Source organism: Bradyrhizobium sp. MOS001, from assembly GCF_004634465.1.
Taxonomy (GTDB): domain Bacteria; phylum Pseudomonadota; class Alphaproteobacteria; order Rhizobiales; family Xanthobacteraceae; genus Bradyrhizobium; species Bradyrhizobium barranii.
In genome coordinates this window covers 55,859-111,409 of the sequence record NZ_SPVJ01000002.1, presented here as the reverse complement: position 1 = coordinate 111,409, position 55,551 = coordinate 55,859, and the positions used below count along the sequence as shown (strand labels likewise).

The 55,551-nt window shown below is 65.2% G+C and carries 51 protein-coding genes, 3 tRNA genes, 1 pseudogene and 1 riboswitch (1 of these 56 running past the window's edge); of the genes and pseudogenes, 31 read left to right on the top strand and 24 right to left on the bottom strand.

Translation table 11 applies throughout. The annotated features are described in order from the left end of the window. Nucleotides 1-658, bottom strand: the 5' portion of a protein-coding gene (gene trxA / locus CT676_RS03955; RefSeq protein WP_167767935.1) for a thioredoxin. It extends 266 nt beyond the left edge of the window; the window shows 658 of its 924 coding nt (coding positions 1-658); the start codon lies at nucleotides 656-658; the stop codon falls past the left edge of the window. Nucleotides 659-932: 274 nt separating this feature from the next. On the opposite strand from trxA, the gene CT676_RS03950 reads away from it, so the two are divergent. The 4 genes from CT676_RS03950 (at nucleotide 933) to CT676_RS03930 (ending at nucleotide 4,526) form a co-directional block, all read left to right on the top strand. After that, nucleotides 933-1,007 (top strand) — tRNA-Gly (locus CT676_RS03950). Between the two features lie 76 nt (nucleotides 1,008-1,083). Continuing rightward, complete coding sequence (locus CT676_RS03945) at nucleotides 1,084-2,070, top strand: NAD(P)-dependent oxidoreductase (protein WP_167767934.1); 987 nt, start codon at nucleotides 1,084-1,086, stop codon at nucleotides 2,068-2,070. 379 nt (nucleotides 2,071-2,449) lie between these two features. Beyond that, nucleotides 2,450-3,730, top strand: a complete 1,281-nt coding sequence (locus CT676_RS03935; protein ID WP_085403055.1) for a PQQ-dependent sugar dehydrogenase — start codon at nucleotides 2,450-2,452, stop codon at nucleotides 3,728-3,730. Between the two features lie 202 nt (nucleotides 3,731-3,932). Next, the gene (locus tag CT676_RS03930; RefSeq protein ID WP_135213942.1) at nucleotides 3,933-4,526 is read left to right on the top strand and encodes a c-type cytochrome; all 594 of its coding nucleotides are present in this window, start codon (nucleotides 3,933-3,935) and stop codon (nucleotides 4,524-4,526) included. Between the two features lie 209 nt (nucleotides 4,527-4,735). Here CT676_RS03930 and panE read toward each other — a convergent pair whose 3' ends face one another. The 4 genes from panE to CT676_RS03910 all read right to left on the bottom strand — a co-directional run bounded on the left by panE (nucleotide 4,736) and on the right by CT676_RS03910 (nucleotide 8,533). Beyond that, a complete protein-coding gene (gene panE, locus CT676_RS03925) occupies nucleotides 4,736-5,659 on the bottom strand; it encodes a 2-dehydropantoate 2-reductase (RefSeq protein ID WP_135213941.1) in 924 nt (307 codons plus the stop codon). Nucleotides 5,660-5,782: 123 nt separating this feature from the next. Next, on the bottom strand, nucleotides 5,783-6,391 hold the full coding sequence (locus CT676_RS03920) for a 2-hydroxychromene-2-carboxylate isomerase (protein ID WP_135213940.1): 609 nt from the start codon (nucleotides 6,389-6,391) through the stop codon (nucleotides 5,783-5,785). Between the two features lie 107 nt (nucleotides 6,392-6,498). Beyond that, nucleotides 6,499-7,848, bottom strand: a complete 1,350-nt coding sequence (locus CT676_RS03915; RefSeq protein ID WP_244623065.1) for an MATE family efflux transporter — start codon at nucleotides 7,846-7,848, stop codon at nucleotides 6,499-6,501. An 88-nt stretch (nucleotides 7,849-7,936) separates the two neighbouring features. Next, nucleotides 7,937-8,533: a DUF2239 family protein gene (locus tag CT676_RS03910; RefSeq protein ID WP_135213938.1), complete on the bottom strand. Its 597-nt coding sequence runs from the start codon at nucleotides 8,531-8,533 to the stop codon at nucleotides 7,937-7,939. A 145-nt stretch (nucleotides 8,534-8,678) separates the two neighbouring features. Here CT676_RS03910 and CT676_RS03905 point away from each other — a divergent pair, with 145 nt between their 5' ends. Continuing rightward, a complete protein-coding gene (locus CT676_RS03905) occupies nucleotides 8,679-9,344 on the top strand; it encodes a glutathione S-transferase (RefSeq protein WP_135213937.1) in 666 nt (221 codons plus the stop codon). A 32-nt stretch (nucleotides 9,345-9,376) separates the two neighbouring features. Here the strand turns inward: CT676_RS03905 and CT676_RS03900 are convergent, their stop codons facing one another. Both CT676_RS03900 and ggt read right to left on the bottom strand, forming a co-directional pair. After that, nucleotides 9,377-10,672 (bottom strand): MFS transporter, encoded by a 1,296-nt coding sequence (locus CT676_RS03900; RefSeq protein ID WP_063980311.1) that lies wholly within the window; start codon nucleotides 10,670-10,672, stop codon nucleotides 9,377-9,379. Nucleotides 10,673-10,759: 87 nt separating this feature from the next. Beyond that, complete coding sequence (ggt, locus tag CT676_RS03895; protein ID WP_135213936.1) at nucleotides 10,760-12,511, bottom strand: gamma-glutamyltransferase; 1,752 nt, start codon at nucleotides 12,509-12,511, stop codon at nucleotides 10,760-10,762. A 100-nt stretch (nucleotides 12,512-12,611) separates the two neighbouring features. Between ggt and CT676_RS03890 the strand changes: the two genes are divergently transcribed. Further along, nucleotides 12,612-13,997, top strand: a complete 1,386-nt coding sequence (locus CT676_RS03890) for an MFS transporter (protein WP_135213935.1) — start codon at nucleotides 12,612-12,614, stop codon at nucleotides 13,995-13,997. A gap of 101 nt (nucleotides 13,998-14,098) precedes the next feature. On the opposite strand, the gene purH is transcribed toward CT676_RS03890, so the two are convergent. The 3 genes from purH to CT676_RS03875 all read right to left on the bottom strand — a co-directional run bounded on the left by purH (nucleotide 14,099) and on the right by CT676_RS03875 (nucleotide 19,078). Further along, on the bottom strand, nucleotides 14,099-15,691 hold the full coding sequence (purH, locus tag CT676_RS03885) for a bifunctional phosphoribosylaminoimidazolecarboxamide formyltransferase/IMP cyclohydrolase (protein WP_135213934.1): 1,593 nt from the start codon (nucleotides 15,689-15,691) through the stop codon (nucleotides 14,099-14,101). 25 nt (nucleotides 15,692-15,716) lie between these two features. Next, nucleotides 15,717-15,798: riboswitch (ZMP/ZTP riboswitch) on the bottom strand. Between the two features lie 59 nt (nucleotides 15,799-15,857). Then, complete coding sequence (locus CT676_RS03880; RefSeq protein WP_167767953.1) at nucleotides 15,858-17,576, bottom strand: heparinase II/III family protein; 1,719 nt, start codon at nucleotides 17,574-17,576, stop codon at nucleotides 15,858-15,860. A 155-nt stretch (nucleotides 17,577-17,731) separates the two neighbouring features. Further along, a complete protein-coding gene (locus tag CT676_RS03875; protein WP_135213932.1) occupies nucleotides 17,732-19,078 on the bottom strand; it encodes a transcription antitermination factor NusB in 1,347 nt (448 codons plus the stop codon). Between the two features lie 187 nt (nucleotides 19,079-19,265). On the opposite strand from CT676_RS03875, the gene CT676_RS03870 reads away from it, so the two are divergent. Together CT676_RS03870 and CT676_RS03865 are read left to right on the top strand one after the other, a co-directional pair. Beyond that, a complete protein-coding gene (locus CT676_RS03870; RefSeq protein WP_028151091.1) occupies nucleotides 19,266-19,463 on the top strand; it encodes a DUF1674 domain-containing protein in 198 nt (65 codons plus the stop codon). Nucleotides 19,464-19,532: 69 nt separating this feature from the next. Further along, nucleotides 19,533-20,120 (top strand): thermonuclease family protein, encoded by a 588-nt coding sequence (locus CT676_RS03865; protein ID WP_135213931.1) that lies wholly within the window; start codon nucleotides 19,533-19,535, stop codon nucleotides 20,118-20,120. A gap of 54 nt (nucleotides 20,121-20,174) precedes the next feature. Here the strand turns inward: CT676_RS03865 and CT676_RS03860 are convergent, their stop codons facing one another. Together CT676_RS03860 and acs are read right to left on the bottom strand one after the other, a co-directional pair. Further along, nucleotides 20,175-20,690: a L,D-transpeptidase gene (locus CT676_RS03860; protein WP_135213930.1), complete on the bottom strand. Its 516-nt coding sequence runs from the start codon at nucleotides 20,688-20,690 to the stop codon at nucleotides 20,175-20,177. 411 nt (nucleotides 20,691-21,101) lie between these two features. Next, nucleotides 21,102-23,048, bottom strand: a complete 1,947-nt coding sequence (gene acs, locus CT676_RS03850; RefSeq protein ID WP_167767932.1) for an acetate--CoA ligase — start codon at nucleotides 23,046-23,048, stop codon at nucleotides 21,102-21,104. 422 nt (nucleotides 23,049-23,470) lie between these two features. On the opposite strand from acs, the gene CT676_RS03845 reads away from it, so the two are divergent. Beyond that, complete coding sequence (locus CT676_RS03845; protein WP_135213929.1) at nucleotides 23,471-24,640, top strand: DNA topoisomerase IB; 1,170 nt, start codon at nucleotides 23,471-23,473, stop codon at nucleotides 24,638-24,640. 109 nt (nucleotides 24,641-24,749) lie between these two features. Here CT676_RS03845 and CT676_RS03840 read toward each other — a convergent pair. Continuing rightward, a pseudogene (locus tag CT676_RS03840) lies at nucleotides 24,750-25,194 on the bottom strand (SRPBCC family protein). Between the two features lie 102 nt (nucleotides 25,195-25,296). Here CT676_RS03840 and CT676_RS03835 point away from each other — a divergent pair. Beyond that, on the top strand, nucleotides 25,297-26,391 hold the full coding sequence (locus CT676_RS03835; protein ID WP_167767952.1) for an adenylate/guanylate cyclase domain-containing protein: 1,095 nt from the start codon (nucleotides 25,297-25,299) through the stop codon (nucleotides 26,389-26,391). Between the two features lie 88 nt (nucleotides 26,392-26,479). On the opposite strand, the gene CT676_RS03830 is transcribed toward CT676_RS03835, so the two are convergent. The 3 genes from CT676_RS03830 to tsaD all read right to left on the bottom strand — a co-directional run bounded on the left by CT676_RS03830 (nucleotide 26,480) and on the right by tsaD (nucleotide 29,066). Further along, entirely contained in the window at nucleotides 26,480-26,893 is a 414-nt protein-coding gene (locus CT676_RS03830; RefSeq protein ID WP_135214095.1) for an EVE domain-containing protein, read from the bottom strand. Between the two features lie 116 nt (nucleotides 26,894-27,009). Beyond that, nucleotides 27,010-27,990 carry an NAD(P)H-dependent glycerol-3-phosphate dehydrogenase gene (locus CT676_RS03825; protein ID WP_135213927.1) on the bottom strand — a complete coding sequence of 327 codons (981 nt, stop codon included), beginning with the start codon at nucleotides 27,988-27,990 and terminating at the stop codon, nucleotides 27,010-27,012. A 2-nt stretch (nucleotides 27,991-27,992) separates the two neighbouring features. Continuing rightward, nucleotides 27,993-29,066: a tRNA (adenosine(37)-N6)-threonylcarbamoyltransferase complex transferase subunit TsaD gene (gene tsaD, locus CT676_RS03820; RefSeq protein WP_135213926.1), complete on the bottom strand. Its 1,074-nt coding sequence runs from the start codon at nucleotides 29,064-29,066 to the stop codon at nucleotides 27,993-27,995. Nucleotides 29,067-29,217: 151 nt separating this feature from the next. Between tsaD and CT676_RS03815 the strand changes: the two genes are divergently transcribed. The 4 genes from CT676_RS03815 to CT676_RS03800 all read left to right on the top strand — a co-directional run bounded on the left by CT676_RS03815 (nucleotide 29,218) and on the right by CT676_RS03800 (nucleotide 33,269). Further along, a complete protein-coding gene (locus tag CT676_RS03815; RefSeq protein ID WP_135213925.1) occupies nucleotides 29,218-29,979 on the top strand; it encodes a uroporphyrinogen-III synthase in 762 nt (253 codons plus the stop codon). A 65-nt stretch (nucleotides 29,980-30,044) separates the two neighbouring features. Further along, nucleotides 30,045-31,280, top strand: coding sequence for a hypothetical protein (locus CT676_RS03810; protein ID WP_135213924.1), 1,236 nt, complete (start codon nucleotides 30,045-30,047; stop codon nucleotides 31,278-31,280). Nucleotides 31,281-31,317: 37 nt separating this feature from the next. After that, complete coding sequence (locus CT676_RS03805; protein WP_135213923.1) at nucleotides 31,318-33,093, top strand: heme biosynthesis HemY N-terminal domain-containing protein; 1,776 nt, start codon at nucleotides 31,318-31,320, stop codon at nucleotides 33,091-33,093. Nucleotides 33,094-33,193: 100 nt separating this feature from the next. Next, nucleotides 33,194-33,269, top strand: a tRNA-Thr gene (locus tag CT676_RS03800). A gap of 84 nt (nucleotides 33,270-33,353) precedes the next feature. Here the strand turns inward: CT676_RS03800 and CT676_RS03795 are convergent. Further along, the gene (locus CT676_RS03795; RefSeq protein WP_135213922.1) at nucleotides 33,354-34,088 is read right to left on the bottom strand and encodes a class I SAM-dependent methyltransferase; all 735 of its coding nucleotides are present in this window, start codon (nucleotides 34,086-34,088) and stop codon (nucleotides 33,354-33,356) included. A gap of 22 nt (nucleotides 34,089-34,110) precedes the next feature. Then, the gene (locus tag CT676_RS03790) at nucleotides 34,111-34,767 is read right to left on the bottom strand and encodes a methyltransferase domain-containing protein (RefSeq protein ID WP_135213921.1); all 657 of its coding nucleotides are present in this window, start codon (nucleotides 34,765-34,767) and stop codon (nucleotides 34,111-34,113) included. Nucleotides 34,768-35,060: 293 nt separating this feature from the next. Between CT676_RS03790 and CT676_RS03785 the strand changes: the two genes are divergently transcribed. Next, nucleotides 35,061-35,435: a hypothetical protein gene (locus tag CT676_RS03785; protein WP_135213920.1), complete on the top strand. Its 375-nt coding sequence runs from the start codon at nucleotides 35,061-35,063 to the stop codon at nucleotides 35,433-35,435. A 74-nt stretch (nucleotides 35,436-35,509) separates the two neighbouring features. Here CT676_RS03785 and CT676_RS03780 read toward each other — a convergent pair whose 3' ends face one another. Next, complete coding sequence (locus CT676_RS03780) at nucleotides 35,510-36,565, bottom strand: polysaccharide deacetylase family protein (protein ID WP_135213919.1); 1,056 nt, start codon at nucleotides 36,563-36,565, stop codon at nucleotides 35,510-35,512. 253 nt (nucleotides 36,566-36,818) lie between these two features. Between CT676_RS03780 and CT676_RS03775 the strand changes: the two genes are divergently transcribed. Beyond that, entirely contained in the window at nucleotides 36,819-37,142 is a 324-nt protein-coding gene (locus tag CT676_RS03775; RefSeq protein ID WP_135213918.1) for a hypothetical protein, read from the top strand. Between the two features lie 162 nt (nucleotides 37,143-37,304). Beyond that, nucleotides 37,305-37,520, top strand: a complete 216-nt coding sequence (locus CT676_RS03770) for a hypothetical protein (RefSeq protein WP_063980334.1) — start codon at nucleotides 37,305-37,307, stop codon at nucleotides 37,518-37,520. A 99-nt stretch (nucleotides 37,521-37,619) separates the two neighbouring features. Here CT676_RS03770 and CT676_RS03765 read toward each other — a convergent pair whose 3' ends face one another. After that, nucleotides 37,620-39,308, bottom strand: coding sequence for an MFS transporter (locus CT676_RS03765; protein ID WP_135213917.1), 1,689 nt, complete (start codon nucleotides 39,306-39,308; stop codon nucleotides 37,620-37,622). A gap of 148 nt (nucleotides 39,309-39,456) precedes the next feature. Between CT676_RS03765 and CT676_RS03760 the strand changes: the two genes are divergently transcribed. From CT676_RS03760 to CT676_RS03730, 7 genes are all read left to right on the top strand, one after another. After that, nucleotides 39,457-40,827 (top strand): hydrolase, encoded by a 1,371-nt coding sequence (locus CT676_RS03760; RefSeq protein WP_135213916.1) that lies wholly within the window; start codon nucleotides 39,457-39,459, stop codon nucleotides 40,825-40,827. Between the two features lie 34 nt (nucleotides 40,828-40,861). Further along, entirely contained in the window at nucleotides 40,862-42,229 is a 1,368-nt protein-coding gene (locus CT676_RS03755) for a cytochrome P450 (protein WP_063980337.1), read from the top strand. A gap of 51 nt (nucleotides 42,230-42,280) precedes the next feature. After that, nucleotides 42,281-43,690, top strand: a complete 1,410-nt coding sequence (locus CT676_RS03750; protein ID WP_135213915.1) for an adenylate/guanylate cyclase domain-containing protein — start codon at nucleotides 42,281-42,283, stop codon at nucleotides 43,688-43,690. Nucleotides 43,691-44,030: 340 nt separating this feature from the next. After that, nucleotides 44,031-44,519, top strand: a complete 489-nt coding sequence (locus tag CT676_RS03745; RefSeq protein WP_028151070.1) for a TerB family tellurite resistance protein — start codon at nucleotides 44,031-44,033, stop codon at nucleotides 44,517-44,519. A 230-nt stretch (nucleotides 44,520-44,749) separates the two neighbouring features. Further along, nucleotides 44,750-45,529 carry an SDR family oxidoreductase gene (locus CT676_RS03740; RefSeq protein WP_135213914.1) on the top strand — a complete coding sequence of 260 codons (780 nt, stop codon included), beginning with the start codon at nucleotides 44,750-44,752 and terminating at the stop codon, nucleotides 45,527-45,529. 191 nt (nucleotides 45,530-45,720) lie between these two features. Further along, nucleotides 45,721-46,515 (top strand): glutamine amidotransferase, encoded by a 795-nt coding sequence (locus tag CT676_RS03735; RefSeq protein ID WP_135213913.1) that lies wholly within the window; start codon nucleotides 45,721-45,723, stop codon nucleotides 46,513-46,515. Between the two features lie 63 nt (nucleotides 46,516-46,578). Next, complete coding sequence (locus tag CT676_RS03730; RefSeq protein ID WP_275552079.1) at nucleotides 46,579-47,442, top strand: enoyl-CoA hydratase; 864 nt, start codon at nucleotides 46,579-46,581, stop codon at nucleotides 47,440-47,442. 238 nt (nucleotides 47,443-47,680) lie between these two features. On the opposite strand, the gene CT676_RS03725 is transcribed toward CT676_RS03730, so the two are convergent. Continuing rightward, a tRNA-Ala gene (locus CT676_RS03725) sits at nucleotides 47,681-47,756 on the bottom strand. 184 nt (nucleotides 47,757-47,940) lie between these two features. On the opposite strand from CT676_RS03725, the gene CT676_RS03720 reads away from it, so the two are divergent. The 3 genes from CT676_RS03720 to folD are packed head-to-tail and all read left to right on the top strand — an operon-like array spanning nucleotide 47,941 to nucleotide 49,501. Continuing rightward, nucleotides 47,941-48,231 carry a YggT family protein gene (locus CT676_RS03720; protein ID WP_007598721.1) on the top strand — a complete coding sequence of 97 codons (291 nt, stop codon included), beginning with the start codon at nucleotides 47,941-47,943 and terminating at the stop codon, nucleotides 48,229-48,231. Nucleotides 48,232-48,246: 15 nt separating this feature from the next. Further along, complete coding sequence (locus CT676_RS03715; protein ID WP_063980343.1) at nucleotides 48,247-48,615, top strand: DUF167 domain-containing protein; 369 nt, start codon at nucleotides 48,247-48,249, stop codon at nucleotides 48,613-48,615. 1 nt (nucleotide 48,616) lies between these two features. Further along, nucleotides 48,617-49,501, top strand: coding sequence for a bifunctional methylenetetrahydrofolate dehydrogenase/methenyltetrahydrofolate cyclohydrolase FolD (gene folD / locus CT676_RS03710; protein WP_135213911.1), 885 nt, complete (start codon nucleotides 48,617-48,619; stop codon nucleotides 49,499-49,501). 71 nt (nucleotides 49,502-49,572) lie between these two features. Here folD and ppa read toward each other — a convergent pair whose 3' ends face one another. Together ppa and CT676_RS03700 are read right to left on the bottom strand one after the other, a co-directional pair. Next, on the bottom strand, nucleotides 49,573-50,109 hold the full coding sequence (ppa, locus tag CT676_RS03705) for an inorganic diphosphatase (protein WP_014490715.1): 537 nt from the start codon (nucleotides 50,107-50,109) through the stop codon (nucleotides 49,573-49,575). 178 nt (nucleotides 50,110-50,287) lie between these two features. After that, complete coding sequence (locus CT676_RS03700; RefSeq protein ID WP_014490714.1) at nucleotides 50,288-50,797, bottom strand: GNAT family N-acetyltransferase; 510 nt, start codon at nucleotides 50,795-50,797, stop codon at nucleotides 50,288-50,290. Nucleotides 50,798-51,058: 261 nt separating this feature from the next. Between CT676_RS03700 and CT676_RS03695 the strand changes: the two genes are divergently transcribed. From CT676_RS03695 to CT676_RS03680, 4 genes are read left to right on the top strand one after another with little or no spacing between them, the layout of a single operon-like run. Then, a complete protein-coding gene (locus CT676_RS03695; RefSeq protein WP_135214094.1) occupies nucleotides 51,059-51,958 on the top strand; it encodes an alpha/beta fold hydrolase in 900 nt (299 codons plus the stop codon). Then, nucleotides 51,955-52,422, top strand: a complete 468-nt coding sequence (locus CT676_RS03690) for a DUF2269 domain-containing protein (protein ID WP_071908703.1) — start codon at nucleotides 51,955-51,957, stop codon at nucleotides 52,420-52,422. The genes CT676_RS03695 and CT676_RS03690 overlap by 4 nt, the downstream gene beginning before the upstream one ends. A gap of 8 nt (nucleotides 52,423-52,430) precedes the next feature. Further along, complete coding sequence (locus CT676_RS03685) at nucleotides 52,431-53,750, top strand: SDR family oxidoreductase (protein ID WP_135213910.1); 1,320 nt, start codon at nucleotides 52,431-52,433, stop codon at nucleotides 53,748-53,750. Next, nucleotides 53,750-54,157, top strand: a complete 408-nt coding sequence (locus CT676_RS03680) for a thiol-disulfide oxidoreductase DCC family protein (RefSeq protein WP_135213909.1) — start codon at nucleotides 53,750-53,752, stop codon at nucleotides 54,155-54,157. The genes CT676_RS03685 and CT676_RS03680 overlap by 1 nt, the downstream gene beginning before the upstream one ends. A 12-nt stretch (nucleotides 54,158-54,169) precedes the next feature. On the opposite strand, the gene CT676_RS03675 is transcribed toward CT676_RS03680, so the two are convergent. Continuing rightward, entirely contained in the window at nucleotides 54,170-55,417 is a 1,248-nt protein-coding gene (locus tag CT676_RS03675; RefSeq protein WP_135213908.1) for an NAD(P)/FAD-dependent oxidoreductase, read from the bottom strand. Nucleotides 55,418-55,551 lie beyond the last annotated feature (134 nt).

Below are 55,551 nucleotides of genomic sequence, written 5' to 3'. Positions count from 1 at the left end.
GCTCCGCCTGCTCGGCGAGATCGATCGCGGTCTGCACGGCTTTCACGGCGGGGTCGTTGCGCTTCGATTCCGGCACCATCGCCAGCGTCTGCTTGGCCTGCTCCATCGCGCCGGAGACGGCGTAGCATTTCGCGAGTCCGGCAAGGGCCGCGATGTTGGTCGAATCGTGCTGCAGCACCTCGGCATAGATCTGCGCGGCGGCGGCGGCGTCCCCCTCGGCGAGCACCGCCTCGGCCTCTTGCAGGATCTCGGCGATATTGGGCTCGCCCGGCGCCGTCACGCCCTTGGTCACCTTTTCGATGAAGGCGTTGACCTGGCTCTCCGGCACTGCGCCCATGAAGCCGTCGGCCGGCTGGCCGTTGACGAAGGCGATCACGGCCGGGATCGACTGGATGCCCATCTGGCCCGGGATCGCCGGATGCTGGTCGATGTTCATCTTGACCAGCTTGACCTTGCCCTTGGCCGCCTTGACCGCCTTTTCCAGCACGGGCGTGAGCTGCTTGCAGGGGCCGCACCACTCCGCCCAGAAGTCGATCAGAACCGGCTGGCGCTTCGATTCCTCGATGACGTCCTTCACGAAGGTCTGGGTGGTGGTGTCCTTGATCAGATCGGCCGCGGCCGCGCCCGCCGCTCCGTTACCCTGGTCGATGATCGTCACGGGATCCCCTCGTCTGATGTCTGGAATGGCGGCTCTTTAGCACGTCGCCAAATCATATGCTTCGTTGTCGGCTCCTAGATTGGGCCGAATGGGCCGAATTTCAATCCATCAGGGCCGATTCGCCGGTTCCGGGACGTTTTCGGGCGATTTGGCCGCGTTCGGGGTCCATATGGCCCTTCAATTGCGAATCTATGCTGCCGGTAGCTGTTGCATTCGCCGTCCGCTTTTGGCATACGACAGCCGTTGCCGGCGCGTCATGCGACCGACACAGGATGCGGGTGTAGCTCAGTGGTAGAGCACGACCTTGCCAAGGTCGGGGTCGAGGGTTCGAGCCCCTTCGCCCGCTCCAATTTTTCCCAAAGCATCCAGCCAAACCGGGTCGGGCCGTGGTTTTCCACGCCGCTGGCGGCTGTATTGGGTCTCAAATGACAATACTGGTCACGGGCAGCGCGGGCCACCTTGGGGAGGCCGTTCTCCGTATGCTCCGGGGACGCAGTTTCCCCGCGCGTGGAATCGATCTGAAGCCATCGCCCTTCACCGATGCCGTCGGCTCGATCGTCGATTCCGACTTCGTGCGGCGCCGGATGGAGGGCGTCACCGCCGTGATCCACACCGCGACGCTGCACAAGCCGCATGTGGCGACCCACGGCAAACAGGATTTTGTCGACACCGACGTCACCGGCACGCTCAATCTGCTCGAGGCAGCGGTCGCCGCCGGCGTGAAGAGCTTCGTCTTTACCAGCACCACCAGCGCGTTCGGCTCGCAGCTCCGGCCGGAGGCAGGGCAGGCTGCGGTGTGGGTCACCGAGGATCTGGCGCCGGTGCCGAAGAACATCTACGGCACGACGAAGCTGATGGCCGAGACGCTGTGCGAGCTGTTCTTTCGCGAGCGCGGCCTGCCCGTCGTGATCTTGAGGACCTCGCGCTTCTTCCCTGAGGACGATGACGATCCGGCGATGCGCTCGGCTTACCCGCTGGACAACGTACAGGCCAATGAGCTGCTCTATAGACGGCTGGATATAGCGGACGCGGTGAGCGCCCATCTCCTCGCCGTCGAGCGCGCGCCGAAGATCGGTTTTGCCCGTTACATCATCTCCGCGACGAGCCCGTTCGAGCCCCGTCATCTCGCGGCGCTCGCGCGCGACGCGGCCGGTGTCGTGCGCGAGCTCTACCCGGATTGCGCGCAGCTCTATGCGGCGCGCGGATGGCGGCTATTCCCCGAGATCGACCGCGTCTATGTCAACGACCGTGCGCGGCACGAGCTGGGCTGGCGGCCCGAATTCGACTTCGCGCATGTCCTGAACAGCCTGTGCGAGGGCACGGATTTTCGCAGCACGCTGGCACGCGAGATCGGGTCGAAAGGCTATCACGACACGGTATTCGACGACGGACCCTATCCCGTCGCCTCGTAATCGCCGTCTTTGCCGTTTTGCTCGATGCATCAAATGTCTGTCCGGCGTCACTGGGAGCAGACCGGGCTAAGCCGTTCTACTGTGCATGGGGTTGTTTTCGCAATTTTGTGCGACCGCCCCTCCTGCTGCCTGCAAATCAGTCACGCGTTATTTTGATTCCGCGTTGCAGCGAGACCGTTGTCGGCGCCGTGCAAATCTTCGTGGCATTCAGTCTCAATTTCTATTGAGTCTGACTGCAGTGCTCCCGACGCGCTTCTCACCGTCCGCAGATGTGCTAACCTTTTTGCGTCTGTCGTCCTGACAGACTCCGAACTTCGCCTCTCGACTAGCAAAACAAAATAACGTGCAGCCCTGACGGCTGCCTTAGGGGAGTGACGTGATGAAATTCCATCAATCCGTCTTTCAATCCGTCCTGGCGCTTGCAGCGGTTGCCCTTCTCGCGGGGACAAGCGCAGTCAGCGCGCAACAGCAGGACAAGAACCGCCAGCTGAAGAAATACGAGTCCGGCACCAAGGAGTTCTGGACCCATCCGCCGGATGACTGGTTCCTCGGCGACGAGACCGAGGCGCAGAAGGGCCTCGCGCCGCCGTCGGGCCCGCCGACCGGCGCGTCGGAGGCCGAGCTCGCCGCGATGATGAAGAAGATCAAGCTGCCGGCCGGCTTCAAGATCGAAGTCTATGCGCCCGGCGTTCTCGCCGCGCGGCAGATGGCCTGGGGTGACAAGGGCACGCTGTTCGTTGGCTCGTTCGGCCTCGGCAACGTCTATGCCATCAAGGACAACAACGGAAAGAAAGAGGTCAAGACCATCCTGAAGGGGCTGAACATGCCCACCGGTCTCGCCTTCAAGGATGGCGCGCTCTACGTCATCGCGGTCGACAAGCTGATCCGTTACGACAACGCCGAAGCCAATCTCGACAAGCTCGGTGACGGCAAGGTCGTCTATGATGACATGCCCTCCTATGCCGCGCATGGCTGGAAGTACATCGCGGTCGACAAGGAAGGCTGGTTCTACCTGCCGTTCGGACCGCCCTTCAACGTCGGCGTGCCCCCGACCAGTGTCTCGCAGATCCGCCGCGTCGATCCCAAGACCGGCAACGCCGAAATCTATGCGCTCGGCGTTCGCAACTCGGTCGGCGGCGACGTCGATCCGCGCACCGGCAAATATTGGTTCACCGAGAACGCGCGCGACTGGATCAGCGACGATCTGCCCTCAGACAAGCTGAACATGATCTCGAAGATCGGCGAGCATTTCGGCTATCCCTACTGCCACCAGGGCGACCTGCTGGATACGAAGTTCGCGATGGGTCACAAGTGCTCCGAGTTCACGCCGCCCGTGCTGAACCTCGGCGCGCATGTCGCTCCGCTCGGTATGAAGTTCTATACCGGCGATCAATTCCCCGCCGAGTACAAGAATAACATCCTGATCGCCGAGCACGGCTCCTGGAATCGTCACAAGTACCAGGGCGGCAATATCACGCGCGTGATCGTCGGCCCCGACGGCAAGAACGCCAAGAAGGAGGTGTTCGCCTCCGGTTGGATCGAGGGTGACCAGGGCTATCTCGGCCGTCCCAACGACATCATCCTCGCCAAGGACGGCTCGATCCTCGTTGCCGACGATTGGGCCGGCGCGATCTACCGCATCAGCTACAGCAAGAAGTAGCGTAAGACGACACGAGGCTGCGACCGGACGACGGTCGCAGCCTCTTTTGTTTGTGACAGGCTTGCAGCGGAACGCGTTCGTCATGCCCGGACTTGATCCGGGCATCCATCAAACGAGAAACCTCTTTGCAAACGGGATGGATTGCCGGGCCTACGCCAAGCAGGCGGGTCAAGCCCGGCAATGACAGCCGGAGAAATCAGCCATGCGAGTCGTTCGGTTTGGAATTCTGTCTGTGACGCTATCGCTCGCAGCACTTGCAATCGTCCGTGCTCAGGCCGCCGATAATGCCGCGATCCAGGAGAAGGCCGCCGTCTGCTCCGGCTGTCACGGCGAGAACGGCATCTCGCAGACGGAGAACATCCCCTCGCTGGCCGGCCAGCCCGATCAATTCATCCAGTGGCAGCTCGTGTTCTTCCGCGCGGGCTCGCGCAAGAACGACCAGATGCAGCCGATCGCCGAGGAGATCACCAACGAGGACATCCGCAATTTCGGCGCCTATTTCGCGCAGATGACGCCGCCGAAGGCCGCGGAAGACGCGGATCCGGACCTGTCGAAAAAAGGCGCGCAAGTTGCCGTGGGCCGCCGCTGCGCCTCGTGCCACACGGATAGCTTTGCCGGCACCAAGGCGGTTGCCCGGCTCGCGGGCCAGCGCGAGGAATACCTGGTCAAGGCGCTGCACGACTACAAAAGCAGCCAGCGCGTCGGCGGCGGCGGCGCTGCGATGGCCGATGTCGCCTATCACATGAGCGATGAGGAAATCACCGCCGTCTCGCACTATCTCGCGTATTTCAAGTAACGCGGAGTCGTTGCGGCAAACGCCGCTGTCGTCCCGGGGCGCGACGAAGTCGCGAGCTACGATGCGCAATTGCGCATCTGAGGACCCATAGCCGCAGGATCAAGTTTGGCGAAGACTCGTGGTGACCCGCTCGCCTCATAACCACTCCCTGTGGTTATGGGTCCCGGGCTCGCGCTCTGCGCGCCCCGGGACGACAGCAAAGTTTGGAGCTACCCCGCCCGCTGCCTCTCATACGCCTTCAGATGCGTATACGCGATGCGCAGCTTCGGCACCGGCACCTTGGCGGCGTCGGCGCGCGCGATGAGGTCGCCAATGACGTGATCGGCCTCGACCGGCAGGCCCGCCTTGATGTCGCGGAACATGGATGCCGTCATCGGCGATCCCTCGGTGGTGAGGTTGCCCTTCACGCGCTCGAAGAACGGGCCGCCCGGCGTGTAGCCCGACGCGGTGGCGATCGCGCTGGTCTCGTCCAGCATGCCGAGCAAAAAGTCTCGGCCGCCGGGGGCCGCGAGGATGTTGCCGACGGAGGTGCGCATCAGGCTGGTGCTTGCGGCGAGCGAAGACAGGAACACCCACTTCTCCCACATGTCCTGCATGATGTTCTGGCTGGCGGCGGCGCCATTGATGCCGCTCTTGAAGGCCTCGTCGATCGCCTTTACCCGGTCCGAGAGTTTGCCGTCGCGCTCGCCGTAACTGAGCGACTGCATCGGCTGGAGCTGCACCACTTCGCGCTTCTCGTTCAGGGTTGCCGCGATGGCGCAGAGGCCGCCGAGCACGCGCTCCTTGCCGAATTTTTCGTCGAGCGTGTCGAGATGCTTCATGCCGTTGAGCATGGGAATGATCGCCGTATCAGGGCCGACCGCGGCCGCGAACGACTTGATGGCGTCGTCGAGGTCGAACGCCTTGCAGCTCAAGAGCACGACGTCGAACTTTCCCTTGAGCGCGTCGGCCTGAACGGTCGGCGGATTCTTCAGCGTCACGTCGCCGCTCGGGCTCTTGATGACGAGGCCGGCGCTCGCGAGCTCGCCGGCGCGCCGCGGCCGGACCAGGAAGGTGACGTCGCGGCCGGCCTGTAACAGCCTGCCACCAAAGTAGCCGCCGATGGCGCCGGCGCCGACCACGAGGATACGCATGGGAGAACTCCGTTCTTATTCTTGGCTTTATACTTGGCTTTATTTTTGGCGGATGGCGATTAGGAAGTAGCGAATAGCAGGCGCGATTTCCACTCGCTATTCGCTACGCGCCATTCGCGCGCTTCACTTTCCCGACACCATCTCCTCGACCTCGCGCAGCTGCTCCTTGCCGAAGAACATCTCGTTACCGACGAAGAAGGTGGGCGAGCCGAACGCACCGCGGGCAACGGCGTCCTCGGTGTTCTTGATCAGCTTGCCCTTGACCTCGGGCTCCTGGGCGCGCGCGAACAGTTTATGGGCATCGAGGCCGGAGGATGCCAGTGCCTTCGCCGCGACTTCCGGGTCGTCCATCTTCTTCGGCTCGCGCCACATGTGGTGGAAGGCGGCCTCGACATATTTTTCGAACACGCCCTCGGCCTGTGCCGCGATCGCGGTACGCATCAGGTTCAGCGTGTTGACCGGGAAGAACGGATTCATGACATAGGGCGGGACCTTGAAGCGCTTGACGAAGCGCTCGGTCTCGACCGCCTGGAATTCGCGCTTGTTCTTGATGCCGGCGAGCGTCTCGGCCGGCGACTTGTTGTTGGTCGACTTGAAGATGCCGCCGAGCAGGATCGGCACGTACTCGAATTTGACGCCGACGCGCTGCTCGATCGCCGGGATCGCAAGATGACTGAGATAGGCGTTCGGGCTGCCGAAATCGAACAGGAATTGCGGGGCTGTGCGGGTCAAAATCGTTCTCCCTGACCTGGCTTTTGATCTGGCTTTTCATCCATTGTGGCGCAGCGCGCGCCACGGGTCCACCGTTTAATGATGGTCATAATATCTTGATGATCCGGTCAGATCAGACGCCGGATCGCGCGCCTGCGCCACACCGTGAGGTAATAGCCCATCTGCAAAACGAACATGGCGCAGAACACGATCGGATAGGCGGCCCACACACCTTTCAGGCCGATCGTGCGGCTCAGGATCACAGCGGCCGGCAGCTCGATCGCGACAATGGCGAAGATCGACAGCAGCATTGGCGTCAAGGCGACGCCGGCCGCGCGCATGGCTCCGGAAAACACGGTGGCCAGGCCGAACGGCACCGAGCTCCACAGCGCGATGTGAAGCAGTCCCCCGGCGAGGTCGAGTACGGCACTGTCGGTGATGAAGAGTCCGAGCACGGCCGGCGGCGCCAGATAGATCAGCCCCACCAGCCCGCCGGTCAGGACGATGTTGAACATGAGGCCGGTGCGCACGATGCCATCGAGCAGCGTCCTGTTGCCGCCGCCGATAGCCTGTGCGCCGAGGATCGAGACCGCGATCGAAATCGACATTGCCGTGAACTGCGTGTAGCCCATCACCTGGTTGACCGCGCCATACGCGGCGGTGGCATCCGATCCAAAGCCGTTGACGAGCCCGAGCAGCACGAGCTCTGCGATCGCCATCACCACCATGCCGACTGCGCTCGGCAGTCCGATGCCGAGGATCTTTCCGAGCACGGCACGATTGAGCCGCAGATGACGCAGCAGCGCGGCATCCGGTGCCAGTGCATGCTTCGTCCGCAGCAGATAGAGGGCCAGCGCGAGCAGCGTCAGCGCGTTGGCAATCGCTGCCGCCCAGGCTGGGCTGGTGATTCCCGCGGCAGGCAATCCGAACGCGCCGCGGATCAGTATCGGCGTCAGGATCAGTCCGATGGTGGTCGACAAGGCCAGCGCCAGCAGCGGCGTCACGGCGTCACCGACGCCGCGGATCATCGCCGTCATCAGCAGGAAGACGAAGCCGAGCGGCATGGTGAGCAGCATGATGCGCGCATAGGCACTGGCCTGGTCGAGGATGTCCGCTGGCGTCGCGAGCATCGTCATTAGTTGCCGGCTGAAGAAGCCGCCGACCAAAGCAACCGAAAGCGAGAGCAGCAGGCCGATCGCGAGCGTCGTGCCGACGACGATCCTGATCCTGCCATGCTCGCCAGCGCCAAAGGCCTGGCCGATCAGCACAGTGGCGCCGGTGCTCAGGCCCATGACGAAGGCGAACAGGAAGAACATCACCGGGAAGAACGCCGACACCGCTGCGAGTGCGTCGACGCCGATCATCTGGCCGAGATAGACGTTGCTGACGGTCCCGAACAGCGATTGCAGCGCGTTGCTCAGCACCAGCGGTGCGAGGAAGCGGAGGAATGTCGTCCAGAGCGGTTTTGGCGCGGACATGGATAGGCCTTTCATCAGGGCGTGCGAAGCCGTTGCCGCGCGATGCACGCGCGGCTTGGCCGTCGATGGGGTGAGAGAAGTGCTGCGCCTAAGCGCGGTCGCTGTAGGCGAGCTTGACGATGTGGTCGCGGACGTCGACCGGCCAGTCGGCGATCAGTCCGGTGAAGCGCCGCCGGTCATCCGCGAACAGGGCGCGCGAAGCTTCCTCGAACTGCGGCAGATTACCCGCCATGGTCGACATGAAGTGATAGGCCGCATCACGCGCCTGCCGCTCGCGGTCCTTGTCGCCGCTTGCGCGTCTCGCCTCGTCGACGAGTTTCCGCAGCGCGACCGAGGCGCCGCCCGGCTGGGCTCCGAGCCACTCCCAGTGCCGCGGCAGCAGCGTCACCTCGCGCGCGACCACGCCGAGCTTCGGCCGGCCGCGCCCGCGGGGCTCGCTCGGTGGCGCGGTCTCCTCGACCGGCGGCGGGACAAGCTTCGCCACCCGCGCCAGCACCTCGCGATCCCCGCCGCGCAGATCGAAGTCGATCGATCGGCCCGTGTGGTCCTCGAAGATGATGATGGGCTCGTCCGGCGGTGGCGTGATCCGCTTGACGACCAGCGCGACCTCTCCTGCTGGCCCGGACGCCAGGCGGCGATGGCCCTGGAACGCCGTGAAAGTCCGTTGCATTGAAATCATTGCCATATTGATGACGTTGGCCCTTTAATATCCGGGTAAATTGCGGTCGTCAATATACCCGGATGAAATTATCCGTGGGGATGGCTCGACATTGCGTTCCCGGGCTGGCACGAACGCGCGACCGACCACGCCTAGCCTGGGGACCTCAACGATGCTGACCGTTCACCACCTCAACAATTCCCGCTCACAGCGGGTGCTGTGGCTGCTCGAGGAGTTGGGCGTGCCCTACGAGATCGTGTGCTATCAGCGCCAGCCGGACATGCGCGCGCCGAAGGAGCTGCGCGCCATCCATCCGCTCGGCAAGTCGCCCGTCATCACCGACAACGGCAACACCATCGCCGAGTCCGGCGCGATCATCGAATACCTCATCGCCACCTACGGCAACGGCCGGCTGATTCCGCCGCCGAACACGCCGGAGCGGCTGCGCTTCACCTATTGGTTGCACTATGCGGAGGGCTCGGCGATGCAGCCGCTGCTGCTCAAGCTGCTGTTCACGCTGATGCCGAAGCGCGCACCCGCACTGCTTCGCCCGCTGGTGCGCAAGGTCTCGAACCAGGCGCTCACCGCGCTGGTCAATCCGCAGCTCAAGCAGCACATGGATTATTGGGAAGGCGAGCTCGGCAAGAGCGAGTGGTTTGCCGGCAACGAGTTCACCGCCGCCGATATCCAGATGAGCTTCCCGCTCGAAGCCGCGCAAGCGCGTGGCGGGCTCGAGCTCGGCCATCCCAAGGCGATGGCATTCCTGGAACGCATCCATGCGCGCCCGGCGTATGCCAGAGCGCTGGAAAAAGGCGGGCCGTACCAGGTGGGGCGGTAAATTACTTCACCGCCCCGGGTGACAACGCCGGACTAATCCGCGTGCAGCACGCGCCCGCGCGTCTCCGGCAGCGCGAAGGCGGCAATGAAGAACAGCACGTAAGCCACCACCGCGAACATCGCGATCGCATTGGCGAGCGACGTCGTCGCCGAGAGCGCGCCGACCAGGAACGGAAACAGCGCGCCGATGCCGCGGCCGAAATTGTAGCAGAAGCCCTGGCCGGAGCCGCGCAGCCGCGTCGGATAGAGCTCGGTCAGGAACGCGCCGATCCCCGAGAAATAGCCCGAGGCGAAGAAGCCCAGCGGGAAGCCGAGCACCCACAGGATCTCGTTGGTCAGCGGCAGCTGCGTGTAGAGCAGCACCACGGCCATGGCGCCGATCGAGAAGATCAGGAACAGATTGCGCCTGCCGATGCGATCCGCGAGCCAGGCTCCGACGAGATAGCCGATGAAAGAGCCGATGATCAGCGTCGAGAGATAGCCGGTCGAACCGACGATCGACAGGTGCCGCTCCTTGGTCAGGAACTGCGGCACCCAGAAGGTGACGGCGTAGTAGCCGCCCTGGCAGCCTGTCGCCATCAGCGAGGCCAGGATCGTGGTCTTCAGGATCGGGCCGGAGAAAATTTCCCAGAGCGCCGGACGATCGCCGCTCGCGGCCTGTTTTGCGCGGGCCTCGGCCGCGATCTCGGGCTCGGTGACGGAGCGGCGGATGTAGAACACCAGCAGCGCCGGCAGTGCACCGATCACGAACATCCAGCGCCACGCCGTCTCCGGCGGCAAAGCCGAGAACAGGATCGCCTGCGACAGCACGGCGAGACCCCAGCCGACCGCCCAGCCCGACTGCACCGAACCGACTGCGCGTCCGCGATATTGCGGACGGATCGCCTCGCCCATCAGCACGGCGCCCGCCGCCCACTCGCCGCCGAAGCCGAGGCCGAGCACGGCGCGTGCGATCAGGAGCTGGTCGAAATTCTGCACGACCGCGCAGACCAGCGAGAAGAACGAGAACCAGATGATGGTGATCTGGAGCGTCCTGACACGTCCGATATGATCGGAGAGATAGCCGCCGAGCCAGCCGCCGATCGCGGAGGCCAGCAGCGTCACGGTGCCGGCGAGTCCGGCCGAGGCCGCATCGACCTTCCACAGCGCGATGATGGTGCCGATCACCAGCGGATAGATCATGAAGTCCATGCCGTCGAGCGCCCAGCCCGCCGCGCAGGCCCAGAACGTCCGTCGCTCCGGCGCGTTCATGTCGCGATAGAAGGCGAGGAGGCTGGTGTCTTCGATCTCCGCGCGCTCAATGCGCTGGGTCGGATCGGCTGTGCTCATGTGCGTTTCCCCGGCGGTCCCTTAAAGCTGCGCGGTGGTAGCACGCACGGCAGCCCGCGCAAGCTGCCGTGCCATGCAACGGCGAGACTACTGTCCCGCGGCTTCCGCGCCGCGGGTACGCGGATCGGGCGCGCCGAGTGGCCCGTTCGGCGTCACCAGAATCGAATTGGCCGAGGTCTGTCCCATCGGCTCGACGATGAGGTGATCCATCGCCCTCAGCTCGAACAGCACATCGCCGGAAAAGCCGCTCTCGACGCGCACCTCGTCCGGCAGCCATTGGTGATGCAGCCGTGGCGCAGCGACGGCGGCGGCCACATCCATCTTGTAGTCGAGCACGTTGACGACGACCTGGAGCACGGTCGAGATGATGCGGCTGCCGCCGGGTGAGCCCGTCACCAGCACCGGCTTGCCGTTCTTGAGCACGATGGTAGGGGACATCGAGGACAACGGCCGCTTGCCGGGTCCGGGCAGATTGGGCTCGAAACCGACGAGGCCGTAGGCGTTGGAAGCGCCGACCGCGGCGGTGAAATCGTCGAGCTCGTTGTTGAGCAGCACGCCGGTTCCGTCGGCAACGAGGCCGACGCCATAGCTGAAATTCAGCGTGGTGGTGTTGCTGACGGCATTGCCGCCGGCGTCGACGACGGAAAAGTGCGTGGTGTTGGTGCCCTCGCGCGGCGCGGGAGGGGCGGAGACGAGCTGCCTCGACGGCGTGGCGCGCTCCGTGGAGATGCCGGCGCGCAGCTTGGCGGCGTAGTCCTTTGTCGTGAGCGTCTCGATCGGTGCATTGACGAAGGCGGGATCGCCGAGATAGCGCGCACGATCCGCATAGGCGCGCTTCATGGCTTCGATCAGCAGATGCAGCGAAGCTGGCGACCCCTGTTTCAGATCGGCCAGCTGAAAGCCCTCGAGGATGTTGAGCGTCTCCACCAGCACCACGCCGCCGGAGGACGGCAGCGGCATCGAGACAATGTCGTAGCCGCGATATGTGCCGCGCACCGGGGCACGGACCACGGCCTGATAGGATTTCAGATCGGCCGGCGTCATGATGCCGCCGGCGTCAGTCACGGCCTTGGCGAGCTTGTCCGCGACCGGCCCCTCATAGAAACCGCGCGGCCCCTGTGCAGCGACGGCCGACAGCGTTTCGGCGAGATCACTCTGCACCAGCCTGTCGCCTTCGCCGAGCGGTGTGCCGTCGGGGCGCGAGAAGATCCTGGCCGACGACGGCCAGCGCGCCAGCCGCCGGTGCCAACCCGGCAGCGTGTCGGCAAGGTCGTCGGTGACAACAAAACCGTCGCGGGCGAGCCCAATCGCGGGCTCGAGCAGCTGTGCCAGCGTGAACCGGCCCGAGCCGTATTTTTCCAAGGCCAGCACAAGACCGGCGACGGTGCCGGGCACGCCGACGCCGAGCGCGGAATCCCGCGACTTCGCCGCATCGGGCTTGCCGTCAGCGCCGAGGAAGATCTGCGGGGTGGTCGCAGCCGGCGCGGTCTCGCGATAGTCGATCGTGATGTCCTCGTTGCGCTCGGCCGAATGGATCACCATGAATCCGCCGCCGCCGATGTTGCCGGCGCGCGGATACGTCACGGCCATCGCAAAGCCGGTGGCGACCGCGGCATCGACCGCGTTGCCGCCGCGGCGCAGGATGTCGGCGCCGACTTGCGCCGATATCTTTTCCTGCGCCACCACCATGCCGTGCTCGGACGGAACGGCGTGCACCGCGTCGAGCGCGGGTGGGACATAGGCTCGCCGCGCATCCTGTGCGGTGGCAGACGAAAAACCAAACGCCAGAGTGGCAATGAAGGCGAAAAATGTCCGCCGTGTCGGATATGACGACATCATCAAGCTTCCGTCGCGGCCTCAGGCCAGTTCCCACGCGTCGCTTCAATGCTATACGCTTTGCCCCAACAGAGGCAAAACTGTTCGTGATGGGGACTGGAATATGACGACGATCGCCTCGGATGCGCGCTTGGCCGGCGCGCAGCGGACCTATCCGCCGCGCGCCGCCGTTATCAGCTGGATCTTCTTCGATTGGGCCGCGCAGCCTTATTTCACGCTGATCACGACCTTTGTTTTCGCACCCTATTTCGCCACCAGCATTGCGCCAGATGCCGCCACCGGCCAGTCGTTGTGGGGCTTTGCGATGGCAGCCGCGGGCCTCGCGATCGCGCTGATGTCGCCGGTGCTCGGCGCCATTGCCGATGCCTCGGGCCGCAGGAAGCCGTGGATCGCGGGATTCGGCACACTGCTGGTGCTGGCGGCCTGCACGCTGTGGATCGGCAAGCCCGGCGATCCCACCATCATTGCGCCGCTGCTCACCGCGGTCGCGCTCGCCAGCGTCGGCGCGGAATTCGCCACCGTCTTCAACAACGCGATGATGCCGACCCTGGTGCCGCCTGAGCGGATCGGCCGGCTCTCCGGCACCGGCTGGGCCACGGGTTACATCGGCGGCATCGTCAGCCTCGTCATCGTGCTCGGCTTCCTCGCCGCCAATCCCGAGACCGGCCGCACGCTGCTCGGCTTCAAGCCGCTGTTCGGGCTCGATCCGGTCAGCCATCAGGGCGATCGCATCGTGGGACCGCTGACCGGGCTGTGGTTCATCATCTTCGTGACACCGTTATTCCTGTTCACGCCGGATTATCCGGCGAAGCACCCGGTGTGCGAGGCGCTGCGCGTGGGATTGTCGGATCTCAAGCAATCGATTAAGGGCCTGCCGCAGCGGAAATCGCTCGCGGCATTCCTGCTCGCCAACATGATCTACACCGACGGCCTGGTGTCGCTGTTCGCGTTCGGCGGCATCTATGCCGCCGGCACCTTCGGCTGGCACACGATCCAGATCGGCACCTTCGGCATCATGCTCGCGATTGCCGGCGCCCTTGGCGCGTGGCTCGGCGGCAAGCTCGACGATGGTCTCGGGCCGAAGCGCGTCATCGCCGGCAGCCTGCTTGTTCTGTTGCTGGCGGTGGCGGCGATTCTTCTGGTCGACAAGGACAGCGTCCTGTTCGTCAAGGTCGCGCCGCCTCTTCCGGGCGCGCCCTTGTTCTCGAGCGCTGCCGAGCGCGCTTATCTCGTTTTGGGTTGTCTCATCGGCGCTGCAGGCGGCCCGCTTCAGGCCGCCTCGCGCACTCTGCTGATCCGTCTCGCGCCGAAGGATCGCATCGCGCAGTATTTCGGCCTGTTCGCGCTGACGGGGAAGGTAACGTCCTTCATCGGCCCGCTGCTGATCGGCATGATCACCGCGGTGACGGCGAGCCAGAAGGCCGGCATGGCCGTGCTGGTGGTGTTCTTCGTCGCGGGGCTGGGGTTGTTGATGCGGGTACGGGATTAGTGGCGTAGCCCGGATGGAGCGAAGCGCAATCCGGGGCCGCTGTTGCTGAGACGTGAAACCCGGATTTCGCTGCGCTCCATCCGGGCTACGCTCGCGGTGAGTTAGTGCCTGAAGTGCCGCGTGCCCGTAAACACCATGGCGATGCCGTGCTCATCGGCGGCCTTGATCACCTCGTCGTCGCGCATGGAGCCGCCGGGCTGCACCACGGCGGTGGCGCCGGCCTCAATGCAGGCGAGCATGCCGTCGGCGAACGGGAAGAACGCATCCGACGCCACCACCGAGCCCTTGGTGAGCGGCTCTGCGAGCTTGAGCTCATTCGCCGCGTCCTGCGCCTTGCGCGCCGCGATCCGCGCTGAATCCACCCGGCTCATCTGGCCCGCGCCGATGCCGACGGTGGCGAGATCCTTGGCGTAGATGATGGTGTTGGACTTGACGTGCTTTGCCACGCGGAACGCGAATTTCAGATCGCGCATCTCGGCGTCATCAGGCGCACGTTTGGTCACGACCTTGAAGGTCATGTCGTCGACCACCGCGTTGTCGCGGCTTTGCACGAGGAGGCCGCCGGCGACCGTCTTGGCGGTGAGGCCAGGCGCGCGCGGATCGGGCAGGCTGCCGGCGAGCAGCAGGCGCAGATTCTTGCGCGCGCCGATGATGGCGATCGCCTCCTCGCTGGCGTCGGGCGCGATGATCACCTCGGTGAAGATCTTTGTGATCTCGCGCGCGGTGTCGGCGTCGAGCGCCCGGTTCATCGCGATGATGCCGCCGAACGCCGAGGTGGAATCGCATGCGAGCGCCTTGCGATAGGCGCTGACGAGATCGGAGCCTTCGGCCACGCCGCACGGATTGGCGTGCTTGACGATGACGCAGGCCGCGGTGCGCTTGGCGTCGAACTCGCCGATGCACTCGTAGGCCGCATCGGTGTCGTTGATGTTGTTGTAGGAGAGCTCCTTGCCCTGGAGCTGGCGCGCGGTCGAGACGCCCGGCCGCTTGTCGGGCGTCGCATAGAACGCGGCGGTCTGGTGCGGGTTCTCGCCATAGCGCAGCGACTGGATCAGTCTGCCGCCGAAGGCGCGGAAATCGGGCGCGTCGATTTCGAGCTGGCGGTTGAACCAGTTCGAGATCGCGGCGTCATACGCGCCGGTGCGCGCATAGGCCTTCGCGGCAAGCCGCCGGCGCAGTGTCAACGTCGTCGATCCGTTGTTGGCGGCAAGCTCGTCGAGCACGGCCTTGTAGTCCTCGGCCTCGACCACGACGGCGACGTCGTCATGGTTCTTCGCCGCGGCGCGGATCATCGCGGGGCCGCCGATGTCGATGTTCTCGATGCAATCCTCGAAGCCCGCGCCTTTGTCGACGGTCGCTTCGAACGGATACAGGTTGACGACCAGGAGATCGATCGGCGCGATGCCGTGCGCCTTCATCGCCTCCGCATGTTCCTTGTTGTCGCGGATCGCGAGCAGGCCGCCATGCACCTTCGGATGCAGCGTCTTGACGCGGCCGTCCATCATCTCGGGGAAGCCGGTGAGGTCGGAAACGTCCTTCACCTTGAGGCCGGCCGCGGCGATCGCCTTGGCGGTGCCGCCGGTCGAGACCAGCTCGACATCGTGCGCGGCAAGTGCCTTTGCGAACTCGATCAGGCCGGTCTTGTCGGAGACGGAGAGAAGAGCACGGGTGACGCGGCGGGGATGGTCAGTCATGAGCAAGATCCTCTGTCTTAAGGAGTGTCTATGCCCAGGCGCGCGGCGTCTCAGTCCCGCGCTTCCCGATGGTGCTCCATCCAAGGTCGCCAGTCGCGCGAGCGAGGGCTCGATAGCAGCTTTCGGCCGTTTTCACAACGATGAGATGGGGCCGAATCGTGCGCGTTTACAGCGGAAGTTCCGGCTCGCGCCGGGCGTTGCGGCGGGCATTGGTGACCGCAGGCGATGCAGTGGAGCGGACGAAGCTCCAGCGGATCGACGGCGCCTGCCGCGCATCCTGCCGGATCACGATCTGCGCGGTGCGGCGCGGGCCGTCATTGCCGGCCAGGAACACGCTGTCCTCGAGGTCGACCTTGTCGTCCAGCGCCTCGAAGGTCCAGACGTCGCGGTTGGCCAGCACCAGCATGACGCCACGGGCATCCGACAGCCGGCTCGCCTTCACCGCCGGATGCAGATGGAAGCGCAGCGCGAAGTCGGCGTCGGCGCCCTTGAAGCGTCCGCCCTGCGGCGGCGACAGCGTGTCCTCGCCGTCGATGCGTGCGCCGTCATTGGCGACCATCAGCACGCGGCGATGGATCGCGCCGAATTTCGCGAGGTAGCCGTCATGCGAGGTCGTGAGCAGCGTGCCGTTCTGAACGATCTCGCGATAGCTCTCGACCTCGACGGGGCCGCTGGTGACGGGTGAGCCGTGCAGGAGGCGCTTCATCGCCGACATCTCGACGAATTGGCATGAGGACGTCTCATGATAGGTCAGCGTCGAATGCGCCGCGGTGCCGCGTGCGAACGGCCGCCAATTGTCGCGTCCCGTGGTCGGCATGCCGCAATTGGTGACGATGCGGCTGATGCCGGAAGACAATTCGAACGACAGGCAGCCGGCATGGGCGTCGTGGCTGACGCCGGCCGGCGGCGGGGGGCCGGTGTCGATGATCAGCGTGGTCTGGCCGGCGTCGAGGCGCTGGAAGCCGGTATGCGGCATATTCGCCATCGGCGCGCCGTGAGTGTCGTCATAGGCGAGCAGCGTGGCGAGCAGGTCCGAGGGCGTCGCGCTCATGCCGTTGAAGAGCGCGAAATTGCCGTCGCCGTGCCGGAAGAAGCGCAGCATCGGCATCATGCGGTCGATCGCGTTGAGCAGCGCCGGCGGCGGTGCGATGTTGCGCGCGGCAAAGGTCTGCCGCAGCGGCAACAGGTCGATCAAGAGCTCGATCAGCGCGCCCGGATTGCGGGAGATGTGGCCGCCGTCGGGCAGGATCTGCCGCTGCAACTCGTCCGAGAGCTTTTTCGAGGCACTGCGGATCTGCCGCGCCTGGTTGGCAAGGCACAGCGCCGCGTAGCACAGCGCGATCAGCACCTGGAGCTTCGGCACTCCGTCGGGCATGTTGACCATGGTGTAGCGCAGAAGGCGGATCTCCCGCGCCAGCGCCCGCAGATAGCGGCGGTAGAATTTGTTGTCGGTGTCGTTGAGCACCAGCGGCGCCTGCGACAGCAGCGAGATCACGCGCCGCGCCAGCACGTCGGCACGCCGCGCGACGGCGCGGCGCTTGTTGGCAGGGTTGGCGATCCAGTCCTCGACCAGCGCGCGCGCATTGGCGCGCGTCAGCGCAGTGTCGGCGGCGCGCAGATGGCGCAGCCAGCCGAAGCCGAGCAGCGCGACCTCCCAGTCTTCCGACGGCGGTTCGAGATCGAAGATCGAGCGGCCGTGGCAATTGACGATCTTGCCGGCGAAGACGAAGCGTCCGGCATAGATCTCTGCGGCGCGGGTCGCATCCGCCGTGCGCAGGTCATGCGGCGCGATGATCAGCCGGTCGGTACGGCCGGGCCAGACCCGCGACAGCGCAACGGAACCGCCGCTCGCGCGCGCGAGCATGTTCCGCGCGAAGCGGTTCATCACCAGCGTCGAGATACGTCTGCGTTGAGCGACCGACACGCCTTGCCTTGAAGGGGGAGAGGATGAACGACGAATCCTTCTTAATCCCAAAATCGGACGTCTGACACCATCTTGAAGCGTCGCGAATCAGCGCTGGCGCAAAAACCGGTGCAAAATCAGGATTTAACGAGCCGGGCTGCGTAGAAACCGTCGAGCCCGCCGAGCTTGGGATCGGCGTTCGGCAGGTGGCTGGGCAGCGTGCGCAGGTCGCCTTCCGTGGTGATGATCTCGCTGAGCCCGGAGACCTCGGAAGCTTCGATCGGCACGCGGCGCAGGCCGCCCTCCGTGGCCAGCAGCGCCGCGATCGCCTGCTCGCCCTCTTCGGGTTCCAGCGAACAGGTGCAGTAGACCAGCGTCCCGCCCGGCTTGAGCAGCGAGACGGATTTCTTCAGCAGCCGCTGCTGGAGCGCGGTCAGGGCGGCGACGTCGGATTCCTGCCGGAGCCAGGCAACGTCGGGATGGCGCCGGATCGTTCCGGTCGATGTGCAGGGTGCATCGATCAGGATGCCGTCAAAGCCCTCGGCAGGGCCGGCCCATTCCACGGCGTCGGCGACGACAGTCTCGGCCTGGAGCGACAGCCGCGTCAGATTCTCGCGCAGACGCGCCACCCGGGCGGGTGAGCGGTCGATCGCCGTGACATGCGCGCCGGCCTGTGCCAGTTGCGCGGTCTTGCCGCCCGGGGCGGCGCAGAGATCGGCAATGGACTTGCCCTTGATGTCGCCAAATAGCCGAGCTGGCAACGCGGCGGCGGCATCTTGCACCCACCATTGCCCCTCGGTGAAGCCGGGCAGCATGGTCACGGCGCCGTGCAGCACCGTGCGCACCGATCCGGTCGGCAGTACTTCACCGTGCAGCCGGTTCGCCCATTGCGCGGCGTCCGATTTCACGGTGAGGTCGAGCGAGGGCTCGTGGCCGAGCGCCAGCGCCATGTCTCTTGCGGTCGCCTCGCCGTAATGCGCGCTCCAGCGCGCGAGCAGCCAGGGCGGCAAGTCCAGCGATTGCGTGGCAACTTCATCCACCAGCGCCTTGCCCTCGCGCGCGCAGCGGCGCAGCACGGCATTGACGAGGCCGGCATAACGAGCGGCACGCCGGTCGGATTGAACGAGGCGGACGGAGAGATCGACCGCGGCGTGATCGGGCACGTCCATCCAGAGGATCTGGGCGGCGCCGATCAGGAGCGCGCTCTGCGCGCGCGGCGCTTCGGACGGGATGCCCTTGTCGAGCAAGCGGGACAGCACATGGCCGAGCGTGCCGAGCCGACGCAGCACGGTCGCGACCAGGCGGCGCATCAGCGCGCGGTCGCGGTCGGCGAGCGTCTTCAATCCGGGATGGGCACCGCTGCCGTCGAGTTGATCGTCAAGCGTGCGGTGCTTGTGCAGCACGCCGTCGACGATGTCAGCGGCGATCCGCCGCGCCGCGAGACCGGGCACTTCGGACGGAGGAGCGAAACGTTGAGATGGCATGCGGCTTAAGGTTCTTGGCGAGCGGCAGTTCCGCCGCAATGGGCGCATGCCTCGAGAGACTTATCTCTGGCATGCGAATATGCCAAATGTAAGAATGGCCTCTCGCGTTTACAGCCCGGCATGACCATCTCAGCAATGCGTTATTGGACGTCGCACACCCCGTGATCCTGCGCTAGGAACCGCCGAGATGAGTGACCAGCCCCCCGTTCCCGATCGCAAGCCGCTCCCGCCGGCCGCCCAGCGCGCGCTGGCCGAGGCCGAAGCGCGCCGGCAGGCTGCTGCTGCCCACGCCGCGGCGGCGCCGAAGGAATTGCAGGGACCGAAGGGACCCGAGCCCACCCGCTACGGCGATTGGGAGCGCAAAGGTATCGCCTCGGACTTTTGAGGCTGTCGTTTGAGGCTGGCTTTTGAGGCCATCTTGCCGGATCGCCCGACTCAGCCCTAGCGTGCGCGGATGCCGCGTTTCGATCCCAGCCATCCATACCGGCCCTCATACAGTGGTTCGCCGTTCGGCCGTCACTTCTCGGGGCTGTTGCCGTGGATGTTCGTGGTCGCAATCGTGGTGGCCGTCGTGCTTACCTTCCGGCACGGGATGAACTGGCCCTTCCCGCATGCGATCGATGGTCAATCGCGAGATGCCCAGATCATTTTGCAGCAGGCCAATCCGGACATCCGTCAGCCGGTCGACGTCATTCGCACGATCGACGGCGATACCTTTCTCGCTCGCGTGCACCAGCGCGACGGACGCGTTCTCGTTGCGCGCGTTCGCCTGCGCGGTATCGATGCGCCGGAGATGAAAGCATCCTGCCAGGATGAATTGGACAAGGCTCAAGCGGCGACAGGCGCGCTGCGCGATCTGCTCGGCCAGGGCGGCGTGACGATCACCAATCTCGGCCCCGACAAATACGGCCGTGTTCTCGCCAATGTCGCGACAAAGCGAACTGCGGACGTATCTGCCGCGCTGCTCGCGGGCGGTTACGCGCGGAGCTACAACGGCGGCCATCGCGACGGCTGGTGCGCGCGCGGCTGGCGCTTCTGGTAACAAAGAGCCGCGTCGATGGACGCGGCTCTTTCAATTCTGTTACGAGTTTGGAGATCAGCGCGTCACGACCACCGTCGTGCCGACCGAGACGCGGCTGTAGAGATCGGTGATGTCGTCGTTGAGCATGCGGATGCAGCCATAGGAGACGAAGCCGCCGACCGAGCCCGGCACATTGGTGCCGTGGATGGCATATTCGCCGCCGGCCAGCGTCATCGCCGCAACGCCCATCGGGTTGCGCGGCGAGCCGCCTGGAATAACGTCGGGGATGCTGGGCTTGTCGCGCTTCACTTCAGCAGGCGGCGACCAGGCCGGGTTGAGATACTTGCCGTCGATGCGGGTGGTGCCGGCCCATTGCTTGCCGGACTTGCCGACGCCGACCGGATAGCGCACGGCGTGGCCGTTATCGAGGATGAGATAGAGCCGCCGCTCGTTGGTTTTGACCACGATGGTGCCCGGCGAATAGTCGGCCAGGTGTGCCCCCACCATTTCCGGCCGCGCCTCTGCGGCCGTCGACATCAAGACCCCTGCCCCAATGGTGGCGGCGAGCGCCACAGCAATCCTTACCGACATCAATTTTTCCTCTACCCCGAACGGATCGTCCAAAACTACGCAGCACCGGCAATTGCCCGCTTGCCCGGATATTCTTAACCGCGCCTGTTAACCGGATGGTTTCCACGCGCGGCCGCCAAGGGCCCGCCAGCACGCGGAACAAAGAAAATGTTCGAAATAAAGTAAATGACAAGAAAACAACACTTGGCTGGAAAGACGCGGGCGCGACGGATCGCGCCCTGACAAGTGCGTGAGGGTGTGAACGGCTGTTATTTCGGGGGGGCTCTGTGTCCCGGACGCGCTGCAGCGCCTTGGCGCTGCTGCGCAGAGCCGGGACCCGGGAGGCCACACGCTCTGCCATTGGATCGGCCCCGGCTCTGCAGCGCACCGCTGAAGAAGCGCTGCGCCGCGTCCGGGGCACGAGAGCGTGCCTTACGCCGACTTCTTGTTCTGCCGGTTCTTGACGAGATCGTCGACCACGGCCGGATCGGCGAGCGTCGAGGTATCGCCGAGGCTGCCCGGCTCGTCCTCGGCGATCTTGCGCAGGATGCGGCGCATGATCTTGCCGGAGCGGGTTTTGGGCAGACCGGGCGAGAACTGGATCTGGTCGGGCGCGGCGATCGGGCCGATCTCCTTGCGCACCCAGGTGACGAGCTCCTTGCGCAATTCGTCGCTCGGCTCGACGCCGGCCATCAGGGTGACATAGGCGTAGATGCCCTGGCCCTTGATGTCGTGCGGGTAACCGACTACGGCGGCTTCCGACACCTTCTCATGCGCGACGAGCGCGCTCTCGACTTCCGCGGTGCCCATGCGGTGGCCGGAGACGTTGATGACGTCATCGACGCGGCCGGTGATCCAGTAATAGCCGTCGGCGTCGCGCCGGCAGCCGTCGCCGGTGAAATACTTGCCCTTGTAGGTCGAGAAATAGGTCTGCTCGAAGCGGGCGTGATCGCCATAGACCGTGCGCATCTGGCCCGGCCATGACCGCGTCAGGCAGAGATTGCCTGATGTCTCGCCGTCCAGCACCTTGCCGTCGGCATCGACGATCTCAGGCACGACGCCGAAGAACGGCTGCGTCGCCGAGCCCGGCTTCAGCTTGGTCGCGCCCGGCAGCGGCGTGATCAAGATGCCGCCGGTCTCGGTCTGCCACCAGGTGTCGACGATCGGGCAGCGATCGTCGCCGACGACACGGTGATACCACTCCCAGGCTTCGGGATTGATCGGCTCGCCGACCGAGCCGAGCAGGCGAAGCGAGGCGCGCGACGTCTTCTTCACGGGCTCGTCGCCGCTCTGCATCAGTGCGCGGATCGCGGTCGGCGCGGTGTAGAAGATGTTGACCTTGTGCTTGTCGATGACGTTCCAGAAACGGGAATTGTCCGGATAATTCGGCACGCCTTCGAACATCAGCGTGGTCGCGCCGTTCGCCAGCGGCCCATAAAGGATGTAGCTGTGTCCGGTGACCCAGCCGACGTCGGCGGTGCACCAGTAGATGTCGCCGTCGTGATAGTCGAAGACGTATTGATGCGTCATCGCGGCGAACACGAGATAGCCGCCCGAGGTGTGCAGCACGCCCTTGGGCTGGCCGGTCGAGCCCGACGTATAGAGGATGAACAGCGGATCCTCGGCGTGCATGTGCTCGGCCCGGCATTCCGTCGTCACCATCTTGGCGGCGTCGTGATACCAGAGATCGCGCGACGGATTCATCTCGACCGTGCCGCCGGTGCGCTTGACAACGACGACCCAGTCGACGCCGTCGGCCTTGGCGAGCGCTGCATCGACATTGGCTTTCAGCGGCACCTTCTTGCCGCCGCGCAGGCCCTCGTCCGCCGTGATGATCACCTTGGATTGGCAGTCGTTGATGCGCTGGGCGAGGCTGTCGGGCGAGAAGCCCGCGAACACCACGGAGTGGATCGCACCGATCCGCGCGCAGGCCAGCATCGCGTAGGCCGCTTCGGGAATCATCGGCAGGTAGATGGTGACGCGGTCGCCCTTCTTGACGTTGCGGGTGCGCAGGATGTTGGCCATCCGGCAGACCTCGTCGTGCAGCTCCTTGTAGGTGATGTGCCGGGATTGCGAGGGATCGTCGCCTTCCCAGATGATCGCGGTCTGGTTGGCGCGCTTGTGCAGATGCCGGTCGATGCAATTATGGGCGACGTTGAGGATTCCGTCCTCGAACCATTTGATCGAGATGTTGCCGGGGGCGAAGGAGACGTTCTCGATCTTCGTCGGCGCGTGCATCCAGTCGATACGCTTGGCCTGCTCGGCCCAGAAGGCGTTCGGGTCCGAGATCGAGCGGGCGTACATGTCCTTGTACTTGGCTTGGTCGATCCAGGCGCGCTTGGCCCATTCCGCGGGGACGTCGTAGGTCTTCTCGGACATGCTTCCCTCCAGATACGGCAAGCCGAGCCCAGGCGACCGGCGAGCCGACGTCATCATTGAACCGATTATGCGTCCGCCTAACCGGACCCGACAAGGAGCACAAGCTGGACCTTCGGCGAGCGGGCAGCCATGCGGAAGATCAACGGCGCCTGGCGCGACTGTCGCAGATCTGAAACAGGCTTGCGCGGCTTTCCAGGTCTTTACCAAGACGCCGGAATAGGCCTGTGCAGGGCGCCCATGCGCCGCATGAGGTATTTAGAAACCGTCTGTCACTGATTCGGGACTCGCAATGCGGTTCGGAACACCCTAAATGGCCAACCCGGGTCCCGAGAGACCGTCCAAGAGACTGTCCAATAGACCCTTGGAACAAAAATCAGAACAGCGGCATTGACCGATAACAGACAGGGCTAAGGCTTAAGACTATGATGGATCAGCGGAATCTCGGGACGATGCGGCTCGCTTCGGCCGATCCTGCTGCTGTCGCGCTGGCCAAAGCCCTCGGACAATGGCCGAAACCGGCCGGTTCCGCCCGTCTCAGCCCGAAAAAGGTCTTCGACACCGCGCCTGCGACCTCGGTTGAGGCGATCGCCAAGGAGCTGGGCCTGCGGCTCGGCGACCAGAACGAGCTGACCATCCGGCGCATCAAGCGCGGCAAGGGCTATTCCTTCGTCCGTCCCAACGGCGCGCATATCCGCGACGCTCGCACCATCCGCCGGCTGCACGCCATGGCGGTGCCGCCGGCCTATCGCCAGGTGCGCTACTCGGCCGATCCGAGCTCGCATCTCCAGGCGGTGGGACGCGATGCCGCGGGCCGGCTGCAATACCGCTACCACACCGATTGGGAAAAGGTCCGCGAGCACCGCAAGGCGCACCGGCTGGAAAAGCTTGTCGGCGCGCTGCCAAAGATCCGGCGCAAGGTCTCGGCGTTCCTGTCGGGTGACGAGCCGACGCGTGAATTCGCACTCTCGGCCGTGATCGAGCTGATCGCGCGCACCGCGATCCGTCCCGGCAACGAATCGTATGCCCGCCTCAACGGCACCCGCGGTGCCACCACGATGCTGAAGTCGAACGTTACGCTCGAGGACGATTCCTTCGTGCTGACCTTCAAGGCCAAGGGCGGCAAGGCGGTGCGCAAGGAGTGCGACGCGGCCAAGCTGGTACGCGCCATCGGCATCCTGAACGGCGTTCCCGGCAAGCGCATGTTCCAGTATCGCGACGCCTACGGCATCGTGCGCGCGGTCAGCACCACGCAGGTGAACGCGTTTCTGCGCGAGATCGCCGGCATCAAGATTTCGCTGAAGGATTTTCGCACGCTGATGGCGTCCGCAGTCGTGGTGGAATCGCTGTCGCGGATCACGCCGGCGACCAGCCAGCGCGGCCGCAAGAAGCAGGTGCTGGACGCGATCCGCGCCGCAGCGGACAAGCTCTCCAACACGCCGGCGATCTGCCGCAAGAGCTACGTCCACGACACCATCGTCACCGCCTTCGAGGACGGTATCCTCGAACGCTTCGCCGCCACCATGAAGGGCCAGCGTTCGCAGGCCAGGCGCGAGCAACTCTTGCAGCAGGTGGTGGCGACCGCGGCAGTTTAAGCGGCGGTGCCGTAGGGTGGGCAAAGGCGCGAAGCGCCGTGCCCACCATTCTTCACGACATTGTTGATAGGCCGCGTGGGCACGCTTCGCTTTGCCCACCCTACGAGAGCTACATCTTGTCTGAGATACCCTTGTCCGGACCGGGATCACGGCCCGCGGCTGCGCTCGTGAGCCGGCCCAGATAATGCGCCCATCCTTTCGCGTGCGCGGCGGCCTGTTCCTCGGTCGGGAGCCCGCTATGGGTCATGCGCAGCAGCGTGCCGCCGTCGCGCTCGATCAGGTCGATCTCGATCAGGCTCGAGCCGGGCGGCACTTCCTGACCGCCCTCCCAGCCGAATGTGTAGGCCAGACGATGCACCGGCACGACCGCCGCGGCCGACGCCGCCACGCGGTCCGATGCCCTTGAGGAGATAGAGCCCGCCGGGGTGCGGCTCCGTGGTCGCGTCGGAGCCCATCCAGCTCAGGATTTTCTCTGGATCGGTCAAATAGGCGAAGACGGTGGCGCGGGGGGCTGCGATCTGGGTTTCCCGTCGCACTACGAACGGCTCGGTCATCGGCGATCATCCCTGGGCTGACACTGGCCACATGGCGGCGGTGGAGCGGTGCGTCAAGGATTGCCCGTGACAAAGATGGCCGACCTTCGCCATCATCGGGCCATGCAACTCTCCCGGACCCTTGCCTGGCTCGTCGATGCCGCCTCGGATTGCCCCGGGGCCGACCGTCTGCTCGCGGAACTCGGCGCTCATCTGGTCGCCGACGGTGTGCCGCTTGCGGCAGGGAGCCTGACGTTGGAGGTGCCGCATCCGCTGATCGCGAAGCGGACCTGGCTGTGGCGCGCGGAGACCGGCCGGGTCATCGAGGCGCTCGGCTTCGCACCAAGTGGGCTGGCACCCGACCCGCCCAATGATGCCGGCCGCCGCTGGCTGCGCGACATCGCGCGCGGCGAGGTGCACGAAGAGGTGGTCGGACGACAAGATGGGCCGCAGCTCGGCTGGATCGGGCCGCGTCCGTTCACCGCAGACGAGATCGAGCAATTGCGCCAGGCTGCGCGTTTCGCCGCGACGCCGCTGGCCGTGCTCGCTGCGCGCGCCACGTTGCGCGCGACGCTCGATGCCTATCTCGGCAAGCGCAGCGCGGAGCGGGTGCTGGCGGCGCCGTTGCGGCGCGATCTCGGCGAGACCATTCAAGCCGCGCTGCTCTATGCGGATCTGCGCAACTTCACGACCTTGTCGGAGACCACACCGCCGGCCGACGTCATCGCAGCGCTCGACGCCTGGTTCGATCGCATCGCCGGTGCCGTTCATGCCTTCGGCGGCGAGGTGCTGAAATTTATCGGCGACGGCGTGCTCGCGATCTTCCCGGTGGTCGACGCGTCGCCGCGCCGCGCCTGCGACGCCGCCCTGCGTGCCGCAGGCGCAGCCGAAGCCGGCATGGCGTATCTCAACGGGGAGCGCGGCGCTCAAGGACTGCCGCCGCTTGCGTTCGGCGCGGCCCTTCATCTCGGCGAAATACTCTGGGGCAATATCGGCGCCGCCAACAGGCTCGATTTCACGGCGATCGGTCCCGCCGTCAATCTCGCCAGCCGGCTCGAGGGATTGTGCAAGCCCCTGGAACGGACCGTGCTGGTATCGGGGGCGCTGGCCGCGGAGACGGATACGCCTCTCGTCGCGCTCGGATCGCATCCGCTGCGCGGCATCGCTTCGCCATGCGAGGTGTTTACGCTGCCGGCGACGCAAGTGCGGACATCGTAGCCCGGATGGAGCGCAGCGTAATCCGGGGTCGTGCGGCATGAAGACTTTCCCGGATTGCGCTGCGCTCCATCCGGGCTACGGCAATAACTTACATCCCGCCCATCTTGCAGACGAGCTTCCACTCTTCCGTCGTCACCGGCTGCACCGACAGCCGCGAATATTTCACCAGCGCCATATTAGCGAGCTTCTTGTCCGCCTTGATCGCGGCCATCGTCACCGGCGTCTTCAAGGGCTTGTCGGCCTTGATGTCGACGCAGACGAATTTTTCGGTCTTGTCGGTCGGATCGGGATAGGCCTCCTTGATGACCTCCGCGATGCCGACGATCTCCTTGCCCTCGTTGGAATGATAGAAGAACGCCTTGTCGCCCTTCTTCATGCTCACGAGGTTTATGCGCGCGGTGTAATTGCGCACGCCGGTCCAGGCCTCGCCCTTGGCGCCCTTCGCTACCTGCTGGTCCCAGGACCACACCGACGGTTCGGATTTCACCAGCCAGTAGTTCATCGCGCGTCCTATCCGTTCGTCATGGCCGGGCTTGTCCCGGCCATCCACGTCTCTGCCACCAATTCAATATCAAGACGTGGATGCCCGCGACAAGCGCGGGCATGACGAGAAAGACGTCATTCCTCTGCCTTGAAGGGGCGCGTCAACAGTCCCGAGATCGCAGCGTCGATCGTGCTCCGGCCGCTCAGGATCGAAGCGACCGCTTCTGATACCGGCATCTCGATGTTGTGCGAAGCTGCGAGTTCGATCAACACAGGCGCGGTGAACTCGCCTTCGGCGAGCTTGCCCGCGGGCGGCTGCTCGCCGCGGCCCAGCGCAAGGCCGTGCGCGAGATTGCGCGATTGCGGGCTCGAGCAGGTCAGGATCAGATCGCCGAGGCCGGACAGGCCCGCGAGCGTCTCGCTGCGCGCGCCGAGGGCACGGCCGAGGCGCGTGAGTTCGGCAAAGCCGCGGGTCGTCAGCGCAGCCTGGGCGGAGGCACCGAGCTTGCGCCCGACCGCGATGCCAACCGCGATCGCCAGCACGTTCTTGGCCGCACCGCCGATCTCGACGCCGCGGACATCTGTCGTGTGATAGGGCCGGAAGGTCGCTGAGCCCAGCGCCTGCACCAGCGCGCTCGCCAGCGCTTCGTCCTTCGCCGCCAGCGTCACCGCGGTCGGCAAGCCGCGCGCGACGTCGTCGGCAAAGCTCGGGCCCGACAGGATCGCCGGCTGCGCGTGAGGTGCGGCTTCCGCGATGACGTCGGTCATGAATTTATGGGTGCCGTGCTCGATGCCTTTGGCGCAGGCGACGATCGGCACCGGCTTTGTCAGATGCGAGGCCAGTATGTTGACCGCGCCGCGCAAATGCTGTGCGGGCGTCGCGATCAGCACCATGTCCGCGCGCGCGGTCTCCGCAAGCTCGTGCGTCACGACGATCTCCGGCGCCAGCCGCACGCCGGGCAGCCGCGGATTGTCGCGGGTCGAGGCGATTCGCGCGGCATGTTCGCTGTTGCGCGCCCAGAGCGTCACGTTCCGTCCGGCGCGCGCCGCGACCGTCGCCAGCGCCGTGCCCCATGCGCCCGCACCAATCACCGCGACGGACCGGAACGCCGTCATAGCTAGAATCCCGCCCGCGTGTTGCCGTAACCGGCCGGCGCCGTGGCGTTGGCATCGAGCAGCCAGCGTGCGCGGGGTTGGGCTTCCATCGTGTCGATCATGCCGAGCGCCAGGCGCTCGGCGCCGGCCCAGGCAATCATCGCGCCGTTATCGGTGCAGAGCGCGGGCGGCGGCATGATCAGTTGCGTCCCGGCCTGCCGCGCGACGTCATGCAGGGCGCCGCGGATCGCCTGATTGGCCGCGACCCCGCCGGCGGCGACGAGGGCATGCGGAGCGCCGAACTGCTCGCGGAAAAGCCTCAGGCCGACGCTCAACCGGTCGGCCGTCGAGTCAAGCACTGCGGCTTGAAAACTCGCGCAGAGATCGCTGATATCCTGCGGCGCGATCTCAGTTAACCGGCTCGCCTCGTTGCGCACCGCCGTCTTCAATCCAGACAGCGAGAAATTAGCATCGGGCCGTCCCTGCATCGGGCGCGGGAAGGCGAAGCGCGTGGCATCGCCGGTTGCCGCGGCGCGTTCGACCTGCGGCCCGCCCGGATAGGGCAGGCCCAGCATCTTCGCGACCTTGTCGAAGGCTTCGCCCATCGCGTCGTCGACGGTGGTGCCGAGCCGCACATATTGGCCGACACCGGTGACGGCGACGATCTGGGTATGCCCGCCCGAGGCGAGGAACAGGCAGTAGGGAAATTCAATTCCGTCGGTGAGGCGCGGCGTCAGTGCATGCGCCTCGAGGTGGTTGACCGCGACCAGCGGCGTGTCGTGCACCATCGCGATCGCCTTTGCGGTGGTGAGGCCGACGATGACGCCGCCGATCAGCCCCGGCCCCGCCGCGGCGGCGACACCGTTGAGCTGCGCATAGTCGATGCCGGCCTCGTGCATGGCCCGGTCGATGATGCCGTCGAGGACGTCGACATGCGCGCGCGCGGCGATCTCCGGCACTACGCCGCCGAAGCGGGCATGCTCCTCGATCTGGGACCGCACGATGTTGGAGAGGATCTTGCCGCTGCCGTCGGGCGCGCGCTCGATCACGGCCGCGGCGGTCTCGTCGCAGGTGGTTTCGATGCCCAGTACCAGCATTGGCGAATTGTTATCCAATTTGCGCCCTTGCGCTCATCCGTAAAGCAGAGTTCTGGTACGTCCGGTAGCATTCCGGGGTCCACTTGCGCAATCGTCACGCGCGGCCGCCTTCGTGAATGCGTCACCGCCACGTGGTTCGGGAACACAAGCGATGTCCATTCTTGTCACACGGCCGCATCCCGACAATGAGGCGACGGCAGAAAATTTGCGGGCGCGGGGTCATGTGGTGCTGCTCGCCCCGATGCTCAAGTTCGAGCCGGTCGCCTTTCATGACGAGAGTGAGGCCGACTACGGCGCCATCATCGTCACGTCGGCCAATGCGATCCGCGCCGTCGCGCCACAATTGCAGGATCTTGGCTTAAAGAATCTTGGCCTCCTGAAGCTGCCGCTGTTTGCGGTCGGCGAGCACACGGCTGCCGCGGCGCGCGACGCCGGCTTCGCCGAGGTGATCGTCGCCGGCGGCGATGCCGCGGCCTTGCGCGACAAGGTGATGCAGAGCGCGCGCGACAAGCTGCTGAAGAAGAAAAGCACGCTGCTCTATCTCGCGGGCGCGGATCTGTCGCGCGATCTCGGCGGCGAGCTTGGCGCGGAGGGCTTCAGTGTGGTGACGCAGACCACCTATCGCATGACTCCGGTCAAGGTCCTGCCGCGCGATGTCTGCGATGGCTTTGCCGCACATGGGATCGAGGCGGTGCTGCACTACTCCCGTCGCAGCGCACGGGCCTTCCTGGATGCGGCACGGGACGAAGGCGTCGAAATCTCGGCGCTGGCGATCCCGCAATGCTGCCTGTCCGAGACGGTCGCCAGCGTGCTGCGCGATGCCGGCGCGTCGCAGGTTCTGGGGGCCGCGACGCCGGACGAAAATGCCCTATTTGATACCTTGGAGCGTGCTTTGCGGACCCGTTTGGCGTAAGAGGTCGGGCCGAATCCGACGCGATCGGGTCCGTTCAGGGCATTTGAGTGTGAGGAACCGTCACGATGGCCGATGACAAGCCTGAAGACGCAGGATTGGCTCCCGAGTCAGGCCGTGCCAAGCGCACCCCGCCCACCATCGACCTTGAGGCGACCGAAGTCTCGACCCAGTCGCAGCCAACGGCGGCCGCCGAACCGGAGGTTCAGCCGACGCCGGAGCAGGCCACGCAAGAGCAGGCCACGGTCGAAGAGTCCAAATCCGAAGAGGCCAGGCCCGACCCGGAGCCCGCGCACGCGGAGGACGCGGTTGCTTCCGCTCCCGCGTCGGCGCCGGTTTCGCCCTGGGTCATTGCGCCGTTCTCCGGCGCGGTCGCAGCCGCAATCGTGATTGCCGTCGGCTGGATGCTGGGCTGGCCCGCCGTGGAGGCGCCGCCGGCCGCGCCGCAGGTCACGAGCGCGACTGTCGACGCGCTCAGCGGACGTGTCGCCGCGGTCGAAGCCAAGGCGGGCAAGCCCGCCGCCGATCCGGCCGTGGTGGCGCGGATCGATGCACTGGAGAAATCCGCAAGTGCCTTGCGCAGTGACATCGCCAATCTGCGCGCACAGTCCGACAAGACCGCCAACGACGTGAAATCGGCACCGCGCGCTGCCGCGCCTGATCTTGCTGCTCTCAGCGACCGCATTGCGCAGCTGGAGCGCGCCAGCAAGACGGAGCGCGCCGAGCTCGCACAGCAGGGCGAGAAGATTGCCGACAACAAGGCGACGAATGACAAGCCGCTGCGCCATGTCGTGGCGGCGGCTCTGCTCGACGTCGCGGTTCGGCATGGCGATCCTTACGAATCGCAATTGGCCGCGGCGCGGTCGCTCGCGGCCAAGCCCGATATGCTGAAGCCGCTCGACACCTTTGCATCATCAGGCATTCCGACGCCGGTCGCGCTGAGCCGCGAGCTGCTCAACATCGTGCCCAAGCTCTCGCCGCCGGCGGAAGCCCCGGCCGCCGGTGCCGGCATCGTCGAGCGTCTCCAGGCGGGGGCCTCGAAACTCGTTCGTATAGAGCGCACCGACGGCGTCGGCAATGATCGCGGCGCCATCGTCGCACGGGTGACGGCGGCGGCGCTCCGCAACGATTTCGTCGAGGCGCGGCGCGAGCTGAAGACGCTGCCCGACGCCGATCGTGCACCCGCGCAGGCCTGGCTCGACAAGGCCGATGCGCGCGACGCCGCGCTCGGTGCCTCCCGCAAATTCGCCGACGATGCCATGGCGGATCTCGCCAAGCCCGATCTGGTCAAGCCTGCTCAGTAAAGGTTCGCGCAATAATCAGCGCGTAATAGGGATCGCCATGCTTCGCATCGTCCTCTTCCTCGTCCTGATCGCGCTGGCGGCGGCCGGCGCGGCCTGGGTTGCCGATCAGCCCGGCGATCTCGTCCTGACCGCGGGCGGTTTCCGCGCGTCAACGACGCTTCCGAGGTTCGTGTTTCTGCTCGGCGTCTTTGCAGCAGCGGTCGTGCTGGTCTGGAGCATCGTGACGATGATCTGGCGCGCGCCGGGACGCCTGCGCCGCCGCCGTCATGAGAAACGGCACGCGCGCGGCCGCCATGCCATCACCCACGGCCTGCTCGCGATCGGTCATGGCGATACCGCCCTCGCCCGCCGCCACGCCGATACCGCGCGGCGGCTGGCCGCGAACGATCCGCTCGCACTGCTGCTGCACGCGCAGTCGGCCCAGCTCGAAGGCAATCGCGACGAGGCCCAGCGCGTCTTCCGCGTCATGGCCGAGCGCGAGGATACCCGGCTGCTCGGCCTGCGCGGCCTGTTCATCGAGGCGCAGCGTGCCGACGATGCGGTCGGCGCCGTGATGATCGCGGAGGAGGCGATCAAGCTGTCGCCGTCCTCGACCTGGGCCTCGCACGCGGTGCTCGGCTTCCGTTGCGCGCGCGGTGACTGGAGCGGCGCACTTGCGATCCTGGATTCGAATCTGTCCGCGGGCCTGATCGACAAGGCGGCCTATCGCCGCCAGCGCGGCGTGCTGCTCACGGCCCGCGCGCTGGAATTGGAAACCATGGACCGCGACGTGGCGCGCGAGAGCGTGATGGAAGCCATCAAGCTCGCGCCGACGCTGGTGCCGGCCGCGGTGCTCGCGGCCAAGTTCGAGAGCGAAGCGCATCAGGTGCGCCGCTCCATGAAGCTGGTCGAGGCCGCGTGGCTCGCCAATCCGCATCCGGATCTTGCCGACGCCTACGCGCATGTGAAGCTCGGCGATTCCGCGCGGCAGCGCTTGCAGCGGGTCGAGACGCTCGCAGCCAAGACGCCCGCCGACAAAGCGGGCCATGTCGAGGGCCAGCTCGCGATCGCGCGCGCCGCGATCGACGCCTCCGAGTTCGCCCGCGCGCGCGCGGTGCTGGCACCCTACGTTAATGATCCGACCCAGCGCGTCGCGCTGCTGATGGCCGAGCTCGAGCGCACCGAGCACGGCGACGGCGGCCGTGCCCGCGCCTGGACCTTGCGCGCGGTGCGCGCCCGCCACGACCCGGCCTGGACCGCGGACGGCTATGTCAGCGACCGCTGGCGTCCGGTCTCGCCGGTCACCGGCCGTCTCGATGCCTTCCAGTGGCAAACGCCGGTCGCGAGCCTGCCCTCCGATAAGGGCGCCACGATCGAATCCTCGGCCTTCGAGGAAGCCATGCTGGCCGCCCCGCCGCCGAAGCGGGTGACGGCAGCCCCGAGCGAAGCCCCTGTGGAACCGCCGGTGGCTGCACCGGATCCGGTCCCCGCCGCACAGGACAATTCGCCCCCTGAGGCCAAGGAGACGACCGCGGAGGCCGCCAAGGAAGAGCCTGCGGTCACGCCGGCCGCCGAGCCGGTCAATCCAGCCCCTGAGGCGGCCGAATCATCGCCGGAGGCGGCAACGCCGGTGTTCCGGACCCGCGCCGACCTCGGCAAGCCTGCGCCGGCCCCGATCCAGGCCGTCATCCCCATCGTCCGCGCCCCCGATGATCCCGGGATCGATGACGAGGGTCCGAGCGATGAATTTGCGGAACAAATCGGTACGCCCAGAGCCCATGCAAAGGCCCAGGCCGGCGGCTGGCGCGGATTCTGGTCCCGCTGGGGCGCGTGAGGCACATTTCGAAGCCCGCTCCACCTTGCCAATTCGGGCCATGCCCGATATCAGGAGCGCGCGTATCGGGACCTGCACTGCGCGGGTTCCGGCAGGGTTCGCCGCAATAGCTCAGTTGGTAGAGCACGTCATTCGTAATGACGGGGTCGGGGGTTCGAATCCCTCTTGCGGCACCATTTACCGCTCTGATTTTTCGTTGTTTTCCGCGCCGTTGTTTCGTCCTCCGATGCAGCCTCGCCGCGAGACGGCATACCATCGCCTCAGACTTTGCGCAGGCTTTCGATTTCCCACAGCGCCAGTTGCCGCCGGTCGAACGGTGGGACGTAATCGTCCAGCACCTTGATCGGCGGCGGGAAGTTGTAGGGCGGAGCGCTCAGATCGATGGAGAAGAAGTCACCCGTGCGGATCGCACGATTTCGGCCCGCCGGGTAAGTGGTCGTCAGGAGATACTTGATGTTGGATCGACGAATGTTGTCGATTGCTTGAAAAATCATCTCTTCGGAAAGATGAATGAAGCAATCGCGGCATAGCAGCAGGTCAGCTTCCGGGAGCGGATCGTTGCAGAGATCGATCCGGAGGAACGTGCGATCTGGGCGACTGTATTGGTCACCCGTGCGCGCAATCAGTTCCGGAACGATGTCTCCTCCAATGTAGCGAGAAATTGGAAGTTCGATCTTCGACAACCGATGAAAATCACCACAAGGCAAATCGAGCAAGGTACGGATCTCGAGGTCGCCAACCAGACCAGGAAGGCTTTCCCGCACCCTTTGGGTATTGTGCAGCGTGGATCCGCCGCCGGAAGCGGTTTCCTTGTAACCCCAGACGTTGCGACGATAGATCTCGCCGAACACTTCGCCAGGCGTTCCACGGAGATTGCGCACCATCTGCGTGCGCAACCAGATCAGCGCGGGCTCTGGTAACGTCTGGCGCGCGATGTCGATAGCCGTCGAGAAAAAGGCCGTCTGACGTAACCAGTCTGCAAACTTGTCGAACACATCGCCCCCGTATTGTCGCAAGCTAGATGCGCGCGAACCTGAATTGTTGCGTGCCGCGCTCGGTGGGATCCGGGCTCCGCTCAGTGATGCGAAATCCCTCATGGGCCTGGATGAATGCTTGCTCGGAGATCCAGTTGCGCTCGTATCTGACGAGCTTCTCCCTGGAGGCGAGCGACGACCCTGGACCGTTGTCGCTCAGGTACGATGTCTGAACCTCTCGCCGGGTCTCTTCGCTGATCGGAACGCGGTACCATGCCAACGTTGCCGGCCGAACCGTGCACAGCGTTCTGACGGTTTCCAATGCATCCGGGACGTACTGTATGGCCCCATTCGAGTGGATGAGATCGACAGTGCCGAGCCAGTCGGCGGCCTGGTCGATGCGCTCGAAAAACATCAGCCTATCGGTGCCAAGCTCCTTGGCGCGCTGCACCATTGCAGGCGTCTCAACTACCGCCCATCGAATGTCCGGGCGTTGCCGGCGCGCCACCTTGTAATGCAGGCCAGCGCCTCCGCCGAAATCCAGAACCGTGTTTATGCCCGCGACCAGCGGCCAGTCGCTGTCCGGGTTGTAGTTGATTGTCTTTAGGAAAATCGTTTCGACCAGTTCCGGATTCTCGTACCCCTGAACAACCTCTCGCGGCGGCAGCAGCTTACGCTTCACTCGCTTGATGAAGGTCATAACGGGCGGACTCGGCACGCCTTGTGATACGTGTCGAGCGTCTACCACAATCAGAAACATTTGGAAACAATCGTGAAACGCGCCATCCGGCGCGGCGCGTTCGAGGCTTCACCGGGAAGCACATATCTGTCCGCCCGATTCCGAGACCTTTCCGGACGTGACGTTGCGGGTTGATCGCCGCGAATGCTGATCGCGGGTTCAAGACCGAGCGCGCAGTCTACGTGATGACAGTCACATAACGCAGATCAGATCTCCCCTAATTTCCCGGTCACGCAAACACGGGGAGATTTCACATGCGCGAGATCATTCTGGTCGCCGCCATGGTCCTGGCTTCTGCATCTGCCCATGCTGCCGACCGCAGCCTGTCGCTGGCCACGGCAACGGCTGCTCCGCAGGCCACCACGACCGCCGCTCCGACGACGCAAATCAGCGAAGTCGCGCCAGCCGCGGAAGCTCCGAAATACGTCGATCGTCCGCCGGCAGTCTCGGCCCCTGCTCCCGCCGTGGCGACGGCTCCTGCCGTGACCGCGACAACGACGACTTCAGCGCCGGCGGAGACAAGCAAGCCCGCCACGAAGACCGCAAAGGCGGGCAAGCCGAAGCACAAGCGCAGCTGGACCGAAGGCCGCATCATCAGCGAGCTGCACCGCCACGGCATCTACTGGTAAGGCTGCGACTCGCTCCAAAAGCAAATGGCCGGGCAAGAGCCCGGCCATGCGCGTATTGAGGAAGCGTTGCGGGCTTACTGCGACACCGTCTGCACCACGCTCGTTATCGGACGCGCGCTCGACGTCGGCACCTTCAGGTCCTTCAGCAGCGCCTCGTCATATTCCGGCAGCGTCTGGAGCGTTGCCTTGGCCTTCATCTGCACGACCTTGTAGCCGCCAGCCTTCAGCCGCGCGAGCAGCGCCGGCATGGCTTCGCCGGTGTGCTTCTGGAAGTCGTGCATCAGGATGATGCCCTTGCCGAGCTTGTCGAGCTTGGTCATCACGTTGTCGACGATCTTCTCCGGCGTGGCACCCTTCCTGAAGTCGAAGGAGTCGATGTCGGTCGAGAACATCGCGACATTGCGGGTGCCGAAATAGCTCACCATCGCCGGATTGTGCTGAAGCTGCGGGAAGCGGAAGAACGGTGCCGGGTTGGTGCCGAGCGCGAACCTCACCGCGCTGAAGCCCTTCTCGACCTCGTCCTTGACCTGTTGCTCCGTCATCTTCTTGCTGTTCAGGTTGACATGCGACCAGGTGTGCGTGCCGACCGTGTGGCCCTGGGCCAGCACCTGGCGCAGGATTTCCGGATGATAGGTCGCGTGCTTGCCGACCGAGAAGAACAGACCCTTGGTGCATTCATCCGCAAGCGCCTTCAGCACCGCGGGCGTGTTGACCGGCCACGGACCGTCGTCGAAGGTCAGCACGACCTCCTTGTCGGTGAGGAAGTCGAACTGCTTGAAATGCTCGAAGCCGAAGCCGGGTCCGCCGGTGGTGTCGATCTCGACCACGCGGGCAACGCCCAGCGCGTTCGGATTGGCACAGGTCGACTTCTGCTGCACCGGCACGACCGGAGCGGGCGCAGGCGCCGCTGCCTGAGCAACCGCCGTCGGCCTGGCCGCGATCGCCGCGGTGGTCTCGACGTCATCCTTGGCGGCGAGCTTCGCCTGTGCCGGCAATTGATCGGCGGCACGGGCGGCCGTTGTTTTGGGGGCGCCCTGATCGGCGCGCGCGGAATAATAAAACCAACCGCCGACGGCGATCACGACCGCCGCAACTACACTGGCCAGCATCAGGCCCAACGCATTACGCATCGCTATTCTTTCCAATTACGCAACCAACCCTGCGGAATCTCCCGCGCGACGAGCCATTAATGCGAAGGAACAGTTAACGTGACACCAACACGACGGCGTTTGCGCCGGATTTTCAGCGAGGTGCGCCATGTGACGGAGGTCACAGATGGATGGCCACCCGTGACCGTCATCACAGTGGAAACTGTTTTGCCGGAGCATCGTAGTTCCCACCAACAACGGGCCCCGCTTCCAGCGGCGCCAATGGGAGCTTCAAATGACCAAATCTTCTTCGGCTAAGTCTTTCTCTGCGAAATTGCTGACGAGTAGGATCCGCGACACCAGCCTGGCTCTGGGCTTTGCCGCCATCGTCTCGATCGTCTCGACGACCGCGAGCTTCGCCTTCTCGGCCGAGGCGCAGCAGCAGTGCACCGGCGATGCCTTCCGCCTGTGCTCCTCGGAAATCCCCAACGTCCCGAAGATCACGGCGTGCATGATGAAGCATCGCTCCGACTTGAGCGCCGGCTGCCGCGCGGTGATGGACAAGGACCTCGCAAAGGGCGCCTCACGCAAGGTCGCTGACGCCCAGGACAAGCAGTAGGACAACGCGCAACGGCGATCGTTGTTAGCTCCCCTCGCGATGTGCTCCCGGCGTCAAGCCGGGGCCACGCGCGCCAGTCCCGCTCGGCAATAAAGCCGTTGCGGCCCCGGGATCGTCGCACTAGCTTCGCCCGCACTTCCTTGGGGTAAGAGGCATTACGCGATGACCAGATTTCTTTTCATTGTTTCTTTGATTCTGTGCGCATCGAGCGCCTCAGCGCAACAGCAGCCTGGCCACGATGCCTGCGCGCGCGATGTGACGCGCTTCTGCCGTGCCGTGATGAACAATGGCGATGGCGCCGTGCTCGCTTGCCTCAAGCAGAACCGCACCCGCCTCAGCAAAGCCTGCGACAAGGTGCTGACGGATCACGGGCAGTAAGATGTGCCGTCGCAGCCCGGCTGAGCGAAATCCGGGGTCTGCCCGCGCGTGAGATCGTCCCGGATCGCGCTTCGCTTCATCCGGGCTACAGGCCAAAACCTACGTGCTGCTTCCCGCCACGCTCGCGACCACCGGCAGCACCTCGGCGCCGGCACGATCCGGCGTCTCTTCCTTCCAGCGCACCGAGCCGAACGGACGCTCCAGCATGCGGCGGATCCGCACCGGATCGGGGCCGATGTGGAAATCGATCGCCTGCTGATGCAACGCGCGCTCGGACTGCGTCGAGCGGTTGCGCTGGCGCAAGTAATCGAGCCAGGTCGGACAGTGGTAGCGCTCGGTCCATAATTCGGGGTCGGCGATGTCGCGCGCGATCGACCAGCCATAGGCGCCGTTGCGCTGCCGGGAGAGCTGCACGTCCTGCATCACATTGTGGAAGGCGCGCGCGTTCTCCTGGCTCACCCTATATTCGATCTCGACCACCAGTGGCCCGCTGCGCGCCGTGAGCGACAGTTTGACTTCCGGATCGGCGAGCACGTCCGCGTCCTCGTTGCGGGCGCCGACGCGCGGCATCGCCAGCCAAATGCCCAGCACCGGCGAGATCAGCATCAGGCTGGCGGCCGTCAGCAGCGCGACCTCGACGCCGGCATAATCGGTGAGATGGCCCCAGCCCCAGGCGCCGATCGCGATGCCGCCGGATATCGAGGCCTGGAACGCCGCGAGCGAACGGCCCGCGACCCAGCGCGGCGCCGAGAGCTGCACGCCGATGTTGAACAGCGCGACGGCCGCCATCCAGACCGCACCGGCGAGCACAAGCGCCGCCGCCGTCAACACCGGCTCCGTGCTCACGGCAAGCGCGGCCATCGCAAATGCCATCGAGATGGTGCAGGCGCGGATCGCGGCCTCGCCGCTCATGCGCTTGCGCAATTCATGGATGTTGAGCGCACCGACGACGGCGCCCATGCCGAAGGCACCCAGCATGATGCCGTAGGTCTGCGCGCCGCCATGCAGCAGGTCGCGCGCGATCAGCGGCATCAGGGCCATGATGGCACCGCCGATCAGGCCCATCACCAATGTGCGCAACAGCACGATCTTGATCGGCGGCGAATTGGTGATGTAGCGGAAGCCCGAGACCATCGCGCGGTTGAGCTTCTCCCGCGGCAGGCGCGAGGGCTCGGTGTTGCGCCGCCAGAGCAGCAGCACCACCAGCAGCGGCAGATAAAGGATCGCGTTGCAGGCAAACGCGGCCACCGCGCCGAGCGAGGCGACGATGACGCCGCCGACCGCGGGACCGAAGCTGCGTGCAATATTGTAGCTGATGCCGTTCAGTGCGACGGCTGACGGCAGTGATTCGGGCGGGACCTGCTCGCTGACCGAGGATTGCCACGCCGGCCCGAACAGCGCATTGCCGCTGCCCACTACGAAGCAGAAGACGAGCAGCGTTTCCGGGGTGATCAGCTTGAGCCAGGCCAGCACCGTCAGCGCAGTCGCGCCGATCAGCGCGATCGCGAGCGAAATCAAGGTCACGATGCGCCGGTCATACATGTCGGCGATGGCGCCGGCCGGCATCGAGATCAGCATGATCGGCAGCATCAGCGCGGTCTGCACCAGCGCCACCTTGTCGGCCGAGGCCGCCATCTGCGTCATCGCCCAGGCCGCGCCCACGCCCTGGATCAAGAGGCCAAGATTGGAGAGCAGGCTGGCGAGCCAGATGCGCCGGAACACGGTGTACCGCAGGGGTGCGGCGATGCCGTCGCCGGCGAATTTCTGACGGTTCGGCTGCTCGGTCATATCCCCTTCCATATGGGCTGGCAGAAGTGGTCTTGGAATGGTCTTTGGGTGATTCCGGCAGGTTCAGTGATGCCTGCGAAAGTCCTTCGCTGTCCAGTGGTTAGGCCGGTATAAGCGGTCCAAAGACGTGGTTTTTCCGGAGAAACATATGAAGCTGTCGCGACGGTCGATCCTGCTGGGGGCAGGCAGCTTGCCTTTCGCGGTTGCGAGCTTGCGGACAGGCGCGCTGGCGCAGACCGCGCCCACGGCTCAGAATGCCGAGGTGCCGCCGATCCTGTTCGTCCACGGCAATGGTGAATACGACGCGGTCTGGATGACGACGCTTTGGCGGATGGAATCCAACGGCGTCGCGCGCGATCGCATGATGGCGATCAATTTCACGGATCCGCTGGCGCGCAGCGACGACAAGGTCGAGCAAGCGGGCCGCTCCTCGACCGGGGACCAGCGCCGCGAGCTCGCGGCGGCCATCGCGGAATTGAAGCGCCGCACCGGCGCGGCCCGCGTGGCGCTGGTCGGCAGTTCGCGCGGTGGCTACGCCATTCGCAACGTCATCAGGAACGGCGGTGCCGGCGATGTCAGCCATGCCGTGCTGTGCGGCACGCCCAATCACGGCGTGTTCGCGACCGACGACCAGCCGAACAACGAATTCAATGGCCGCGGTACATTTCTGCGCGGCCTGAATGAGGGCGAGAGCGAGGTGACGCCGGGCACGGCCTTCCTCACCCTGCGCAGCGATGGCATGGACAAGTACGCGCAAGCCGACGGCCGCTTCATCGGCAAGCCCGGCACGCCGACCGGCGTTACCGTCGAAGGGCCGGAGTTGACGGGCGCCACCAATCTCGTGCTCGTCGCGCTCGACCATCGCGAAGTGGCGTTTCACCCGCGTGCCTTCCGCGAGATCTACAAATTCATTGCCGGCCGCGAGCCCGCGCGCATCGCGATTGTGCCGGAGCAGAGCGTCAGGTTGAGCGGCCTTGTGACCGGTACGCCAGGCGGCGTGTCGACCAATCGCCCGGTGGCGGGTGCAACCGTCGATGTCTTCCGCGTCGATCCTGATACCGGGGAGCGCAAAGGCGGCGCGGTGCACAGCGCGAAGACCGGCGCCGACGGCCGCTGGGGTCCGGCGCAGGTCGAGCCTTCCTGGTTCCTCGAATTCGCCCTGACGTCGCCGGACGCGCCGACGACGCATATCTACCGCACGCCGTTCGCGCGCTCGTCCGATGTCGTGCATCTGCGTGCCGCGCGCCCGCTCGGGCCCGCGGACAAGGATGCCGGCGCCGTCGTGATCATGTCACGCCCGCGCGGCTATTTCGGCCTGCCGCGGGACGTGGTGCTGCTCGACGGCAAGGAGCCGGCCGACGTCAAGCCGGGTGTGCCCACGGATTCGGCAGCAACCTTGCGGCTCCCGGCCGCGGAGGCCGGGCGTAACGTCGTGGCCCAGTTCGGCGAAGAACGAATTGTGGCGCGTGCCTGGCCCGCCTCCGAGAACAGGATTGCGATTGCCGAGCTGACTTACTAGCTATTGGCCTGGGTCATATCTGCGGGAGAGAGCCATGAACATCGCCAGTGTGCGTCGGCCCATCATCCCTCCGACCCCGCCGCGTGCGCCCGACGACATGTCGTTTCTCGGCCGGGTCGCGGTCCTCAAGCAGAACATGATCGCGACCTGGGGCCAGCGTGCCTACGAAGAAGAGGTCATCAAGGGCCGCTTTTTCCTCCACAACAGCTTCATTCTGAATCAGCCGAATGCAATTCGGCATGTCCTGCTCAGCAATTATGAAAACTACACGCGCACGCCGGCGGGGATCCGCATGCTGCGTCCGGTGCTCGGCGAAGGAGTTCTGATCGCGGAAGGCCACGCCTGGGCGCATCAGCGCCGTACGCTCGCGCCGGCCTTCACGCCGCGTGCGACCGCAAATCTCGTCCCGCATATGACCGCGGTGCTCGACGAGACCATCACAAAGCTCGATGCGCGAACAAGCGAGCCGGTCGATCTGCGCGAGACGATGCAGCGTATGACGCTGGAGATCGCCGGGCGCACGATGTTCTCGTTCGGCATGGACCGTCACGGCCCGACCTTGCGCAACTTCGTCATGGAATACGGCGCGCGGCTGGGACGGCCCTATTTCCTCGACATGCTGCTGCCGGTGTCCTGGCCGACCCCGATGGATTTTGCCCGCGCCCGCTTCCGCAAGCGCTGGACCGAATTCGTCGCGATGCTGATCGCCGAGCGGCGCACGATGGGCAAGAAGGACGGCGCGCCGCCGCGCGACCTGTTCGATCTCATGGACGCGGCGCGCGATCCCGAAACCGGCAAGGGCTTTTCGGACGCGCAACTCGTCGACGAGGTCGCGACCATGATCCTGGCGGGTCACGAGACCACGGCGACGGCGCTGTTCTGGGCGCTCTATCTGCTCGCGCTCGATCCGGAGACGCAGGAGGAAGTTGCCTCCGAGACCCATGGCGAGCATCTCGACAGCATGGCCGACATCGATCGCCAGAAGTTCACCCGCGCGGTGATCGAGGAGACCATGCGGCTCTATCCGCCGGCCTTCCTGGTCGCGCGTGCCGCGCGCGAGAAGGATAATGCGGCCGGCGTCGAGATCGGCAAGGGCGACATCATCATGATCGCGCCCTGGCTGCTGCACCGGCATGAGAAGCTGTGGGATCAGCCGAACGCCTTCATTCCCAAACGCTTCATGTCGAACGAGGCGCCCGACCGTTTCGCTTACCTGCCGTTCGGCGCGGGTCCGCGCGTCTGCATCGGCGCGCCGTTCGCGCAAGCCGAATCCGTGCTGGCGCTGGCCCGGTTGATCGGCGCGTTCCGCATCGAGCTTGCCGACAGGGTTCCGGTGATCCCGCTCGGCGTCGTGACGACCCAGCCGGACCACTCACCTTTGTTCCGCATCACGCGTCGGTGACAGACATTCGTCTGCCCGATGGCGCGATCCACCCCAGATAGAGCCTCCGCCATGAGCGACATCCAGGCCCAGTTTTCCGTTCTGAAGCAGACCGCCGACGCCAAGGTGGTCGACGCGATTGCGCGCCTCATCGAGGACGGCGAGGATCACGAGCTCAACCGCGTCAATGTTCTCGATTTCTCCAGGCAGCATGGCCTCGATGAAGAGCACACGATCTCCACCTTCCTGCACTCGGCGCGGCTCGGACTGTTCGATCTCGGCTGGAACGTGCTCTGTCCGGGCTGCGGCGGCGTGCTGGGGGCCCATTCGACGCTGAAGGCGCTCAAGCCGGACGATTATCACTGCGCGCTCTGCGCCTGCGGCTACAAGGCGTCGGTCGACGATCAGGTCGAGGTCTCCTTCACCGTGAATCCGCGCGTGCGGCGCATCGCAGCGCACGATCCCGATACGCTTCCGGTGTGGGAATATTTCAAGCAGGTATTCTGGAGTTCCGGCGTCGACTTCAACAAGGAATCCTTCGCGACGCTCGCCAACGAGGTGACGCTCGATACGCTCGAGCTTCCGGCAGGCGAGAAGGCGACCATGTCGCTGCAACTGCCGGGCGACTTCATCATCATCTTCGAGCCGGTGACGCACGCCGCCCATTTCATCGACGTCCAGGGCGAGCCGACCAAGGAGCGCCAGCAGTTCGCGATCATGTACAACAAGGTGCAGGCTCCGACGGGGACGACGACCATGCGGCCGGGGCCGCTGCGGCTGTCGCTGGAGAACCAGGCCGGCGTGCGCGTGTTGCCGTCGGTGTTCATCGCGGCCGAGGCGCTCCATCATCTCATCGGCAAGCGCAAGCCGTTCCTCACCGCCAAGCGCATGCTGTCGAACCAGACGTTTCGCGATGTCTTCAAGGCGGACAATCTCAGCCTCGACCAGCGGCTCCAGATCACGTCGCTGACATTCCTGTTCACCGATTTGAAGGGCTCGACCGCGCTCTACGAGCGCGTCGGCGATCTCGCCGCCTTCGATCTCGTGCGCGCGCATTTCCATGCGCTGCTCGAGATCATCTCCTCCGAGAAGGGCGCGGTGGTGAAGACAATCGGCGACGCCGTGATGGCGACCTTCATCCGTCCGGAGCACGCCATCGTCGCGGGCCTGCGGATGCGGGCCGCTATGGACGAGCTCAACAGGCAGCGCGGCACCGACGATCTCATCGTCAAGATCGGCATCCATGAAGGCCCCTGTCTTGCGGTGATGCTCAACGAACGCCAGGATTATTTCGGCCAGACCGTCAACATCGCCGCTCGCGTCCAGAGCCTGTCGACGGCGCGGGAGATCCACATCACGGGCCCCGTGCTCGATGCGCCCGCAGTCGCCGAGGTGCTCGAGCAGCGCGCGATCAAGCCGATCCAGAAGCAGGCGGCCCTGCGCGGCATCGCCGACAAGATGGTGGTGTACGAGATACCGTGAGGACGGCACTCCCGATTATTGCGAGCTTAGCGAGCATCCGGAGTCTTTCCAGTGAGGCAGTCTGGATTGCTTCGCTGCGCTCGCAATGACGATGTGGAGACAGGTGCGTGCCACACTCACTGTCGTCATGCCCGGGCTAGTCCCGGGCATCCACGTCTTGCTTCGCTGTGGCGCGTGGATGGCCGGGACTAGCCCGGTCATGACGGTAACCAGCTCGTCCAGATTGCAGAAAGGTAATGCCCGCGCGGAGCTGACGCACGTTGCGGCGGTTGGGTTTCCCGCTCATATAATGCTGGTGGCGGCCGCACTCCCGCGGCTTCATCGTTTTTGGTAGGATCCTATGCTCGACGGCCTGCGCCAATTCATCGCCGACATCGTGGCCCCTCATGCCGGGGATCGCGCATTCGGCGATGGCGATTACCGGCTTGCGGCCACCGCGCTGCTGGTTCACGTGGTCTCGCTGGACGGTCAGCCGACGGCGACCGAGCAGCGCAAGCTGCACAGCCTGATCGAAAGCCATTTCGGGCTGGATCGCGGTACCGCCGACCGCCTGATCGCGGACGCCACCCAGGTCGAGGGCGAGGCCGTCGACCTCTATCACTTCACCAGTGTCATCATGCGCTCGCTCGACGAAGAGGGCCGCAAGCGCATCGTCCAGATGATGTGGGAGCTGGTCTATGCCGATGGCCAGGTCTCCGAGTTCGAGGACAACGTCGTCTGGCGCGCCTCCGACCTGCTCGGGATCGCCCAGCGCGACCGGATCGACCTCAAGCATGCGGTCGCAAACCGCGCCGGTGGTCAGGTCAAGGACGGTGCCGTCGGGGGTTGAACCGTCTCGACGCGGTATTATCGGCGGTTGTGCTGACCACATGACGAAACTTTAATATACACCCGTCGGCCAGCCCGGCCCGGATTTCCCCGTAAAATCCGTGGTTTTCCTGCTTCCCTGTTGCCCGCTCAAGCAGCCATGCTGCCGGTGACGCTTGCCTGTCGCGCTCGGCCTATGCTCTCGTTCCGCCATTGCGGGGCCAAAAAACTTCAATTCAAGAGACTTCGATCGTGACTGAGCGGGTAACATTGATCACCGGTGCGTCGGCGGGCATCGGCACGGAGCTGGCGCGTGTGTTCGCCGCCAACGGGCATCGCCTCGCGCTGACGGCGCGACGGGCGGACCGGCTGGAGGCGCTTGCGAACGAGCTCGCCGCCAAGGGCGGCAAGAAGCCGATCGTGATCGCCTGCGACCTGCAGGAGGCAGATGCGGGTGACAAAATCGCCGCCGCGCTCGCCGCCGAAGGTGTCGAGCTCGACCATCTCGTCAACAATGCCGGCTTCGGCGTGTTCGGCGATGCGATCGACCGCGACCGCGTCGAACAGGTCGGCATCGTCGATGTCAACGTCCGGGCTCTGACGGATCTGTCGCTGCGCTTTGCCGATCAGCTGATCAGGAACAAGGGCGGTCTTCTCAATGTCGGATCGGTCGCGGGCTTTCTGCCCGGCCCCGGCATGGCCGTGTACTACGCGTCCAAGGCCTATGTGATTTCCCTCACCGAGGCCCTGCGGGCGGAGCTCGCGCCGCGCGGCGTTCGCGTCACCGTACTTTGCCCGGGTCCGGTGCCCACCGAATTCCAGGCGCGCGCCGGCGTCGGGTCCGGGCATGACACAACTCTTCTCAACGTGTCTGCCGCCGATGTCGCGCAACAAGCCTATCGAGGCCTGATGGCCAACAAGCGGGCAGTGCTGCCTGGTCTCGGCATCAAGATCGTGCCGTTCGCGCTGCGTTTCTTCCCGCGCGGCTTCATCCTGTCCGCCACCAGCCGGTTCCAGAGGCAGAGGCACTGATTTCTTGTTTTGACGCGTTTTCTTGACGCGAACCGGTATCCACTTCGCTCGAAATCGCTTTGAAGAAAGCTCAAAGCTCCGTAGTGGCCCGGAGCTTGCTTCAATATCGGGACGTGTGTGCGCGAACTCACACGATGTTAACTACCGCTTAGCTATGCTGGCGGTCTGAACCGATAGCACTCGCAGAGGCCATGTCGTTCCGGACGGACAGGTTTGGTGGCGCAGAATTGGTGCCCTTCCCCAGAAGGACGCCGAGCGCCGCCGCCTCCGAAGCCCGGTTGCCGGTTCTGATCATCCTGCATCAGGAATCCTCGACGCCCGGCCGCGTCGGCAATGCGCTGCGCGCGCTCGGCCATCGCCTCGACATTCGCCGACCGCGCTTCGGCGATCCCCTGCCCGATACGCTCGATCAGCATGCCGGCGCTGTTTTTTTCGGCGGTCCGATGAGCGCAAACGATTCCGACGACTACATCCGTCGCGAGATCGACTGGATCGAAATTCCGCTCCGCGAACAGCGACCGTTCCTCGGCATCTGCCTCGGCGCGCAGATGCTGGCGATGCAGTTGGGGGCCCGCGTCGCGCCGCATGCGGAGGCGCTGACCCAGATCGGCTACTATCCGATCCGCCCGACCGCCGCGGGCCACGCGCTCTGCCCGAATTGGCCGGCGCAGGTCTATCACTGGCATCGCGAAGGATTTGAACTGCCCGTCGGCGCTGAGCTGCTTGCGGAAGGCGATGATTTTCCGATCCAGGCGTTCCGCACCGGCAATGCTTTCGGGGTGCAGTTTCATCCTGACGTGACCTGCGCGATGATGCATTGCTGGACCACGCGCGGCTATGACGGCCTCAGCGCGCCTGGCGCGCGCGAGCGGCATCATCATTTCGGGGACCGTGCCGTCTACGACGTTGCGGAGCGGGCCTGGCTCGATCATTTCATCGACGGCTGGCTGGCGCGCCGGCGGGTGCTGGCGCAAGCCGCCGAGTGATCGCGCCTCTGCGCAAGGCCTTCGCGCAAGGCCTTGGCACAAGCTCTTGCCTCACCGTTGGATATGCTAGGCTCGTTCCTAACGAGCGCGCGCGAACGCGTGCCGGCAGACACAGGGAGAGCGTCACACATTCTGTATGAGGTGAGCGACAAGGTCGCGACCATTACGCTCAACCGCCCTGATCGCATGAATGCGTGGACGCCGACGATGGAGCGCGACGTGCGTCACGCAATGGAAGCATCGAGCGCGGATGACGATGTCCGCGTCATCGTGCTCACCGGCGCGGGCCGCGCCTTCTGCGCCGGCGCCGACATGGATGCGCTGAAGGGGCTCGACCCCAACGACGTCAGGCGTGCCTCGAACCTGCCGCCCTTCGACATGAACCGCCGGCCGGACTGGCAGACGCGCTACGGCTTCTATCCGTCGATCGGAAAGCCCGTCATCGCCATGCTCAACGGCGCGACCGCCGGCATCGGCCTCGTGCACGCGCTTTATTGCGACCTGCGCTTTGCCGCCGACAATACCGTCTTCACCACGGCCTTTGCGCGGCGTGGCCTGATCGCCGAGCATGGCATGTCCTGGATGCTGCCGCGCATCGTCGGCCACGCCAACGCGATGGATCTGCTGCTCTCGGCCCGGCGCGTGTCGAGCGACGAGGCGCTGCGGATCGGCCTGGTGAACCGGCTCTGCTCGCCCGAGAAGCTGCGCGAGGAGACCTACGCCTATGCGCGCGACCTCGCCGACATGGTTTCCCCGAGCGCGATGGCCGTGATCAAGCGCCAGCTCTACGAGGTGCCGTTCCAGACCCTGGCGGAGGCGACGATCGAGGCCAACCGCGAGATGATGGTCGCGCTGAACGGCAGCGATTTCCGGGAGGGGGTCGCGAGCTTCATGGAGAAGCGGCCGCCGAGGTTTACGGGGGGGTAGGGGGAGAGGTTTCCGGATGAAGCCCGCCGTCGCCCTGCGGGCTATGGCGTGGCAGCCTTCGCTCACTTCGCTACGGGGGAGCTTGGCTGGCTTGCCTTAGCGGTAGCTCGCGAATGTCAGTGATGGTGGATGGGGTCCGCCGTCGCCCTTCGGGCTATGGCGGGACAGCCTTCGCTCGCTTCGCTACGAGGGAGCTCGGCTGGCTTGCCTAGCCGTAGCTCGCGAAGCGAGCGAAGGCTGGTGGAGCCAGGCGGGATCGAACCGCCGACCTCGTCATTGCGAACGACGCGCTCTCCCAGCTGAGCTATGGCCCCGTTTGGCGGCCGCTCTGGTGAATGCGGCCGACAACCGGGCGCCATTTAAGTCCCCGCCAAGGTCAAGTCAAGGACGGGTGTGACCCGGTTTTAACCATCCCCGGCACCGACTTCCCTTGTTTGGGCCGGGGGGAACCGATATCTAGCAAAAAGCGTCAATCCCGACCGAAAGCCAGAGTCTTCAATGCGTGCCGTTCTCGACATCGTCATCATCGTGCTCGACCTCTACGTCTGGCTGCTGATCGCCTCCGCGATCCTGTCCTGGCTGATCGCTTTCAACGTCGTGAACACCCGCAACCAGTTCGTTTCGGCGGTGGCGGAGTTCCTGTACCGGATCACCGAGCCGGTGCTGGCGCCGATTCGCAATTTCCTGCCCAGTCTCGGCGGCCTCGATATCTCGCCGATCATCCTGATCCTGCTCATCATGTTCATCGAGCGGGTGATCCTGTATTACATCTACCCGAACGTGATCTAAGCAGGCGGGAGCGCCTTGGTTGCGAAAGAGGCCTTCAAGGAACCCTGGCGCTATTCGGTCGCAGGAATCAGCATCGCGCTGCGGGTGACGCCGCGCGGCGGCCGCGACGACATCGACGGGATCGAGCAATTGGCCGACGGCCGCAGCGTGCTCAAGGTGCGGGTGCGCGCGATCGCCGATGGCGGCGAGGCCAACAAGGCCGTTCTGGTGCTATTGGCGAAATCGCTCGGCGTCCCCAAGGCCAGTGTAAAGCTGCTATCCGGTGCCACCTCGCGGCTGAAGCAGATCGCGGTCGACGGCGATCCGGCGCGACTCGGCGAAGCCCTGCGCAAGCTCGCCCAAGCCAGATCGGCAGACGCCAAACCGACAGACCAAGGGAACTGACATGACGGCCAAGATCATCGATGGAAAAGTCATCGCTGCGGAACTCCGCGCGCGCGTCGCTGACGAGGTTGCCCGCGTCAAGCGCGAGCACAATCTGGTGCCGGGCCTCGCGGTGGTTCTGGTCGGCAACGACCCCGCCAGCGAGGTCTATGTCCGCTCCAAGCACACCCAGACCCAGGCGGCCGGCATGGCCTCGTTCGAGCACAAGCTGCCGGCCGACGTGTCGCAGGCCGATCTGCTGGCCGTCGTCGCCAAGCTCAACCGCGATCCGGCCGTGCACGGCATTCTGGTGCAGCTGCCGCTGCCGAAGGGCCTGAACACCGAGGCCGTCATCAACGCCATCGATCCCGCCAAGGATGTCGACGGCCTGCATCCGAACAATGCCGGCCGGCTCGCCGGCGGCTTTGAAGCGCTGTCGCCTTGCACGCCGCTCGGCTCGATCATCCTGACCAAGAGCGTCCACGCCTCGCTCGAAGGCATGAATGCCATCGTCATCGGCCGCTCCAATCTGGTCGGCCGTCCGCTGGTGCAATTGCTGCTCAACGAGAATGCCACGGTGACCATCGCGCATTCGCGCTCGCGCGATCTGCCCGGACTCGTGAAGCGCGCCGACCTCGTTTATGCCGCGGTCGGCAAGCCCGAGATGGTGCACGGCGACTGGCTCAAGCCGGGCGCGACCGTGATCGACATCGGCATCAACCGCATCCCGAAGGACGACGGCAAGACGCGTCTCGTCGGCGATGTCGCCTATCAGGAAGCACTCGCCGTTGCCGGCGCGATCACGCCGGTGCCGGGTGGTGTTGGCCAGATGACGGTCGCCTGCCTGCTGGTGAATACGCTGCGCGCGGCTTGCGCGATCGCCGGGCTGCCGAAGCCGGCGGTTTAACTCCAGGTCTCGCGCCCCGGACGCTGCGCAGCGCATCACTTCGTGATGCACCGCGTCCGGGACACGCAATCTCACGCCTTCTTTTTCTTCTCGCGCTCGATGCCTTCGAGGATCAGCTTCTGCGCGTCTTCCGGGCCGCCCCAGCGCAGAATCTTCACCCACTTGCCCTTCTCGAGATCCTTGTAGTGCTCGAAGAAGTGCTGGATCTGCTGCAGCGTGATGTCGGGCAGGTCGGAGTACGACTTCACCTTGTCGTAGCGCTGCGTCAGCTTCGACGACGGCACCGCGAGAATCTTCTCGTCGCCGCCGGCTTCGTCTTCCATGAACAGCACGCCGACCGGGCGCACGCTCATGACGGCGCCGGGGATGATGGCGCGGGTGTTGATGATCAGCACGTCGCAGGGATCGCCATCATCGGACAGCGTGTGCGGGATGAAGCCGTAGTTACCGGGGTAACGCATCGGCGTGTAGAGGAAGCGGTCGACAACGAGCGTGCCGGCTTCCTTGTCCATCTCGTATTTGATCGGTTCGCCGCCCACGGGGACTTCGATGATGACGTTGACGTCGTGGGGTACGTTTTTTCCGATCGAGACCGCATCGATACGCATTCAAGGCTCCGTTGTTGCCGAGGTTAAATCGCGCCCGGCAGCGATTTTGGCGCTGTCATACGCGGGCTTGGCGCGCCAATCCATCGTGTTTTTGTGAAATAATGAATCCAGCGACTACCGGCTCAAAAGGCAACGGTATCGACGGATGGGAAGCGCTGCCGGCTAGACTTTCAGCAGCTCAATTGGTCCAAGCGAAGGCAACCTTGTCGAGCGACTTCGGCCCGAAACGCTCGGAGGAGCGCGCCACCATGCGGCCGCCCAAGGCGCGGTAGAACTCGGTCGCCGGATCGTTGTCCGAGAGCGCCCACACGACCATGCTCTTCAGGCCGCTCTGCATCAGGTCGCGGCGGGCTGCGGTGAACAGGCGGCGGCCGAAGCCGAGACCCTGGAATTCCGGACGCAGATAGAGCTCGTAGATCTCGCCGTCGAAGTGCAGGCTGCGGGCGCGGTTGCGGCCGTAATTGGCATAGCCGGCGATCTTGTCGCCGAACACGAGCACGCTGACGCGGCTGCCTTTGCGAATCGCACTGTCCCACCACTGCGGACCGCGGCGGTTGATCAGCTTTTCCAGCTCGCCGCCGGGAATGATGCCCTGATAGGCGGAGCGCCAGGCTTCGTCATGGGTGGACGCCACCGCAGTTGCATCTGCAGCTTTGGCCGGCCGGACCTCGATCAGGGTTGTGCTCATGGAGACGATCAAACCAAGTCGCCGCGCCGGCGGCAAGACCTATCGTTAATTATCGGTTAACGTGTGGATTTTGTGCATCAGTATTTTAACCATGTTGTACCGAAAGAAGACAAGACGCCATCTCGAACGGCACCGGCCTGCCATTGCCGGTGCAAAACTGCCCTGCGGCAACCAATGAACCGCGATGGCAACGCAAAAAGTCCGCCGAAAATGATTCGTTCCTGCAGATCCGTTGCTGTCCGTGTTCGCCTGCGGCGATTCATGCGCCTCTTCAACATCTTCGCCCTCCTGCCTCTGCTGCCCTTGCTGATGGCGTCGCCTCTGTGCGCACAGGTCACGTTTGGGTCATCGGGTGAGGAGGGCGAGCCGTTTCGCCGGCAACAATGGCGCGTGCCATCGCCGGATAAAGACATTGCCGCGCATGCGCTGCTGTTTCGCCCCGTCGGCGCCGGTCCGTTCCGGCTTGCGGTGATCGCACATGCCTCGACGCAAAATGTGCTGCGCCGGGCGCAAATGCCGCAGCCTGAATACCGCGCGCTGGTCGCGTTTCTCGTCGCGCACGGCTTCGCCGTGCTGGTGCCGGAGCGGCTCGGCCATGGTGCGACCGGCGGCCGCTATGTCGAGGACCAGGGCGGCTGCGACGAGGCGGATTACGCGCGTTCGGGCCGCGCGACGGCCGCCGAAATTTTGCTCACGCTGGATTTTTTGCGAAAGCAGGATTTCGTTCGTCAAGACTCGGTCGTCGTGCTCGGCCATTCGGCCGGCGGTTGGGGGGCGTTGGCGCTCGCGAACGCCGATCCGAACGCGATCTCCGCGATCATCGCGTTTGCGCCGGGGCGCGGTGGCCACGCCAATGATGAACCGAACCGGATCTGCGCGCCGCAGACGCTTCTCGCCGCGGCGGCCGAGTTCGGCAAGGCGGCGCGCATTCCCGTCACATGGCTCGTGGCGACCAATGACAGCTATTTCGCGCCGGCGTTCTCGCGGCAATTGGCGGATGCGTTTCGCGGCGGAGGCGGCAGGGTGGACTTCCGCACATTGCCGGTCGTCGGCAGCGAAGGGCATTGGATGATCGAGAGCGAAGCCGGCGTCAAAGCCGCCAGCCGCGAGCTCGGGCTTGCGCTGAACCAGTCCAAACCGGCGGCGGCCAAGAAGCCATGACGCTGTATCTCCTGGTCAAATACCTCCATGTGCTGGGCGCCATCGTCATTCTCGGCACCGGCACCGGCATCGCCTTCTTCATGCTGATGGCGCATCGCACGAACGACGCCGAATTCATCGCGCGCACCGCTTCGGTGGTGGTGATTGCGGACGCGATCTTCACGCTGTCGGCCGTGATCCTGCAGCCGGTGACGGGCGGCGTGCTGATGATGCTTTCGGCCATGCCGATCACGGAACGCTGGCTGCTGGCCTCGCTTGGGCTCTACGTCTTTGCGGGCCTGTTCTGGGTCCCCGTCGTCTTCATGCAGATCGAGATGCGAGATCTCGCGCGCAAGGCGGCCGAGCAGCGCGGCGCTCTGCCTGAACGCTACTTCGTGCTCTACCGCCGCTGGTTCGCGTTCGGTTTCCCCGGCTTCGGCGCGACGATGTTGATCCTGTGGCTGATGATCGCGAAACCGTTTTGAGAGATGCGATGACCCAGCAAACTGTTTTGGTGCTCGGCGCCTCCGGCCTGATCGGGCGCTTCGTCACCGACGATCTGCGCGTGCGGGGATTTCGCGTGGTCGGCGTCGCACGCAGCCTGTCGCCCGCGCAGAAGATGAGCGCGCTGGACATCGAGCAGCCGATCCTGTCGCTTGGTGCAGCCGCGCTGGTGCGCCTTTTCAGCGAGCACGCCGTCGACGTCGTCGTGAACTGTCTCGGTGTGCTCCAGGACGGTCCCGGCAGCGACACCGGCGCGGTGCATCGCGATTTCGTCGCGCGCCTGCTTGAGGCGATCGCCGACAGCGGCCGCGCGATCCGGCTGGTGCACATCTCGATCCCCGGGACCACGGAGGCGGATCGCACCGCCTTCGCGACGACCAAGCGCGAGGCCGAACGCCTGATTGCAGCCTCCGGCATTCCCCACGCGATCCTGCGGCCCGGCTTCGTCATCGCGCCGTCAGCCTATGGCGGCAGCGCCATGCTGCGTGCGCTCGCCGCCTTCCCGCTCGACCTGCCGCAGAAGGAGATGTCGACGCCATTCCAGTCCGTCGCAGTCGAGGACATTTCGGCCACCATCGCCTGGCTCGCCGCGCGCGATATCGACGACGCCTCCGTCAAAGCCGTGACGTGGGACCTGATGCAGGCCGAGCCGGTCACTATGGCCGGCGTCATCAAACAGTTCCGCCACGCCTTCGGCACGGCCGGCTGGCCGCGCCTCGCGATGCCGTCCTTCATGCTCGATCTCGGCGCGAAGATCGGCGATCTCGCCAATTATCTCGGCTGGATGCCGCCGATGCGCTCCACCGCCATCGCCGAGCTGCGCCGCGGCGTGACTGGCGATCCCTCCGCCTGGATCGCCGCCACGGGCATCGCGCCGAAGACGTTGACTGATACGATCGGGCGCCATCCCGCCACCATCCAGGACAAATGGTTCGCGCGGCTGTTCCTGATCAAGGCGCTGATCTTCGCCAGCCTCGTTGCGTTCTGGCTCGTCTCCGGCTTCATCGCGCTGTTCGTCTCCTACCGCGCCGCCGCCGGCATCCTGACCGCGCACAATTTTTCGCCCGCGCTGGTCGATCCCATCACCATCGGGACCAGCCTGATGGACATGAGCATCGGCGCGCTGATCGCCTTCCGCCGCACCGCGGCGATCGGTTTGGTCGCAGGCATCGTCGCCTCGCTCGGCTATATGGTTGGCGCGGCAATCCTCACGCCCGACCTCTGGATCGAGCCGCTCGGCGCGCTGGTGAAGACAGGGCCGGCGATCGTGCTGATGCTGGTCGCGCTGCTGATGCTGGATAATCGCTGATGCCCAAATGGCCCGACGACGACGTGATCCTGTTCGACGGCGTCTGCATCTTCTGCTCGCGCTGGGTCCGCTTTGTTGCCAAGCGCGATACGGCGAAGCGCTTTCGCTTCACGCCGATCCAGTCGGAGTACGGCGCAAAGCTCGCGCGGACCTTTGGCATCGATCCTGACGATCCCGACACCAATGCGGTGGTTCATGACGGCGAGGTCTTTATGAAGTCCGACGCCGCGCTGACCGTGCTGTCGCATCTGCCGGGATGGCGTTGGGTGCGGATGTTGTTCGCCGTGCCAAAACTGCTGCGAGACCCCGTGTACAGCCTCATCGCGCGCAACCGCTACCGGATTTTCGGGAAGTACAACGCCTGCTTCGTTCCCGATGCGGATTTGCAGGCGCGGGTGATTGAGTGACGTAGCCGGCGGTTACGGCTTGCCTGAAGCCGCCAGCACTTCCCTCGCCGCCCGCTCCCCGCTGTCCCTGGCCCCGTGCGCCGTCGTGAAAAAGCTTGGCGACGTCGCTTCGCCCGCGAAGAACAGCCGCCCATCCACCGGCGCTGCCAGCACCGCGCGGTCTCCAGCGTGCCCCGGCAGGGCATGCGAGTAGGAGCCCCTCGCAAACGGATCATGCGTCCAGCGCGACTCGTACAGCGGCTTCAGCTTTCGCCTAATGTCGTTGCCGAGAAAGCCCGCGATCTCGTTGATGCTGTGCGCGGCAATGGCGCCGTCGCCGGCGTCTTCCAGCTCGCGGGCAAAGCTGCCGCCGAAAAAGCCTTCGATGCAGGGCTGTCCGAACGGGCGGATGTGATAGGTGCCCATCTCAGTGCGCATGGTGGCGCCGCGCAGATTGCCCTCTTTCGGAAAGGCTTCTGCATCGTCGAGCGCCAGCGTCACCTTGTCGTCGACGCCGAGCGGCAGGCCGGCCGCCGCATCGACCTTGGCGGGCAGCGGCGGTGAGAAGCGGATCGCCTCATCGGCGATGAGATTGGTCGGAACGGTGACGATCACCTTGTCGGCGGTCAGCGTACCCTGCGACGTCTCGATGCGGAGGCGCTGGCCGGAATGATCGATCAGCGTGACATTGCAGCCCAGGGCCACCGGGCAGGGGGCGCCATAGGCCGCGACCAGCGCGCCATAGCCACGGCGGACGCGCCAGTTGAGGTCGCTGTCCTCATAGGCGTCCCAGTCCAGCGTCGACATGTCCTTCAGTTCGCAGCCGTTGATGTAGGTCGAGACCGCGTCGATCATGGGATTCCAGCGATTGCCCGGATCGAGGCTCAGGCTTGCGGGCTCGTCCTTGCCCTTTTGCGCCGCCTGCCACAGCCGCTCGTAGAATGCGTCCATCGCGCGCATGAAATCGTCGCGCTCGGCCTGCGGAAACGCGTTGCCGAAGGCGCGCTCGCGCCAGGGCGGCAGGTCCTTGTTGAGCTCGAAACCGAGCTGCTTGGCGATTCCGACGAAGGAATTCTTGTCGGCCGAATGCAGCCAGCCGCAGCCGACGTCGAAGGTCACCTCAGGCGAGGCCTGCACGGTCCAGGCGCGTCCGCCAATCCGGTCACGCGCCTCCAGCACGATCACGGAGAGGCCGGAGCCAGCCAGCGCATGCGCCGCGCCGAGGCCGGCTGCGCCGGCGCCGATGATCGCGACGTTGACGGGGGAAGGCAGGGAGGTCATGGGCGGGCTCTAGCACGTTCGCGAGGAGCGCTGAAGCCACCACAAAGTGAGGTGTCATCACCCGCCTTGTGCGCACGTTGTGCACTGGGGCGAGTGATCCATCTTCGTAGGGTGGGCAAAGGCGCTCTTGCGCC

Excerpts from the sequence above, each read along its gene's own strand:
- CT676_RS03945 (WP_167767934.1), top strand. The coding sequence starts at position 1,084 with ATGACAATACTGGTCACGGGCAGCGCGGGCCACCTTGGGGAGGCCGTT.
- CT676_RS03935 (WP_085403055.1), top strand. The coding sequence starts at position 2,450 with ATGAAATTCCATCAATCCGTCTTTCAATCCGTCCTGGCGCTTGCAGCG.
- CT676_RS03930 (WP_135213942.1), top strand. The coding sequence starts at position 3,933 with ATGCGAGTCGTTCGGTTTGGAATTCTGTCTGTGACGCTATCGCTCGCA.
- panE (WP_135213941.1), bottom strand. The coding sequence starts at position 5,659 with ATGCGTATCCTCGTGGTCGGCGCCGGCGCCATCGGCGGCTACTTTGGT.
- CT676_RS03915 (WP_244623065.1), bottom strand. The coding sequence starts at position 7,848 with ATGTCCGCGCCAAAACCGCTCTGGACGACATTCCTCCGCTTCCTCGCA.
- CT676_RS03910 (WP_135213938.1), bottom strand. The coding sequence starts at position 8,533 with ATGGCAATGATTTCAATGCAACGGACTTTCACGGCGTTCCAGGGCCAT.
- CT676_RS03905 (WP_135213937.1), top strand. The coding sequence starts at position 8,679 with ATGCTGACCGTTCACCACCTCAACAATTCCCGCTCACAGCGGGTGCTG.
- CT676_RS03900 (WP_063980311.1), bottom strand. The coding sequence starts at position 10,672 with ATGAGCACAGCCGATCCGACCCAGCGCATTGAGCGCGCGGAGATCGAA.
- ggt (WP_135213936.1), bottom strand. The coding sequence starts at position 12,511 with ATGATGTCGTCATATCCGACACGGCGGACATTTTTCGCCTTCATTGCC.
- CT676_RS03890 (WP_135213935.1), top strand. The coding sequence starts at position 12,612 with ATGACGACGATCGCCTCGGATGCGCGCTTGGCCGGCGCGCAGCGGACC.
- purH (WP_135213934.1), bottom strand. The coding sequence starts at position 15,691 with ATGACTGACCATCCCCGCCGCGTCACCCGTGCTCTTCTCTCCGTCTCC.
- CT676_RS03880 (WP_167767953.1), bottom strand. The coding sequence starts at position 17,576 with ATGAACCGCTTCGCGCGGAACATGCTCGCGCGCGCGAGCGGCGGTTCC.
- CT676_RS03875 (WP_135213932.1), bottom strand. The coding sequence starts at position 19,078 with ATGCCATCTCAACGTTTCGCTCCTCCGTCCGAAGTGCCCGGTCTCGCG.
- CT676_RS03870 (WP_028151091.1), top strand. The coding sequence starts at position 19,266 with ATGAGTGACCAGCCCCCCGTTCCCGATCGCAAGCCGCTCCCGCCGGCC.
- CT676_RS03865 (WP_135213931.1), top strand. The coding sequence starts at position 19,533 with ATGCCGCGTTTCGATCCCAGCCATCCATACCGGCCCTCATACAGTGGT.
- CT676_RS03860 (WP_135213930.1), bottom strand. The coding sequence starts at position 20,690 with ATGTCGGTAAGGATTGCTGTGGCGCTCGCCGCCACCATTGGGGCAGGG.
- acs (WP_167767932.1), bottom strand. The coding sequence starts at position 23,048 with ATGTCCGAGAAGACCTACGACGTCCCCGCGGAATGGGCCAAGCGCGCC.
- CT676_RS03845 (WP_135213929.1), top strand. The coding sequence starts at position 23,471 with ATGATGGATCAGCGGAATCTCGGGACGATGCGGCTCGCTTCGGCCGAT.
- CT676_RS03835 (WP_167767952.1), top strand. The coding sequence starts at position 25,297 with ATGCAACTCTCCCGGACCCTTGCCTGGCTCGTCGATGCCGCCTCGGAT.
- CT676_RS03830 (WP_135214095.1), bottom strand. The coding sequence starts at position 26,893 with ATGAACTACTGGCTGGTGAAATCCGAACCGTCGGTGTGGTCCTGGGAC.
- CT676_RS03825 (WP_135213927.1), bottom strand. The coding sequence starts at position 27,990 with ATGACGGCGTTCCGGTCCGTCGCGGTGATTGGTGCGGGCGCATGGGGC.
- tsaD (WP_135213926.1), bottom strand. The coding sequence starts at position 29,066 with ATGCTGGTACTGGGCATCGAAACCACCTGCGACGAGACCGCCGCGGCC.
- CT676_RS03815 (WP_135213925.1), top strand. The coding sequence starts at position 29,218 with ATGTCCATTCTTGTCACACGGCCGCATCCCGACAATGAGGCGACGGCA.
- CT676_RS03810 (WP_135213924.1), top strand. The coding sequence starts at position 30,045 with ATGGCCGATGACAAGCCTGAAGACGCAGGATTGGCTCCCGAGTCAGGC.
- CT676_RS03805 (WP_135213923.1), top strand. The coding sequence starts at position 31,318 with ATGCTTCGCATCGTCCTCTTCCTCGTCCTGATCGCGCTGGCGGCGGCC.
- CT676_RS03790 (WP_135213921.1), bottom strand. The coding sequence starts at position 34,767 with ATGACCTTCATCAAGCGAGTGAAGCGTAAGCTGCTGCCGCCGCGAGAG.
- CT676_RS03785 (WP_135213920.1), top strand. The coding sequence starts at position 35,061 with ATGCGCGAGATCATTCTGGTCGCCGCCATGGTCCTGGCTTCTGCATCT.
- CT676_RS03780 (WP_135213919.1), bottom strand. The coding sequence starts at position 36,565 with ATGCGTAATGCGTTGGGCCTGATGCTGGCCAGTGTAGTTGCGGCGGTC.
- CT676_RS03775 (WP_135213918.1), top strand. The coding sequence starts at position 36,819 with ATGACCAAATCTTCTTCGGCTAAGTCTTTCTCTGCGAAATTGCTGACG.
- CT676_RS03770 (WP_063980334.1), top strand. The coding sequence starts at position 37,305 with ATGACCAGATTTCTTTTCATTGTTTCTTTGATTCTGTGCGCATCGAGC.
- CT676_RS03765 (WP_135213917.1), bottom strand. The coding sequence starts at position 39,308 with ATGACCGAGCAGCCGAACCGTCAGAAATTCGCCGGCGACGGCATCGCC.
- CT676_RS03760 (WP_135213916.1), top strand. The coding sequence starts at position 39,457 with ATGAAGCTGTCGCGACGGTCGATCCTGCTGGGGGCAGGCAGCTTGCCT.
- CT676_RS03755 (WP_063980337.1), top strand. The coding sequence starts at position 40,862 with ATGAACATCGCCAGTGTGCGTCGGCCCATCATCCCTCCGACCCCGCCG.
- CT676_RS03750 (WP_135213915.1), top strand. The coding sequence starts at position 42,281 with ATGAGCGACATCCAGGCCCAGTTTTCCGTTCTGAAGCAGACCGCCGAC.
- CT676_RS03745 (WP_028151070.1), top strand. The coding sequence starts at position 44,031 with ATGCTCGACGGCCTGCGCCAATTCATCGCCGACATCGTGGCCCCTCAT.
- CT676_RS03735 (WP_135213913.1), top strand. The coding sequence starts at position 45,721 with ATGTCGTTCCGGACGGACAGGTTTGGTGGCGCAGAATTGGTGCCCTTC.
- CT676_RS03730 (WP_275552079.1), top strand. The coding sequence starts at position 46,579 with ATGCTAGGCTCGTTCCTAACGAGCGCGCGCGAACGCGTGCCGGCAGAC.
- CT676_RS03720 (WP_007598721.1), top strand. The coding sequence starts at position 47,941 with ATGCGTGCCGTTCTCGACATCGTCATCATCGTGCTCGACCTCTACGTC.
- folD (WP_135213911.1), top strand. The coding sequence starts at position 48,617 with ATGACGGCCAAGATCATCGATGGAAAAGTCATCGCTGCGGAACTCCGC.
- ppa (WP_014490715.1), bottom strand. The coding sequence starts at position 50,109 with ATGCGTATCGATGCGGTCTCGATCGGAAAAAACGTACCCCACGACGTC.
- CT676_RS03700 (WP_014490714.1), bottom strand. The coding sequence starts at position 50,797 with ATGAGCACAACCCTGATCGAGGTCCGGCCGGCCAAAGCTGCAGATGCA.
- CT676_RS03695 (WP_135214094.1), top strand. The coding sequence starts at position 51,059 with ATGCGCCTCTTCAACATCTTCGCCCTCCTGCCTCTGCTGCCCTTGCTG.
- CT676_RS03690 (WP_071908703.1), top strand. The coding sequence starts at position 51,955 with ATGACGCTGTATCTCCTGGTCAAATACCTCCATGTGCTGGGCGCCATC.
- CT676_RS03685 (WP_135213910.1), top strand. The coding sequence starts at position 52,431 with ATGACCCAGCAAACTGTTTTGGTGCTCGGCGCCTCCGGCCTGATCGGG.
- CT676_RS03680 (WP_135213909.1), top strand. The coding sequence starts at position 53,750 with ATGCCCAAATGGCCCGACGACGACGTGATCCTGTTCGACGGCGTCTGC.
- CT676_RS03675 (WP_135213908.1), bottom strand. The coding sequence starts at position 55,417 with ATGACCTCCCTGCCTTCCCCCGTCAACGTCGCGATCATCGGCGCCGGC.